General features: G+C 51.2%; 57 protein-coding genes (1 of these 57 cut by a window edge). 35 read left to right on the forward strand and 22 right to left on the reverse strand.

Annotated elements, in window-relative coordinates; genetic code table 11:
- Nucleotides 1–169 carry the final stretch of an MmgE/PrpD family protein gene (locus HC248_RS07585; protein WP_168921964.1) on the forward strand. 1202 nt of this gene lie to the left of the window's left edge, so 169 of the gene's 1371 nt are visible here — the last part of the coding sequence; the start codon falls outside the window, past its left edge; it ends in the stop codon at nucleotides 167–169.
- Nucleotides 170–441: 272 nt separating this feature from the next.
- On the opposite strand, the gene HC248_RS07590 is transcribed toward HC248_RS07585, so the two are convergent.
- The gene (locus HC248_RS07590; protein ID WP_168921001.1) at nucleotides 442–1398 is read right to left on the reverse strand and encodes an IS30 family transposase; all 957 of its coding nucleotides are present in this window, start codon (nucleotides 1396–1398) and stop codon (nucleotides 442–444) included.
- 124 nt (nucleotides 1399–1522) lie between these two features.
- On the opposite strand from HC248_RS07590, the gene HC248_RS07595 reads away from it, so the two are divergent.
- Nucleotides 1523–2512 (forward strand): tripartite tricarboxylate transporter substrate-binding protein, encoded by a 990-nt coding sequence (locus HC248_RS07595; protein ID WP_168921965.1) that lies wholly within the window; start codon nucleotides 1523–1525, stop codon nucleotides 2510–2512.
- 339 nt (nucleotides 2513–2851) lie between these two features.
- The gene (locus HC248_RS07600; RefSeq protein ID WP_168921966.1) at nucleotides 2852–3952 is read left to right on the forward strand and encodes a hypothetical protein; all 1101 of its coding nucleotides are present in this window, start codon (nucleotides 2852–2854) and stop codon (nucleotides 3950–3952) included.
- 212 nt (nucleotides 3953–4164) lie between these two features.
- On the opposite strand, the gene HC248_RS07605 is transcribed toward HC248_RS07600, so the two are convergent.
- The 3 genes from HC248_RS07605 to HC248_RS07615 all read right to left on the reverse strand — a co-directional run bounded on the left by HC248_RS07605 (nucleotide 4165) and on the right by HC248_RS07615 (nucleotide 7327).
- On the reverse strand, nucleotides 4165–5070 hold the full coding sequence (locus HC248_RS07605) for a YDG/SRA domain-containing protein (protein ID WP_168921967.1): 906 nt from the start codon (nucleotides 5068–5070) through the stop codon (nucleotides 4165–4167).
- 876 nt (nucleotides 5071–5946) lie between these two features.
- Nucleotides 5947–6360: a DUF4399 domain-containing protein gene (locus HC248_RS07610; RefSeq protein ID WP_168921968.1), complete on the reverse strand. Its 414-nt coding sequence runs from the start codon at nucleotides 6358–6360 to the stop codon at nucleotides 5947–5949.
- A 361-nt stretch (nucleotides 6361–6721) separates the two neighbouring features.
- On the reverse strand, nucleotides 6722–7327 hold the full coding sequence (locus HC248_RS07615) for a glutathione S-transferase (RefSeq protein ID WP_168921969.1): 606 nt from the start codon (nucleotides 7325–7327) through the stop codon (nucleotides 6722–6724).
- Between the two features lie 454 nt (nucleotides 7328–7781).
- On the opposite strand from HC248_RS07615, the gene HC248_RS07620 reads away from it, so the two are divergent.
- The 3 genes from HC248_RS07620 to HC248_RS07630 all read left to right on the forward strand — a co-directional run bounded on the left by HC248_RS07620 (nucleotide 7782) and on the right by HC248_RS07630 (nucleotide 12615).
- A complete protein-coding gene (locus tag HC248_RS07620) occupies nucleotides 7782–9158 on the forward strand; it encodes a PQQ-dependent sugar dehydrogenase (protein WP_168921970.1) in 1377 nt (458 codons plus the stop codon).
- A gap of 419 nt (nucleotides 9159–9577) precedes the next feature.
- Nucleotides 9578–10762, forward strand: a complete 1185-nt coding sequence (locus HC248_RS07625) for a pyridoxal-phosphate-dependent aminotransferase family protein (RefSeq protein ID WP_168921971.1) — start codon at nucleotides 9578–9580, stop codon at nucleotides 10760–10762.
- Between the two features lie 239 nt (nucleotides 10763–11001).
- Nucleotides 11002–12615 carry an alkaline phosphatase family protein gene (locus tag HC248_RS07630; protein WP_168921972.1) on the forward strand — a complete coding sequence of 538 codons (1614 nt, stop codon included), beginning with the start codon at nucleotides 11002–11004 and terminating at the stop codon, nucleotides 12613–12615.
- Between the two features lie 94 nt (nucleotides 12616–12709).
- Here HC248_RS07630 and HC248_RS07635 read toward each other — a convergent pair whose 3' ends face one another.
- Nucleotides 12710–13390: a DUF1345 domain-containing protein gene (locus HC248_RS07635; RefSeq protein ID WP_168921973.1), complete on the reverse strand. Its 681-nt coding sequence runs from the start codon at nucleotides 13388–13390 to the stop codon at nucleotides 12710–12712.
- A 3-nt stretch (nucleotides 13391–13393) separates the two neighbouring features.
- The gene (locus tag HC248_RS07640; RefSeq protein ID WP_168921974.1) at nucleotides 13394–14368 is read right to left on the reverse strand and encodes an NADPH:quinone oxidoreductase family protein; all 975 of its coding nucleotides are present in this window, start codon (nucleotides 14366–14368) and stop codon (nucleotides 13394–13396) included.
- Between the two features lie 137 nt (nucleotides 14369–14505).
- On the opposite strand from HC248_RS07640, the gene surE reads away from it, so the two are divergent.
- The 4 genes from surE (at nucleotide 14506) to HC248_RS07660 (ending at nucleotide 17742) form a co-directional block, all read left to right on the forward strand.
- On the forward strand, nucleotides 14506–15297 hold the full coding sequence (gene surE, locus HC248_RS07645; RefSeq protein ID WP_168921975.1) for a 5'/3'-nucleotidase SurE: 792 nt from the start codon (nucleotides 14506–14508) through the stop codon (nucleotides 15295–15297).
- 104 nt (nucleotides 15298–15401) lie between these two features.
- Nucleotides 15402–16205: a protein-L-isoaspartate(D-aspartate) O-methyltransferase gene (locus HC248_RS07650; RefSeq protein WP_238342794.1), complete on the forward strand. Its 804-nt coding sequence runs from the start codon at nucleotides 15402–15404 to the stop codon at nucleotides 16203–16205.
- Nucleotides 16206–16404: 199 nt separating this feature from the next.
- A complete protein-coding gene (locus HC248_RS07655; RefSeq protein ID WP_238342795.1) occupies nucleotides 16405–17220 on the forward strand; it encodes a peptidoglycan DD-metalloendopeptidase family protein in 816 nt (271 codons plus the stop codon).
- A 33-nt stretch (nucleotides 17221–17253) separates the two neighbouring features.
- Nucleotides 17254–17742 carry a C40 family peptidase gene (locus HC248_RS07660; protein WP_420372002.1) on the forward strand — a complete coding sequence of 163 codons (489 nt, stop codon included), beginning with the start codon at nucleotides 17254–17256 and terminating at the stop codon, nucleotides 17740–17742.
- 44 nt (nucleotides 17743–17786) lie between these two features.
- On the opposite strand, the gene HC248_RS07665 is transcribed toward HC248_RS07660, so the two are convergent.
- Nucleotides 17787–18194 carry a GlcG/HbpS family heme-binding protein gene (locus HC248_RS07665; protein WP_168921976.1) on the reverse strand — a complete coding sequence of 136 codons (408 nt, stop codon included), beginning with the start codon at nucleotides 18192–18194 and terminating at the stop codon, nucleotides 17787–17789.
- Nucleotides 18195–18390: 196 nt separating this feature from the next.
- Between HC248_RS07665 and HC248_RS07670 the strand changes: the two genes are divergently transcribed.
- From HC248_RS07670 to HC248_RS07700, 7 genes are all read left to right on the forward strand, one after another.
- Nucleotides 18391–19077: a Bax inhibitor-1/YccA family protein gene (locus HC248_RS07670; protein WP_168921977.1), complete on the forward strand. Its 687-nt coding sequence runs from the start codon at nucleotides 18391–18393 to the stop codon at nucleotides 19075–19077.
- Nucleotides 19078–19238: 161 nt separating this feature from the next.
- Entirely contained in the window at nucleotides 19239–20099 is an 861-nt protein-coding gene (locus tag HC248_RS07675; protein WP_168921978.1) for a FadR/GntR family transcriptional regulator, read from the forward strand.
- Between the two features lie 82 nt (nucleotides 20100–20181).
- Nucleotides 20182–21105 carry an L-threonate dehydrogenase gene (ltnD, locus tag HC248_RS07680; RefSeq protein ID WP_272953643.1) on the forward strand — a complete coding sequence of 308 codons (924 nt, stop codon included), beginning with the start codon at nucleotides 20182–20184 and terminating at the stop codon, nucleotides 21103–21105.
- Nucleotides 21102–22412, forward strand: coding sequence for a 3-oxo-tetronate kinase (gene otnK / locus HC248_RS07685; RefSeq protein WP_168921980.1), 1311 nt, complete (start codon nucleotides 21102–21104; stop codon nucleotides 22410–22412). Before ltnD ends, otnK begins: the two co-directional genes overlap by 4 nt.
- Nucleotides 22405–23061, forward strand: coding sequence for a class II aldolase/adducin family protein (locus HC248_RS07690; RefSeq protein WP_168921981.1), 657 nt, complete (start codon nucleotides 22405–22407; stop codon nucleotides 23059–23061). Before otnK ends, HC248_RS07690 begins: the two co-directional genes overlap by 8 nt.
- A 20-nt stretch (nucleotides 23062–23081) precedes the next feature.
- Complete coding sequence (gene otnI, locus HC248_RS07695; RefSeq protein ID WP_168921982.1) at nucleotides 23082–23885, forward strand: 2-oxo-tetronate isomerase; 804 nt, start codon at nucleotides 23082–23084, stop codon at nucleotides 23883–23885.
- A gap of 142 nt (nucleotides 23886–24027) precedes the next feature.
- Nucleotides 24028–25179, forward strand: coding sequence for an HPP family protein (locus HC248_RS07700; protein ID WP_168921983.1), 1152 nt, complete (start codon nucleotides 24028–24030; stop codon nucleotides 25177–25179).
- Here the strand turns inward: HC248_RS07700 and rlmD are convergent.
- The 9 genes from rlmD to ahpC form a co-directional block, all read right to left on the reverse strand.
- A complete protein-coding gene (rlmD, locus tag HC248_RS07705; RefSeq protein ID WP_168921984.1) occupies nucleotides 25166–26668 on the reverse strand; it encodes a 23S rRNA (uracil(1939)-C(5))-methyltransferase RlmD in 1503 nt (500 codons plus the stop codon). The genes HC248_RS07700 and rlmD overlap by 14 nt on opposite strands.
- Nucleotides 26669–26719: 51 nt before the next feature.
- Nucleotides 26720–26911 carry a hemin uptake protein HemP gene (gene hemP / locus HC248_RS07710; RefSeq protein WP_168921985.1) on the reverse strand — a complete coding sequence of 64 codons (192 nt, stop codon included), beginning with the start codon at nucleotides 26909–26911 and terminating at the stop codon, nucleotides 26720–26722.
- Entirely contained in the window at nucleotides 26908–27339 is a 432-nt protein-coding gene (locus HC248_RS07715) for an ExbD/TolR family protein (RefSeq protein WP_168921986.1), read from the reverse strand. Before HC248_RS07715 ends, hemP begins: the two co-directional genes overlap by 4 nt.
- Before the next feature lie 47 nt (nucleotides 27340–27386).
- Complete coding sequence (locus HC248_RS07720) at nucleotides 27387–28112, reverse strand: MotA/TolQ/ExbB proton channel family protein (RefSeq protein WP_168921987.1); 726 nt, start codon at nucleotides 28110–28112, stop codon at nucleotides 27387–27389.
- 80 nt (nucleotides 28113–28192) lie between these two features.
- Nucleotides 28193–28951: an energy transducer TonB gene (locus HC248_RS07725; protein ID WP_168921988.1), complete on the reverse strand. Its 759-nt coding sequence runs from the start codon at nucleotides 28949–28951 to the stop codon at nucleotides 28193–28195.
- A gap of 180 nt (nucleotides 28952–29131) precedes the next feature.
- Nucleotides 29132–29830 (reverse strand): Fe2+-dependent dioxygenase, encoded by a 699-nt coding sequence (locus HC248_RS07730; protein ID WP_168921989.1) that lies wholly within the window; start codon nucleotides 29828–29830, stop codon nucleotides 29132–29134.
- A 9-nt stretch (nucleotides 29831–29839) separates the two neighbouring features.
- Complete coding sequence (locus tag HC248_RS07735) at nucleotides 29840–32044, reverse strand: TonB-dependent receptor (RefSeq protein ID WP_168921990.1); 2205 nt, start codon at nucleotides 32042–32044, stop codon at nucleotides 29840–29842.
- A gap of 277 nt (nucleotides 32045–32321) precedes the next feature.
- Nucleotides 32322–33890 carry an alkyl hydroperoxide reductase subunit F gene (gene ahpF / locus HC248_RS07740; protein ID WP_168921991.1) on the reverse strand — a complete coding sequence of 523 codons (1569 nt, stop codon included), beginning with the start codon at nucleotides 33888–33890 and terminating at the stop codon, nucleotides 32322–32324.
- Between the two features lie 155 nt (nucleotides 33891–34045).
- Nucleotides 34046–34618: an alkyl hydroperoxide reductase subunit C gene (ahpC, locus tag HC248_RS07745; RefSeq protein ID WP_168921992.1), complete on the reverse strand. Its 573-nt coding sequence runs from the start codon at nucleotides 34616–34618 to the stop codon at nucleotides 34046–34048.
- A gap of 347 nt (nucleotides 34619–34965) precedes the next feature.
- Between ahpC and modA the strand changes: the two genes are divergently transcribed.
- Genes modA through modC form a run of 3 tightly spaced genes read left to right on the forward strand, consistent with a single transcriptional unit; the run spans nucleotide 34966 to nucleotide 37497 of the window.
- Nucleotides 34966–35721 carry a molybdate ABC transporter substrate-binding protein gene (gene modA, locus HC248_RS07750; protein ID WP_168921993.1) on the forward strand — a complete coding sequence of 252 codons (756 nt, stop codon included), beginning with the start codon at nucleotides 34966–34968 and terminating at the stop codon, nucleotides 35719–35721.
- 13 nt (nucleotides 35722–35734) lie between these two features.
- Nucleotides 35735–36415 carry a molybdate ABC transporter permease subunit gene (modB, locus tag HC248_RS07755; protein WP_168921994.1) on the forward strand — a complete coding sequence of 227 codons (681 nt, stop codon included), beginning with the start codon at nucleotides 35735–35737 and terminating at the stop codon, nucleotides 36413–36415.
- Entirely contained in the window at nucleotides 36412–37497 is a 1086-nt protein-coding gene (gene modC / locus HC248_RS07760; protein WP_168921995.1) for a molybdenum ABC transporter ATP-binding protein, read from the forward strand. The genes modB and modC overlap by 4 nt, the downstream gene beginning before the upstream one ends.
- 27 nt (nucleotides 37498–37524) lie before the next feature.
- On the opposite strand, the gene ppsR is transcribed toward modC, so the two are convergent.
- Nucleotides 37525–38346 (reverse strand): posphoenolpyruvate synthetase regulatory kinase/phosphorylase PpsR, encoded by an 822-nt coding sequence (gene ppsR, locus HC248_RS07765; RefSeq protein ID WP_168921996.1) that lies wholly within the window; start codon nucleotides 38344–38346, stop codon nucleotides 37525–37527.
- 258 nt (nucleotides 38347–38604) lie between these two features.
- On the opposite strand from ppsR, the gene ppsA reads away from it, so the two are divergent.
- The 14 genes from ppsA to HC248_RS07835 all read left to right on the forward strand — a co-directional run bounded on the left by ppsA (nucleotide 38605) and on the right by HC248_RS07835 (nucleotide 52296).
- Nucleotides 38605–41025, forward strand: a complete 2421-nt coding sequence (gene ppsA / locus HC248_RS07770; RefSeq protein WP_168923740.1) for a phosphoenolpyruvate synthase — start codon at nucleotides 38605–38607, stop codon at nucleotides 41023–41025.
- A gap of 145 nt (nucleotides 41026–41170) precedes the next feature.
- Complete coding sequence (rpsF, locus tag HC248_RS07775) at nucleotides 41171–41536, forward strand: 30S ribosomal protein S6 (protein ID WP_168921997.1); 366 nt, start codon at nucleotides 41171–41173, stop codon at nucleotides 41534–41536.
- 60 nt (nucleotides 41537–41596) lie between these two features.
- Nucleotides 41597–41878 (forward strand): primosomal replication protein N, encoded by a 282-nt coding sequence (gene priB, locus HC248_RS07780; RefSeq protein ID WP_168921998.1) that lies wholly within the window; start codon nucleotides 41597–41599, stop codon nucleotides 41876–41878.
- A gap of 39 nt (nucleotides 41879–41917) precedes the next feature.
- On the forward strand, nucleotides 41918–42202 hold the full coding sequence (gene rpsR / locus HC248_RS07785; RefSeq protein WP_168921999.1) for a 30S ribosomal protein S18: 285 nt from the start codon (nucleotides 41918–41920) through the stop codon (nucleotides 42200–42202).
- A gap of 12 nt (nucleotides 42203–42214) precedes the next feature.
- Complete coding sequence (gene rplI / locus HC248_RS07790; protein ID WP_168922000.1) at nucleotides 42215–42667, forward strand: 50S ribosomal protein L9; 453 nt, start codon at nucleotides 42215–42217, stop codon at nucleotides 42665–42667.
- 195 nt (nucleotides 42668–42862) lie between these two features.
- Nucleotides 42863–44275 carry a replicative DNA helicase gene (dnaB, locus tag HC248_RS07795; RefSeq protein ID WP_168922001.1) on the forward strand — a complete coding sequence of 471 codons (1413 nt, stop codon included), beginning with the start codon at nucleotides 42863–42865 and terminating at the stop codon, nucleotides 44273–44275.
- Nucleotides 44276–44645: 370 nt separating this feature from the next.
- The gene (locus HC248_RS07800) at nucleotides 44646–45311 is read left to right on the forward strand and encodes a GntR family transcriptional regulator (RefSeq protein WP_168922002.1); all 666 of its coding nucleotides are present in this window, start codon (nucleotides 44646–44648) and stop codon (nucleotides 45309–45311) included.
- Nucleotides 45308–46768, forward strand: coding sequence for a malonyl-CoA decarboxylase domain-containing protein (locus tag HC248_RS07805; protein WP_168922003.1), 1461 nt, complete (start codon nucleotides 45308–45310; stop codon nucleotides 46766–46768). Before HC248_RS07800 ends, HC248_RS07805 begins: the two co-directional genes overlap by 4 nt.
- 152 nt (nucleotides 46769–46920) lie before the next feature.
- Complete coding sequence (gene dctP, locus HC248_RS07810; protein ID WP_168922004.1) at nucleotides 46921–47940, forward strand: TRAP transporter substrate-binding protein DctP; 1020 nt, start codon at nucleotides 46921–46923, stop codon at nucleotides 47938–47940.
- A 71-nt stretch (nucleotides 47941–48011) separates the two neighbouring features.
- A complete protein-coding gene (locus tag HC248_RS07815) occupies nucleotides 48012–48503 on the forward strand; it encodes a TRAP transporter small permease (protein WP_168923741.1) in 492 nt (163 codons plus the stop codon).
- A 23-nt stretch (nucleotides 48504–48526) separates the two neighbouring features.
- Entirely contained in the window at nucleotides 48527–49888 is a 1362-nt protein-coding gene (locus HC248_RS07820) for a TRAP transporter large permease (RefSeq protein ID WP_168922005.1), read from the forward strand.
- A gap of 31 nt (nucleotides 49889–49919) precedes the next feature.
- The gene (locus HC248_RS07825; protein ID WP_168922006.1) at nucleotides 49920–51437 is read left to right on the forward strand and encodes a malonate--CoA ligase; all 1518 of its coding nucleotides are present in this window, start codon (nucleotides 49920–49922) and stop codon (nucleotides 51435–51437) included.
- 108 nt (nucleotides 51438–51545) lie between these two features.
- Nucleotides 51546–51941, forward strand: coding sequence for a cupin domain-containing protein (locus HC248_RS07830; protein ID WP_168922007.1), 396 nt, complete (start codon nucleotides 51546–51548; stop codon nucleotides 51939–51941).
- Between the two features lie 49 nt (nucleotides 51942–51990).
- The gene (locus HC248_RS07835; protein WP_168922008.1) at nucleotides 51991–52296 is read left to right on the forward strand and encodes a DUF1330 domain-containing protein; all 306 of its coding nucleotides are present in this window, start codon (nucleotides 51991–51993) and stop codon (nucleotides 52294–52296) included.
- A 56-nt stretch (nucleotides 52297–52352) separates the two neighbouring features.
- On the opposite strand, the gene HC248_RS07840 is transcribed toward HC248_RS07835, so the two are convergent.
- From HC248_RS07840 to HC248_RS07855, 4 genes are all read right to left on the reverse strand, one after another.
- Entirely contained in the window at nucleotides 52353–52598 is a 246-nt protein-coding gene (locus HC248_RS07840; RefSeq protein WP_168922009.1) for a hypothetical protein, read from the reverse strand.
- 15 nt (nucleotides 52599–52613) lie between these two features.
- Nucleotides 52614–53168, reverse strand: a complete 555-nt coding sequence (locus HC248_RS07845) for an NUDIX hydrolase (RefSeq protein WP_168922010.1) — start codon at nucleotides 53166–53168, stop codon at nucleotides 52614–52616.
- Between the two features lie 272 nt (nucleotides 53169–53440).
- A complete protein-coding gene (locus tag HC248_RS07850; protein ID WP_168922011.1) occupies nucleotides 53441–54136 on the reverse strand; it encodes a fumarylacetoacetate hydrolase family protein in 696 nt (231 codons plus the stop codon).
- 150 nt (nucleotides 54137–54286) lie between these two features.
- A complete protein-coding gene (locus HC248_RS07855; RefSeq protein WP_420372003.1) occupies nucleotides 54287–55261 on the reverse strand; it encodes a Bug family tripartite tricarboxylate transporter substrate binding protein in 975 nt (324 codons plus the stop codon).
- A gap of 518 nt (nucleotides 55262–55779) precedes the next feature.
- Here HC248_RS07855 and HC248_RS07860 point away from each other — a divergent pair.
- Nucleotides 55780–56136, forward strand: a complete 357-nt coding sequence (locus HC248_RS07860) for a MarR family winged helix-turn-helix transcriptional regulator (protein WP_337778969.1) — start codon at nucleotides 55780–55782, stop codon at nucleotides 56134–56136.
- A gap of 75 nt (nucleotides 56137–56211) precedes the next feature.
- On the opposite strand, the gene HC248_RS07865 is transcribed toward HC248_RS07860, so the two are convergent.
- Nucleotides 56212–56514, reverse strand: coding sequence for an antibiotic biosynthesis monooxygenase family protein (locus HC248_RS07865; protein WP_168922014.1), 303 nt, complete (start codon nucleotides 56512–56514; stop codon nucleotides 56212–56214).
- Nucleotides 56515–56539: the final 25 nt, after the last annotated feature.

Raw genomic sequence — 56539 nt, forward strand, 5'->3', positions numbered from 1 at the left:
TGAGCCCAAGGGCGACCCCGGCAACACCCTAAGCCGCGAAGAAATCAGCGCCAAAGCGCAGCGCTTGGCGGCTTTTAGTGGCGGTGCCACGGCGGATGAAATGCGCACCGCAGTCACTGCGCTTTGGGGTATTGCGCAGACGGCTGTAGTGGGTGACTTTTTGATCTGAGCGAGTTTGTAAAGAGTGTTTTTAGGCCGGTCTTAAGGCCTATGCAAGCTCCGGTTTGAATCGTTTTTCTTATGTCATATGACTCAATTTCCTGCATAAGAAATAAGTCGGTTTTTATTTTTTTGACGCTTAAATAAAGCTTAATAAGTTGTGCAAAATACATTACCAGTTGCAGCATGCAGGCTAATTGATGTTGAGCAGGCGATAAATAAAATTCAAACTTATTAATTATTTTTTAAGTGGCGGATTCAAGCTTGAAGTGCAACAGCGTGTTAGTTGGACTTTAACTCTTCCATAAAAACCTGATGCGGTGTTCGATACCCCAAACATTTTCTAGGACGATGATTGAGCCTGTGCATCGCTAAAGCAATGTCATCGTCGGTGATGCAATTAAAGCGCATCCCCTTTGGGAAAAACTGGCGAATCAAACCGTTCATATTCTCGTTTGCCCCACGCTCCCACGAGGCGTATGGATGGGCGAAAAAGAAATCTGCACTCAGCGCAGAAGCTATTCGTTCATGCTGAGAAAATTCCTTGCCGTTATCTGTCGTGAGTGTGTGCACGCAATGAGCGAATGGTTTAAGTAAAGTGATTAACGCGTCCCCTACGGCTTGCGCTGTTTTGAATGGCACGTGGAAAATTATTGAATACCGAGAGACACGCTCGTTAATCGTCACTAGGGCTTGCTTCTGCCCGGCACCAATCACCAGATCAGCCTCCCAGTCGCCAAAGCGCGCACGCTCAAGCACGATGGCGGGTCGCAGTTCTATTGAGACCTGGCGAGAGATGGTGCCGCGCCGTTCACGGCCGCTGCTGCGTTTTTTTCGCGTCTTCTGGCAACGCAGTGTTTTATGCAAGCTGCCGCCCGCGCGTTTGTCAGCGTAGATGTACTGGTAAATGCTCTCATAGCTAACACCGGGTTGGCATCGAGCTTCGAGGTGGCCGCTGATTTGTTCGGGGCTCCAAGCCTCAGCCAACTTTTCCTCCACTACAGCCCATGTCGAGTCAGCAACTCTAGGACTGTTGGCGCAGGCAAGTCTACGTTCTTGGGCTTTGTCATTTGCCTGCTTAGGGCGATAGCCTCGTAGACCGCGGTTACGACGCAACTCACGGCTGATGCTCGATTTATCACGGTCCATCATTTTTGCAATTTCACTTTGATTGAAGTTTGCTTTGGCGAGGATTGCAATCTGGTAACGTTCGTCACGGGTGAGGTGTGTGTAAATCATTCTGGGCAACTTTGACTTGGTGGTCGGGAAGCTTGGATGCTCTCACATCTCACCCACCCGTCCGGTTAGTTTCAAAGTTGCACTTCAGACTTGAATCCGCGAGTCAATAAAACGGAGACAAAAAATGAAACTCAATCTCAAAACTGCCCTCATGCTGTCAGTGGCGACATTAAGCGCTGGTCTGTGTGCATCAGCTTTCGCACAAGCCCCATTTCCAGATCGGACGATTTCCCTCATAGTGCCTTTCGCCGCTGGTGGCCCCACTGACGTGGTTGCCCGCCTGATCGCCATACCCATGGGTAAGGCGCTTGGTCAGACTGTGATTGTCGAAAACGTTGCAGGCGCAGGCGGCACGATTGCCGCGACCAAAGTTGCACGCGCCACACCTAATGGCTACACGTTGCTGATTCATCACATGGGTATGTCGACCGCACCGGCGCTGTATAAAAAGCTGGCTTTTGACCCGCTCAAAGACTTTGAATACATAGGCCAAGTCGTCGAAGTGCCTATGACGCTGATAGCGCGCAAAGACTTTCCACCGAATAACTTTCCCGAGCTCAAAGCTTATCTCCAGCTGAATAAAAATAAAGTCTCAATTGCCAACGCTGGCTTGGGTGCGGTCTCTCATTTATGCGGTCTGCTGTTTATGAGTCAGATAGGGGTTGAACTCAACACCATTCCTTACAAGGGCACAGGCCCTGCGATTAACGATTTGTTAGGCGGTCAGGTCGATTTGCTTTGCGATCAAACCACGCAAACCGCACCCATGATCAAAGACGGCCGGGTTAAGGTCTATGGCGTGACCACGCTTAAACGCCTGGCTTCGCTACCCAATGTGCCAACACTAGACGAGCAAGGCATGAAGGGTTTTGAAGTTAGCGTGTGGCACGGCATGTATGCGCCCAAGGGCACGCCACAGCCAGCATTAGACAAAATCACAGCCGCACTGCAAAAAGCCATGCAAGACCCCATGGTCAAGCAACGTATGTTGGACGCCAGCTCTGAAATTGCCCCGCAAAACAAGATTACCGCCAACGGCCTTAAAACTCTGCTCACATCCGAGATTGCCAAATGGGACCCAGTGATTAAAAAGTCCGGCGTTTACGCAGACTAATTTTTTTCTCGTCTCTTTGCTGTGAAGGCCTGTTATCAGTTGATGATGCAGGCCTTTTGTTATGGCTTTGTCACCGCACTTTTTGCACCCACTATTAAATTCGCAGTTACATGTTTGAAGTGCAATAAATAACGCCACTTACAAACTGATTTTCTAATGAAAAAATAACGATAAACTTAATCACAATAGCTACAAAACTATGTTCGGCTTGTGAGTTGTTTTGAAAAATACTTCATTAGCTTTTGCCTATGTTGTAAGCCGAAAAAAAATATTTTTCCCATCATCTAGCCTGCTTGGCTAGCTGTCAATTAGATAGCACTTTCAACCCTCAGATAAATCATGACTCTGCCTAAAGGCTTGTACGACCGGCTGGTATACGAAGATGAAGTTGATGAAATCATCCGCTTATCAAGCCTACACCGCGTACTGGTGACGGCGCCAACTGCCCACCAACGCCACGAACAATTTATTGCTGAGCTATTACATCGCCTGCCGGAGTTATTGGACGCTGCAACTGATAGTCAGATAGACGCGATCGAAAAAGCCAGAGCTGAGCTTGAACTCATTCGTCAGCTGTTGATTCAATTGCGACCGTTGGGTCAAGGAACGCGCTTACTGGCCATGCCACCACAGCTGCTCAAGTCGATTCATGCGCCAAATGCCGATGTGGTGATGCCCGCCACCGGTTTGCGTCATCCGTGGCTTTTTACATCTGCTAGAAATGATCCGTCTTTGCTTAACGAGTTGCGTGCCGAACTGCGGACTGTTGACCGGGTAGATATTTTGGTTAGTTTCATCACATGGAGCGGTGTGCGCAAATTACTCGATGTGTTGGAGCAAGTGACCGCGCTCGATGCGAATGGAAAGCCAAAGACAAAGTTCAGAATATTAACCACCACTTACATTGGTGCGACAGAAGTGCGCGCGGTGGATGCGTTTGCCAAATTGCCGGGTGTTGAGTTGCGTATTTCCCTAGACGGTAGGCGCACCTGTTTGCACGCCAAGGCATGGATTTTTCACCGCGCCACCAACTTTGGCACAGCCTTTGAAGGCAGTGCAAATTTATCTGAATCTGCACTGATAGGCGGCATTGAGTGGACTGTGAAGTTTGCACAGGCCAGTGGCACGTCCTTGTTTTCTGCTGCGGTGGCCAACTTCGAAACGCTTTGGAATGACCGTGAATTTCAGCCCTATGATCCAAGCGACGAGAAGCACCGCGAAGCCTTAACTCAGGCTCTCGCCAGCGAACGCGGTCACGGTGGACGCCACGCCGCATCCAGCGGGCCGCCTGTTGCACTTCAAACTTGGTTCGACTTGCGCCCTAAGTCGTACCAGCAAGAAATGCTTGACCAGCTGGCCGCTGAACGCAGGTTGGGTCGGCGACGTAAATTGGTTGTAGCAGCAACGGGTATGGTCAAGACCGTGGTTGCGGCGGGCTGATTGTGCCGGTATTTCACATCCACGTCGTAGGGAGCATCTTTTTTGATATTCACTTTTAGCGTTTCTCAACTCTTACCTTAGGATCTTTTTAATAAGAGTAATAAGATTATTGACATTAATTTTACTTTATTGTTTTTCTTATTTTTCAGTACCAAGCTCTGCTAAATAAAATCATTTCATTGTCTTACAAATGCCTTTTATCGTCGTCTGAGTCAGCCTTTGTCCAAAGGCTGTATCAATTTTTTGTAGTAATGATTCCGGTGATATTCGAGATGAACCAGTGATGGTGCGTGGCCTTCTTCAGTTGTTATTAAGCCGGTAATGCCGAGTAGCGACAAATCGTCGGCTACCGAAAAAACACCAAGGTCAAACATCACGTGGTGATTCGGGCAAAGGCATAAGATATTTTCCCAAATGTCCGGTCCATTGTGCGGCGCACCCAAAGGTGTGATGTGTGCTGCTTCTGCGTAAGGACCGCTGTTTGTTTCAATAGTCGTGTCACATACCTGGCATAGGTGTTGGTAGTGCAGTTTCAGGCTCTTTGAAAGCGCCGAATCTCTAACAACACGCTGGACGGTGGTCTCTACACGTTCGGGTGATGGATTGCCAAGTGGTATTGCTTTCTTGCTAGATTTTTTTATTGGCTGAGGGATTGTGTTCGTCGCAACAAGTTGTTCAAGCCGAAAGCGCCAGATGGCAAAACCATCGACTCGCTTTTCAGACCAGTAACTCTCCACTCTATAAAGGCCGTCATAGCGGTAGCCGCTTGCTGGTGCGAATGAATTTTTTCGGTCTTCACCGCGTATGACGCGAACCGGTTGAGCGTTTAGCAGGTTTTGAACTAGGGCTGCATTGCCTAGTGTCAGTGTCTGGTCTTTGTCATGTTTTCCACCTTTGTTGCGACCGCCTTGGCCTGTGTAGACGATCACGTCGCCTTGATCAGAGTCATTTTCATAGCCACCAGAAATAACGACAGAGTCGGCACCGTCTTTTGCTCTGCCAGAAATCCCACCCATCGATGATCGATGAACGCCGACTTTATTCATTGCTTTGTAGTTGACGAAAGAGTCTCCTACAGACACGTCTTCTAGATGCCCAAAGATTATTTCAGTTGCCATTTTCTTACTCCCTTTTTTTGTAGCCTCAACGCCGATCGGTCTGACTTGCTCGCTCGCTAGCTAGTCTTATTTCTTATTACTGCCGTCGGCTAAAGCCAAGTCTTATCGCGTTACGAGTTCGTAACTTTTGCTCTTTTGACTCAATGATTAATACGTGTACTTAGCATTGAATGATTGTTACATCATTGTTGCCAAAGTGTATGAAGTTGGCATTACATAAACATGCCTAAATACTCTTTTTTTTGAATGCTTACGGTTTTGTGTTGTATCGACTTTTGTATAAATAAAAGTCAACGCTTTGCGTCTTAAACGGCTGCGATCATGGAATGTTTTCTTCGAGGAGTGAGCGAAATAATTTCGTCCCTGATGCCTCAATCCAGTGCGCTTTATTAACTGGTTTATTAACTCATTCAATTCATGCGACGCAATACGCAAGAATTGAAATGCTATTAAGTGAAATTGAATTTTTTCGAGCAAACGCTGAATAGTTGTTTGCCGACGCTATTGGTGTCGATAGATTCGATTCGTGTGCAAGACTCATTACGCTTTTGCCAACGGGTGGTTTTATATAAATCGCAGTGGCCGCTTAAATGCTGCACAGATTTCCTGTAAATTTCAAGCGTCAGTTTGTACCTGATTAATCTTTAAATTTAGGCGAAAAAAAGGCCAGCGTTAAACACTGGCCTTATATGTCTCAACTCCTCACGTTGTCGATATGCTTGCTTATTTTGTGCGCTTTGGCGAGCGGTTAGCTGCGAAGGGTGTAGACAAAACGATTAGCCGTGTTGACACGATGAACAGCTTGGCTAACGATGGTTTGCAGTGAATATTGTTTATTTGACTTAAGCTGGCTTAATGGGAAAGCGCTCAGTGCGCTTACTTCGCCGCCTCAACATTCACAGTAATAGTCTGACTCATCCCCGCCCCATAAGACTGGTGCGCGCCGTTGCCAAACTGCATGGTTAAGGTGTGCTTGCCCGGCGCAAGTTTGATTTCTGCTTCTTGTTGGCCTTTGCCAAAGTGAATGTGGGTGTCGTCCGCCGGTATGCTGGCGCCGGCGGCTATGGGAGCGCCGTCTACGATGATGTGGTGGTGGCCGGTTTTGTCTGTCATCTCGCCTAAGGGGGCTATCTTCATACCTTCTAGACCAAAACTGAGTTTGACTGGTGAGCTTACGTTGGCGTTATTTTGTGGGGATTGAAAAAATACGCGCTCGGCTACACCGGCTTGGATTGAGAGCAAGGATGCTGACAGAAAGAGGGCGCTCGCAGCAATGGATTGTTTGATCATATTGGCCTTTTTTTGAGGTTAGAAACTAAGATTTTAGTTTCTCACATTAGCCTCGTTTTTTTTATTGACGGGCTATTGCTAGAGCCAATGCCAATGCTTTGAGTCAAATTAAATTAAATTAAAGGTTAATTTTTGGTTTGACGCTGAGTAAATCTGTTTTAGATTTTTTCGCTTGTCTGGACATGATCCCAGGCTGGCTTACATAGTTTGACAATGGTTTAGGCATATTGGCGTATAGGCTTATGGCTTATGGCGTATGGCGTATGGCGTATTGCGTATGGCGTATAGGCGCAGTGGTTAGAACTTGATTCAGGCTAAAACTAGGTTTAACCCGAACTGAATTCTTAGCAAATTTTTTTGCTTAAAGCGACCAAGCCATCTGCATAGAAGGCCGTTGGCTAAACTTCACATACCAAGCTTTTACCTTTGGATAGCGCGCACGCCAGTCTATGTCGTCAAAGCGTAAATCTAGGTACCACAACGCGCAACCAAGCGTTATTGATCCTATGTCCACCCGGTCTGTCATAACCATAATGTCGGCTTCTAAATAGCTAAGTGCAGTTTCTACTTTATCCATCTGCCCAGCACGCCATTCCGGCCAGCGCATGGCTTCTGGCCGTGCGATGTCTTCATAGCGTGCCAATAGGCAAGCATCCATCATGCCGTCTCCTAGGGATTGCAGTGTTAGCGTTTCCCAACGTGTTTTACCTGTGCGTGGATGTAATGTGCCATTGGCTAAATCGTCTAAGTACTCGCAAATCACGCGGCTGTCGTACAGCGTTTGGCCCTCTTCGGTAATGAAAGTAGGTACTTTTCCCAGTGGATTTTTTGCGATGATGTCGGCATCGCGCTTAATGGGATTGGCATTAGAGGCCAGCAGTTTGATGCGCCCCTCTAGTCCTAGCTCATGGCTTGCGACCATACATTTGCGCACATAGGGGGAGTTGGGGGAAAAAAATATTTGCATTTCGTTTGGCCTTTCAAATTATTGTTGAGGTTTACTCGTTAGCAAAGCACTTTAAATTGATAGGGTGCTGCCGCTTAATAAATAAGAAATTAATGTCGCTTCATTTTGTTTAATGCGCTGGGCGATGGGCTTAATTTTTCAGCGCCAAAAAAAGGGTCTAGATCACTATACCGCTTGACCTTGGCTTAATAATTTTTAAACGTATTAGGCGGTTAAAGCCACTTAATGGAGTGTTTTATGCATTGGCTTTATTCAACTGGATATAAGCATGGTTTTGTTGATTCTACTTAACACTTTACCTTTAACTTTGCGTGTCATTGTTCTTAGTTACCCATAGTTCTGAGTGCTAAGCGGCTTGATTAAGCAAAATCAACTGACATAGTCCTGCTCATAAGCGCTATCAGCCATGGCGACCTAAGATGTTTCAACTTGCTTGACTCAGGAAAGACCCACTATGTTGAATGCTGCATTAGCCAGACCTTTTAAATCGACGCGCGGACTGCGCGTCAGCGCCAAACGAGGTGGCGCTCTCGCCTTGTTCGCACTGACCGCTAGTTTGAGTTTGATAGGCTGTGGAGATATGGCGCGCTTACAGGTCGCTGATGGTTCTGGTCTTACGCCTACGTTGCCAGAGCCGCGTAGCAGCTTGATACCGACTGTTAATATTGCGCCCGCCGTAGGCTGGCCTGACGGTGTGCAACCCAGTAGTCCTCTGGGCACTCAGGTCAACGCATTTGCACGTGGTCTGGACCATCCGCGTTGGTTGCTAACTTTGCCTAATGGTGATGTGCTGGTGGCTGAAACCAACGCCCCTGCAAAGCCCGACGATGCTAGCGGTATTCGCGGCTGGGTCATGGGCTTAGTCATGAAGCGCGCGGGTGCTGCAACCCAGAGTGCAAACCGGATTACTTTGCTGCGCGATAGCAAGGGCAGTGGCACGGCTGATCAACGCTTTGTGCTGCTAGAAGGTTTGAATTCTCCATTTGGTATGGCGTGGGTGGACGGCATGCTGTATGTGGCCAATACCGATGCGGTTGTGCGTTTTCCTTACCCGCTGGGGGATACACGCATCTCAAGTGCCGGCGTAAAAATAGCTGATTTGCCAGCTGGCCGCATCAACCATCACTGGACTAAAAGCTTGATTGCCAGCCCCGACGGCCAATCGCTTTACGTTACCGTAGGCTCAAACAGCAATGTGGCTGAACGCGGTATGGCGGCCGAAGAAGGCCGAGCTGCGGTTTGGAAGTTAGATATAAAAAGTGCGGACATGCGGCTATTTGCCACTGGTTTGCGAAATCCCAATGGCATGGCTTGGGAGCCGGTAACCGGCGCACTCTGGACCGTGGTTAACGAGCGCGATGAGTTGGGCAGTGATCTTGTGCCCGACTATTTAACCTCGGTAGTGAAAGACGGATTTTATGGCTGGCCTTATAGCTGGTATGGCGACCACGTCGATGTGCGTGTTAAACCGCCAAGGCCTGATTTAGTCGCCAGTGCCATAGTGCCAGATTACGCGTTAGGACCACATACCGCGTCACTCGGACTGGCTTGGGCTGGCGGTACAACGCTACCGGCAGCCTATTCGCAAGGCATGTTTATCGGTCAACACGGCTCATGGAACCGTCGCCCGCACAGCGGCTACAAAGTCGTCTACGTGCCGTTTTCGCAAGGCAAGCCTTCTGGTCTGCCGGTAGATGTGATGACGGGTTTTCTCAGTGCCGACGGTAACGCTTATGGTCGGCCAGTGGGTGTGGTGATGGACAAGGGTGGGGCGTTGTTGGTGGCTGATGATGTGGGGAACGTTATTTGGCGATTGAGTGCTGCGCGCTGACTATTTATGCTGCTGTTTTGGTGTTGATTTTTAGGCGCTAAAAAGTGCGTTATCTCGCCTCTTAAAAAAGCAGTAATGGACGTGCAGACTGCATTTATTTTTAGATGCCGAGCGGTTTAATAAAGGCTCAAATTATTGACCCGTGTCTGGGCGTTTGTGCGTAGTTGGGCAAGAATTGTTGCAAACAGGTTTGCTTTTTTGAAAAGTTTTTTTTGCGCATTACTTCTCAACAAGTAATGCATTTTTTAACATAAAGCAATATTAGGTAAATTTTTAAATGTCGCTGGACAGTGAATCTCTCAGTCTTTGATCAAAGCATAAATAATGCATAAATAATGCATAAATAAAGCAGCAAAAAAGATGCGAATAAGATGACTCGTATCTGCTGTTGAAATATTTAAACTTCGATTGAAAACCGTATGACTCATTCCCGCCCCGGTCACCAGTTTTTACATTCACCCGGCCCTACGCATGTGCCGTTAGCCGTCATGCAGGCCATGGCTAATCAACCCATGGATCTTGCCGATCCCCGGCTTAACGGCATCATTGACCGGGTTGAAGCTGGCCTTAAACGTTTGCTCAATACTGAGTCGGCGAATATTTTTCTTTATGCCGCCAACGGTCATGGCGCGTGGGAGGCGGTTATTAGTAATCTGATTGCACCAGGTCAAACGGTGTTGGTGCCGGGTACTGGCCACTTCTCTGAGTCTTGGGCGGTACAAACTGAGGCCATGGGTGGTCATGTCATTCGCACACCTTGGGTTGAGGGTTTGTCGATTGATGTGGCCGCTGTTGAGCGCGTCTTGCGGGAGGACACTGAGCACAAAATCGTGGCGGTGTTTGCCGTGCATACCGACACCGCCAGCAGTATTAGCAGTGACTTGTTGGCATTGCGCGCCGTTCTTGATGCGGTAAAACATCCCGCACTTTTTGTTGTCGATGTAGTGGCCTCGTTAGGGGCGAGTCGGTTCTCTATGCATGAGGTAGGGGCCAATGTTGTTTTGGGTGCTTCGCAAAAAGGTTTGATGTGCCCACCCGGTCTTGGTTTTGCAGCGGCTGATGCGCGTGCGATGGCGGTTTGCGAGGCCAATCCCACACCCCGTTTTTACTGGGACTGGCGACTGCGCGTGAGCGAATTTTCGTATCGAAAATTTTGCGGTACGCCGCCGCAAACTTTGCTCATGGGTTTAGACGCTGCGCTAGAGCTTATTTTTCATGAAGGCGTCGATCAGGTTTTGGCGCGCCATCAACTTATTAAACGCATGGTGCATGCAGCTGTTGCTTGTTGGAGTCAAGGCGGCGCGCTTCACTTTCTGGCCAGTGACCCGGCTAGTCGTTCAGCCTCCGTGACGGCTGTTGCGGTGGGGCCAGGTGCTAATCCGGAAGCTTTACGCACCTTGGCGCGGGAACGTTTTGATGTGGCGCTGGCTGGCGGCTTGGGTCAATTGGCTGGCCGGGTTTTTCGTATCGGCCACATGGGCGACATTAACGCGCCCATGATTTTGGGTTGCTTAGGCGGCGTAGAAGCTGCGCTGCGCGTGCAGCGCGTGCCGATTGGCTCAGGTGCATTAGAGGCGGCGGTGGCGTGCTTGGTTGCAGGCTAGTTTTCTTGTTATGCATCGGCGGTGGTTGAAACGGTCAATTTGACCTGAATCTAAGCATTCATTGACGTTTTTATTGACGACTTTAGAGTCTTTCACACCTCACTTTTTTGACCGAAAAATTATTTGAATTATTTGAATTATTTGAAATTGACTTTTATTTCACTCAGCTTTCGTCACTAATTTGTAATTTTTGCGATACAAAATTTCAGTTTTACAAAACGTTTCAAAGGTTGTGATTCATGAAGTCAAAGTTATTTCGCTCGCCATTGGCTTGTCTGTCCGTCATCATTGGTGTGCTCAGCCTTCATGCTTGTGCGCAAGATGGGACTCTTGTCTCGGGTGCAGTGAGTAATGTAGGTCAGACCAAAAATACGAATGCGCTAACACCATCACTGGCACCTGTTAAGCGCGTGTTGCTCATTAGCATTGACGGCATGCACCAGCAAGACCTCAATGTTTTTGTCAAAAGTCACCCTGATTCAAGTTTGTCACAGCTCTCTAGCAGTGGCGTGACTTATCAGCAAGCGTTCACGCCTGGCATGTCTGATTCCTTCCCCGGTTTAGCGGCTATGTTGACTGGCGGTACAGCTAAGTCGCATGGTTTTTTCTATGATGAAAGTTATGATGCGACGCTTTATCCCGCAGGCTCTAATTGCCAGGGCCCGCTTGGCGCTGAAGTTGACTGGACCGATTTCATGAATCAAGGCTTTGATGAGAAAGTCGGCTTTGTTCAAGTCCCTGGCAACACTGATGGTAAGCACCCGTTCGCACCGCTAGACCTGACCAAACTACCGCTGCGTAAGCTAGAAAATGGCAACTGTACGGTCGTTTATCCACACGACTACTTGCGCGTGAACACGATTTTCGAAGTCATCAAACAAAGCACTGGCGCACGTACAGCTTGGTCGGATAAGCACACGGTTTATGAGTGGGTAAACGGTCCGTCCGGGAAAGGTGTGGATGATTTGTTTGTGCCCGAGATCAAGGCCGAAGCCGTCGCCGGCAGTGGCGCAGCTTATGAAGCGGTGCTTTCGACAACGCTGATTTATGACGATATTAAAGTCGGTGCAATGCTCAATCAAATCGGTGGTTTAGATTCTTCTGGCATACATAAAGTCGGCGTACCGGTAATCATGGGTTTGAACTTTCAAGCTTTGAGTGTGGCGCAAAAAGCCGCTAGCCCGGGCGGCGGCTATCTTGATGCTGCGGCTACACCGGATACTCAGGTCGCTACTGCTATGCTGCACACCGATGCGTCTTTGGGGAAAATGATAGCGGCACTTAAAGCGCAAAACCTGTTTTCTTCGACCATGATTGTGGTGAGTTCTAAACACGGTCAATCGCCCATTGATCGGCGCAAAGTGCAACATGTCGGCCACTTTAGTGCTTTGCCTGCCTTTGCTTCTTTTAAAGAGGATATTGCGCTAATAGTTGATGACTCAACCGCCATGATTTGGATGAAAAATCACGGCAAAGCGGCGGCTTTGGCGGCTACGATCAAGGCCAATCCGGATGCGTTTTTTGCCCAGGATGTTTTATCCGGTGAGGCCATGACGGCCTTGTATGGCGACCCGGCAATGGGTCGTACGCCAGACATCATCGTCCAGCCAAAGTCGGGTGTGATTTACACCAAGAAAGGCAAGAAAATTGCTGAACATGGTGGTAATTCGGCTGACGACGCACACATTGCCTTGTTGGTATCGGCGCCTGGTTTGGTGGCAAAAAATGTCCACACCATGGTAAACCTCACGCAGGTTGCACCAACCGTTTTGCAGGCTCTAGGTATCTCGCCGCTCACACTTCAAGCGGTTGCAGCCGAGGGGACTTTGGTCTTGCCGCAACTAGGTTTGTAGTTTTTAAAACACCTGCGCAAAGTCTTGACTTTGCGCAGGTGTTGTCCGTGTCATGCTGCAAACAGTTTTTGTTTGCGCTAAGTTTTTTCAAACTTCAAAATAAGCTGGCCCCGATATTGATAAGCAGTGCTAGCACTGTCGTGTTGAACAAATAAGCCAGTATGCAGTGGGTAGTGCCCACTCGGCGCAAAGCTTTGGAGCTAAACGACACGTCAGCGGTTTGACCCGAGGTGCCTATGACTGCTGCAAAGTAAAAAAAGTCACCGTATCCAGGGTGATCGTCGTCTGGGAACTGCAGTCCAGGCCGCTCGCCTCGGGCGATACCCGCGTAGTAGTCGTGTGCGTAATGCAGCGCAAACATGACTTGTATAAACGCCCAAGAGCTGATCACGGTCACGCCTGCTAACACGATGTGGGCTATTTTTTCAGCGCCGTGCATGTCTTTGACAACGGCTAATTCCATGGCGATAGCGGCTAAACTGGCGATGCTCGCTAGCACCACCAAGCTCAGTATCACTAGCTGACCGTCGTCATGCAATTGCGCGCGATTGCGCATTTGGTTAGGGCTAGAACGATACATCATCATGCCGGCAAGGCCCACATAAAGAATGGTGCCGGTATTCCATGCGATCAAAAAACGCGTCACCAGCTGTACGGCTAGCGCTTCTGGCAAAGCCAAACCTAGACCTAAGGCAATAAGAAGTGCGATGAAAAGTCTGGGCCTGGCCTTGATCACGCGAAACAGGCGGGGCAGGCGGCTACGTGTTGAAGCCATGATTTAATTCACCATCACCAGCTTACCCATTACACCGCGCGTGCCCATGTGGGCGTAGGCAGCTTTGAGCTCGGACATAGGCATGCTGCGGTCTATCACTGGCTTGATCTTGCCTTGTGCATACCAGTCGGCCAGCTCGGCCATCATTTTGGCGCTGGCTTTGGGTTCCGCCTTGGCAAAGCCGCCCCAGAAAACGCCAACTATTGATGCGCCTTTGAGTAGCGGCAAATTGAGTGGCAAGGCCGGAATGCTGCCGGACGCAAAGCCCACGACTAAATAGCGTCCGCGCCAAGCAATAGAGCGGAAAGCTTGTTCGGCAAAGTCGCCACCAACCGGGTCATAAACCACATCTGGGCCTTTGCTGTCGGTGAGTTTTTTGAGGGCTTCGCGCAAGTTTTCTCGGCTGTAATTAATCGTTTCGTCAGCGCCTATTGATTTGCAGAGCGCACATTTTTCATCGCTTGATGCGGCTGCAATAACGCGGGCGCCTACTGCTTTGGCAATTTGAATCGCTGAGGTGCCAACACCGCCGGCCGCGCCCAAGACCAGCACGGTTTCACCGGCCTTGAGCTGGGCGCGGTCTACCAATGCGTGGTGCGAGGTCGCGTAAATCATGATGAAGGCGGCAGCATCGACCATAGGAAAGCTCTCTGGCAGAGGCATGCACATGTCAGCTTTGGCAATCGTGTGGGTGGCAAAGCCGCCGGTTCCGGCCAAACAGGCAACCGGTTGACCGACTTTGAGGTGGCTCACACCTTCGCCCACCGCTTGGACTAAACCGGCGTATTCCGAGCCCGGCACGAATGGCAACTCTGGCTTCATCTGGTATTTGTTTTGCACGATCAGCAGGTCGGGAAAATTCAGGCTGGCGGCGTGAATCGCGATCAATACCTCGCCGGCTTTGGGCGTTGGCGTAGGCAGCTCTGTCCATTGAACAGCGTCTATACCTGTGGGGTTCTCGCAAAGCCATGCATACATAGTGTTTTCCTTGATTTGTGGTGTTTATAGCGGATCGTGTCTCGTCACTACATCATAGGCATGGCTTGCCCTTGCCCTTGTCCCCAAGGCGTAGAGCGTTGGCAGCGCGTGTCTCACCCGTGACCTAGAATAATCTAATGAAAATTCTTATCTGCAACGACGATGGGTATCAGGCAACTGGTATTGTGGCCTTGTACGAGGCCTTAAAAGACATAGCTGACGTGGAGGTGGTGGCGCCCGAACATAACAACAGTGCTAAATCGAATGCACTCACGCTTAACTCTCCTATGTACGTGCAAACGGCGGCTAATGGCTTTCGTTATGTCAACGGCACACCGGCTGATTGCGTGCATATTGCGCTAACTGGTTTGCTCGGCTATAGGCCTGATTTAGTGGTGTCCGGCATAAATAATGGCGCGAATATGGGTGATGACACGATTTACTCGGGCACAGTTGGTGCGGCTATGGAAGGCTATCTTTTTGGTATTCCGGCGATTGCCTTTTCCCAAACCGAAAAAGGCTGGTTGCATATCGATGTTGCCGCTCAGCGCGCCAAACGCATGGTGCTACAGATGATGGCTTCGCTAGAGGTGGTGAGCGAAGGCGCTCATCCGACGCAAGCGCCTTGGCTGCTAAATGTTAATGTGCCTAATTTGCCGGACGATCAGATTCGGGGAACCAAGGTAGTGCGCTTAGGCCGTCGCCATGCGGCTGAGCGCGTGATTATTCAAACCAGCCCACGGGGTGAAACCATGTACTGGATTGGCGCTTCTGGGCCGGCCAAGGAAGAGGGCGAGGGCACAGACTTTTACTCGGCTAAACATGGCTTTGTGACGGTCACGCCGCTGCAAGTAGATCTGACCGATCACGATCGTCTACCGTTTTGGACTGAGACTATGGCCACTGCCGTGACGCCCGCTAATCCATGAAACCGCCGGAAAAAAAGGCATTCCCGCTCAACCGCACGCCTTTGGCGTTGAGCAGCGTGCCTTTACCGCCAGAAGCCCCGAGCAGGCCCGGCTTTCCGCTGCGAATGCCGGCCGATTACGGTACTCCGTCAGCGAGCAAAAAAATGTTTGTGCGCACTGCGCCTTCGTCTTTGTTAGCCAGTCCTAGGCCGCTAATCAATGCGCAAACCACGGCAATTAAATTAGCCAACAAAACCAAAACGCCTAGCTTTGGTCATACCGATGCACAGTCTTTTCTGGCGCTGCGTGCTCGTATGGTGCAAAACTTAATGACTCAAGGCGTTATTGATGTACGGGTATTGGCAGCGATGGGCTGCATAGAACGTCATCGTTTTGTCGACACCGCTTTGGCCAACCAAGGCTATGAGGAAACCAGCTTACCCATCGGTTTGGGGCAAACTATTTCAAAACCCAATGTGGTGGCGCGCATGCTTGAGCTTTTGCTGCATGGCCAATCTGGCAAGCTAGGCCGAGTTTTAGAGATAGGCACGGGATGCGGCTACCAAGCGGCGTTGTTGGGCCAACTCGCTACCGAGGTCTATAGCATGGAGCGATTACGTGGTTTGCATGACAAGGCGCGTGACAATTTGCGAGACTTTCGTTTGCTCAATGTGCATTTAATTTTTGGCGATGGCATGCTGGCTTATCCCCGCGGTGCGCCCTATGCGGCCATTATTGCCGCCGCTGGCGGTGCGGCTTTGCCGACGGCTTGGACAGATCAATTAGCCATGGGTGGACGCTTGGTCGCTCCCTTGGAAACCAGTCACGGCGTGCAGGCTTTGGTGGTGGTTGACAAGACCCCAAACGGCCTTCAGCACAGCGTGCTGGAGGCGGTTAAATTTGTACCCCTAAAATCAGGCATTAGTTAACCTTTCACTAAACATTTTCTACGCATCCGTTGAGCAGCAGTTCCACATTTTTTGGAGTCTGTTCCGGTACTTCTACTTTAAGAATTTGAAAGAAGCAATGAATTCAACAAGGGCTTGCACCATGGTCAAACCTTTCTCCTTTTTCAACCTCAAAAGTGCTTTGCGCCGCTTAGCCTTGCCGTGTGCTGTTGGCGCTAGCATGGCTCTTTTGGTGGCCTGTGGCACATCCTTGAACAAAGCGCCGGTCGAAGTTCGTGCCGGCTCTTCAAGTGCTGCCAGCGTGATCGATGCCAGCATCAAGCCCTTATTGGGTTCGGAAAATGCGGGAAAACCGGGCTACTACACGATTCGTCCTGGCGACACTTTGATTCGTATCGGCTTGGATAGCGGCCATAACTGGCGCGATATTGCACGCTGGAACAACCTTGAAAATCCTAACCAGATAGAGGTCGGTCAAGTCGTGCGCTTGTCGCCACCTTCATCAGACGCGGTGACTGCGTCCAGCACCAAGCCGGTTAGCTCACCAGTGGCGAGCACTGCCATGACTAGCAAAGCTTTGCCACCGGCACAGCCGGCTTCTGGGCCCGTTGCGCCAACCACAGCAGCTGCGCCAGCTTCCAATTCATCAACGCCTACCGGTGGCGATGATGAGTTAGCTTGGATTTGGCCCGCTAAGGGCACCGTCCTAGCAGGCTTTGATGAGTCAAAAAATAAGGGACTTGATATTGGTGGTAACGCTGGCGACGCAGTGATTGCGTCGGCTGATGGGCGCGTGGTTTACTCGGGTGCCGGTTTGCGTGGTTACGGAAACTTAATTATTCTTAAGCACAACAATACTTATTTGACCGCCTATGCGCACAATCAAACGCTGCTGGTTAAAGAAGACCAGAACGTTAAAAAAGGTCAGAAAATTGCAGAAATGGGAAGCAGTGATTCTGATCGAGTTAAGTTGCACTTTGAGCTTCGACGTCAGGGCAAGCCAGTCGACCCAGCCAAATATTTACCAGGAAAATAATTGTTAGTGATTGCCGCTCACAGATTAAAAAGTTTGACTGTGCTCAAAAGCTTTTGTCTGTGTGCCGGCGTTGGTTTGCTATTGTTGTTGACGGGCTGTGCATCTTCACCCAGCGTTCAGTCGCGCTCACCTTTCATCGGTAAGGCTTCGTTTGAGATAACGCCGGCTCAAGCGGCTGATCTGACGATTTATGCATTAGGTTTGGTTGGTACGCCTTACCGTTATGGCGGTAACACGCCAGAGTCAGGTTTTGACTGTAGCGGCCTGATTGGTTATGTCTTTAAAGCGCGTACCGGAATTGTGCCGCCGCGAACCGTGTCACAGCTCAGCGAGTGGGGTCAATCGGTTGCTAGGGTTGATATTCGCTCCGGCGACTTAATCTTTTTTGGCGATGGCCATGCCGGGATTTATGTCGGAGACAACCGGTTTGTGCATGCGCCATCATCCGGTGGTGACGTCAGGCTGGACTCATTAAATTCAAAATATTGGTCAGCGCAAAGGCTGGCTTATCGCCGGCCTTGAGCTGAGCAGTTTTTTTAGTCAGTAAAACGCAGATAAAACGCAGCTTAAAGGCCGATAGCCGCAATACCTGCACGCGCAATTTGTGCGTCTTCGTTCGACTTCACACCGCTCACACCGACAGCGCCCAAGCACTGACCGTCTTTCATGATGGGAACGCCCCCTTCGAGCATGCCCTGAATGTAGGGTGCGCTCAGAAAGGACATGCGGCCACCGTTGATGGTGTCTTCATAGACCTTGCTTTCGCGGCGACCCATGGCCGCTGTGTTGGCTTTAGCCGGTGCAATGTGCGAGGACACGGGTGGTGCGCCGTCAAGGCGATGCAGGTTGAGCAAGTGGCCACCATCGTCGACGATGGCTATGGTCACAGCCCAGTTGTTCTTTAAGGCTTCGGCTTCGGCAGCGGCGGCAATTAGTTTGATGTCGGCGGATTCTAGAAAGGCTTTTGTCTTCATGGGTATTTCATCTCATAGTTGCAAAGAAGCTTTAAGCATAGCTACCTTTTGCGTGGCTTTGCTTTTCGATTGCTCACTGGTTTGATGCAACTCTGCTTACAAAAAGTAGGAAGTCTAATGCCCACATAGCTTGAAAAAAGGTGTATAGCCCATAGAATATTAATATGTGCAAACGCATTTTTTCTGGAGACTAATCATGAATGACAACAGCAACACGCTTGACTACGCTGCCTCAGCTGGGGCGCAGCGCAACCGCGTCATGCGCAATACATACTGGCTGCTCGCGCTAAGCATGCTACCCACAGTTTTGGGTGCTTGGGTTGGATTGGCTTCTGGCATCACTCAGGCTTTAAGCGGCGGACTTGGCTTAATTGTTTTCTTGGGTGGCGCTTTCGGTTTTATCTACGCTATCGAAAAAACCAAAAACTCACCCGCTGGCGTTCCGGTACTGCTGGGCTTTACCTTTTTCATGGGCCTAATGCTGTCGCGCATGATTGGAATGATTTTAGGTTTTAGTAATGGCTCCGCTTTAGTCATGACCGCCATGGGCGGCACAGCTGGCGTTTTCTTCGTTATGGCGACGTTGGCTAGCGTGATTAAGCGCGATATATCTGGCATGGGTAAATGGTTGTTTGTTGGCGCTATCGTTCTGATGGTCGGCGGCATCATCAACGTATTTGTTGGCTCATCAGCCGGCATGATGGCTTTGTCGGTTGGCGTGATCGCAATTTTCAGCGCCTATATGCTGTACGACCTGAAGCAAATTTTGGACGGCGGCGAAACCAACTACATCAGCGCGACGCTGTCTTTGTATTTGGATTTGTTTAATGTGTTCCAAGGCTTGCTGATGCTGCTGGGTATTTTTGGTGGTGAGAGAGACTAATTGAGTCGCTGCTAACGCAGCACTTCACTAAACAAAAAAAGGACCTCATGGTCCTTTTTTTGTTTTTGATTGCGCCATTTAGCAAGATTGAACGAGCGATGGGCGCTGCTTTTTTGACTATCTCGCAAGCGCCAACTGCAAACGGGTTACATTCTCCAAACATGAAGCCTGTCAGCCCGCCCCCTCCCAAATCCCCTGTTCCCCGTGTCACCGCAAGACTCTCAGAGCAACTCGCTGATGCTTTAACTGCCAGTATCAGTGATGGTCAGTTTGAGGTTGGTCAACGCTTACCAACTGAGGGTCAACTCACTGAACGCTTTAGCGTGAGTCGCACCGTGGTCAGAGAGGCGCTTTCGCGGCTGAAAATGCTGGGCCTGATTGAATCGCGTCAAGGCTCTGGTGCTTATGTCATGCAGCGGCTTTCAACACTTAAAACCCAGCTGGTCTTGACGCCTGACGGCTCGATTGATGCGGTGATGCAAATGGTCGAAGTCAGGCGTGCTTTGGAAGCGGAGTCCGCCGGACTTGCCGCCAGCCGGCGCACGGCTCAGGATATTCGGCATATCAAGTCTGCGTTGTTAAAACTCGAACGCGCTGTCGCCGAGGGCGGCGACGGTGTGCTGCAAGATGTTGCTTTTCACAGCGCGATTGCGACTGCCGCACGCAATCCTTTTTTACTCGCGACGCTGGCCTATTTGAATCAGTTTTTGCTAGATGCCACCCGGGTGACCCGCGCCAATGAAGCGATACGAGCTGATTTTGCGCAGCAGGTATTGTCTGAGCACGATTTGATCGTGAAAGCGATCGTGGCCGGCGACAGTGATGCGGCAAGAGACGCAGGTGCTGCGCATATGGTCAATGCCGCACGCCGTATTCGCAGCGCGGATCCGTCCTTTTGGCAGGTGCAAGGCAGTCAGTTAGCCAGCCGCTTGTTGGTCGAGTTGGACTTGCCCTTGGTCATGGATAAACCCAAACGTAAAAACCCATCAGCACGAAAAACCCCTAGTAATACGAGTACCTGAGTCTGTTAAAGTTGTATGACAAATTTAAAATTTGCGTCAATATTTATAAATTATTCGGTCTGTAAGCCGAAGTTTTGTTTGCTTGGCGCAGGCTGAACCGCAAGGAAAACATCACATGACTGAAAAAATAGGCCTGATTGGTCTTGGCGCAATGGGCTTAGGCATGGCGCAGTCGCTGCGCAGAAAAGGCTATTCGGTTCATGTCTGTGATGTGCGCACTGAAGCTGCACAAGCTTTTGCAGCTGTTGGCGGTGTGGCTTGCGCGACCCCTGCGGCGGTCGCTGAGCATTGCGAAATCGTGGTCAGCGTTGTAGTCAATGCAGCTCAAACCGAACAACTTCTGTTTGGTGAGAACGGCGCTGCCGCCGCCATGCGCCGCGGCAGCGTGTTTGTAATGTGTTCAACGGTAGACCCCAACTGGTCTATCGCGATGGAAAAACGTCTGGCCGATATGGGTTTGCTCTACATCGATGCGCCTATCTCGGGCGGCGCGGCCAAGGCCGCATCTGGCGAGATGACCATGATGAGTGCTGGCAGCCCAGCGGCATATGCCAAAGCCGGTGCTGCGCTGGACGCAATGGCGGCCAAGGTCTACAAACTCGGCGACGCCGCTGGCCCCGGCAGCAAAGTCAAAATCATTAACCAGTTGCTCGCCGGCGTGCATATCGCTGCCGCTGCAGAAGCCATGGCGCTGGGCTTGCGCGAAGGCGTTGCGGCTGACGCGCTTTACGAAGTCATCACCCACAGCGCCGGCAATAGCTGGATGTTTGAAAATCGCATGGCCCACGTGCTGGCGGGTGACTACACGCCGCTTTCGGCGGTGGATATTTTTGTGAAAGATTTGGGCTTGGTGCTCGATACTGCCCGCGCCAGCAAATTCCCACTGCCCTTGTCAGCAACCGCGCACCAGATGTTTATGCAGGCGTCGAGTGCTGGTCATGGTCGTGAAGACGATTCTGCAGTTATCAAAATATTCCCAGGCATTGATTTGCCAGCTGCGAAATGACGGCCAAGCGCCGGCTTTTGCTGGGTTGCATCGCCGACGATTTCACCGGCGCGACTGACTTGGCCAACAATTTGGTACGTGCCGGAATGAGCACAGTGCAAACCATTGGCGTGCCCAGTGTTGATTTAGCCAGTGACGATCAAGAAGGTCCCGATGCGATTGTGGTGGCGCTCAAGTCGCGTACGATTTCGCCGCAAGACGCAGTCGCGCAATCCTTGGCCGCTTTGAAATGGCTTAAAAGTCAGGGCGCTGAGCAGATTTACTTCAAGTACTGCTCCACTTTTGATTCCACTGCCGAGGGCAATATTGGCCCGGTAACGCAAGCGCTAATGGCGGCTTTGCAAAGCCGTTTCACAGTTGCCTGTCCGGCTTTTCCCGAGGCTCTGCGCACGGTGTTTAAAGGCCATCTTTTTGTCGGTGATCAGTTGCTGTCTGATAGCGGCATGCGCAATCACCCGCTCACCCCCATGCTGGATGCTAATTTGGTCAGCGTATTGCAAAAACAAACCACACTCAAAGTGGGTTTGTTGAGCTACGACGTAGTCGCGCGTGGCGCCGAGGCTGTGCGTGAGCGTTTTGCACAACTCCAAGCCGATGGTGTTGAGGTGGCGGTTTTGGATGCGATTTCTAACGCCGATTTACTCACGCTTGGCCAAGCGCTGGCGGGTATGCCGTTGGTGACTGCTGGCTCTGGCATTGCTATTGGTCTGCCGCAAAACTGGCGTGCCAACGGCGCTTTAGGTCCTGCCGCTGCTGCTGATAAGTTGCCGCTTGCAAAAGGTTTTAAAGCCATTATTTCGGGCAGTTGCTCACTCGCAACCAACGCACAGGTGACGCATTTTCAGCAGTTAGGCTGCGCCAGTTTTCGTGTCGATGCATTGGCCTTGGCGCGTGGCGAAGATTTAGTCGCGCATGCCTTGGCTTGGGCTAAGCCGCTGCTGACGGTAGAGAATCCCGCGCCTCTGCTGATTTATGCGACGGCCGAACCCGCCGCTGTGAAGGATGTGCAAGCCCAATTGGGCGTAGAAAAAGCCGGCTCTTTAGTCGAAGCTGCCTTAGCCAGTATTGCCAAAGGTCTACTGGCGCTAGGCGTGCGCCAACTGGTCGTCGCGGGTGGCGAGACTTCTGGCGCTGTCGTGCAAGCGCTTGGCGTGACGCAACTCGCCATTGGCCCGCAAATCGCGCCCGGTGTACCTTGGACTTTTGCCAGCAATGGCGCGCAGCAGCCATTGCATCTGGCGCTTAAGTCCGGCAATTTTGGCGGTGTGGATTTCTTCACGCAGGCATTTGCCGTTTTGCATGACTGAGTCCGAACTGCGGCAAGAAATCTGCAGCGTAGGCGCGTCTTTGTATGCGCGCGGCTATGTGCATGCCAGCGCTGGCAATATCAGCGTGCGACTGCCTGACGATCAAGGTTTTTTAATCACGCCTACCGATGCTTGTTTGGGGCGTTTAGATCCGCTCAGCTTGGCTAAGCTCGACGCGCAAGGCCAACAATTAAGCGGCGCACGCGCTTCTAAAACGATTGCCCTGCACCGGGCGATTTACGCGGCCACTCCCAATGCCCAGTGCGTCATACACACCCACAGCACGCATTTGGTGGCGCTCACATTTCAAGGCGTCTGGCATGCAGACGATATATTGCCGCCGCTCACACCTTATTTTGTGATGAAGGTCGGTCACGTTCCCTTGATTGATTACCACCGGCCGGGTGACCCCAAGGTGGGCGATTTAGTGGCTGAAAAAATCAAAACCATGGCGGATAAAAAAACACCTATAAGGGCAGTGATGCTGTCTCGACTAGGGCCTAACGTCTGGCACGAAACACTGGCCCAAGCCAGTGCCGTGCTAGAGGAGTTGGAAGAAACTGCTCGGCTGTGGTTAATGCACAAGTCAGAGCCGCTGACAGAAGAACAAATACAAGCGCTACGGGATAACTTTGGCGCCAGTTGGTAAAAATATTTAAAGGATAAAAAATGCCGAAATTTGCAGCCAACCTCAGCATGCTTTACCCCGAGCTGGCTTTTATGGACCGATTCGCCGCAGCCGCAGCCGACGGTTTTAGCGCAGTGGAATACCTATTTCCCTACGCCTTTAGTGCCGCCGATTTAGCGGCGCAACTTAAACAACACCAGTTGCAACAAGTGCTGTTTAACGCCCCTCCGGGTGACTGGGATGCAGGCGAGCGCGGTATTTGCTGTTTACCAGATCGCCAAGTCGAGTTTAGAGAAGGATTTTTAAAGGCGATTGACTACGCCAAAACGCTTGGCTGCCCACGCATTCACGTGATGGCCGGCTTGGTGCCAGACGGTATTGACCCAGAACGCTTGCTTGCAACCTATATATCAAACTTGAAGTGGGCCGCAGAGCAGGCCGGTCTTGAAAATATAGACGTGCTGATTGAGCCGATTAACGCGCGCGACATGCCGGGCTTTTTCCTCCATCGCCAAGACCAAGCGCATGAAATTGTGCAGGCAATTGATGCACCCAACCTCAAAGTACAAATGGATTTGTACCACTGCCAAATCAGTGAGGGCGACTTAGCCATGAAGCTACGCCAATACCTGCCTACTGGTCGCGTGGGCCATTTGCAAATCGCTGGCGTGCCAGCGCGGCATGAGCCTGACATTGGCGAGGTTAACTATCCGTATTTGTTTGCGCTAATCGATGAGCTCGGCTATGACGGTCATGTGGGTTGTGAATACCGACCTAAGCGCGGTGCTGTAGCTGACGGTACTAGCGATGGATTGGGCTGGTTTAAAGCGCTGACTTGGCATTGATCTGTGGTTGAGATTTTCTTCAAAGGCGAGTGCGAATAGTGCACGCCTACAATCGTATTTTTTTAACGGTCATCTTATCGATTTGGGCGTAAGCGCTTAGTACGTCAGAATTTGTAGTCGCGAAGATTGACCCAACGTTCACATGAAATATTTGTCTTGGTTTGGCCCGGTTCAATCTACTGTGGCTTGGCCAGAAAGACTGCGCTCTTGCGTAGGCGCTTTTATCGGCATCTTGGCGGTTTATCTGGCCGGCAAAGCCATAGGTCATATGACGGGCATGCATGTTTGGATACTCGCACCGCTGGGTGCTACCGGCTTTCTGATTTTTGTCGTTCCTTCTAGCGCTCTAGCGCAGCCTTGGGCCGCTTTGGGCGGCCATGTGGTTTCTGCCCTGATAGGGATTGCCTGCGTCAGGCTAATTCCTGTGCCAGAGTTGCTGTTGCCCACCGCAGTGAGCCTGTCCATATTGGCCATGTTTTTACTCAGGTGCTTGCACCCACCGGCCGCAGCGACAGCGCTGTTTGTGGCGATTAGCGGCATTCAAGCCTTCGAGTACGCCTTGTTTCCGGTCGCTTGCGGGGTGTTGGTGTTGATTGCGACAGCGGTAATCTACGGAAAATTTACGCGGCAGGTTTACCCGCACCGGGCCTTGTCCAGACTTGCAAATGGAGAAGCCGCGCCTAGCGCTGAGAGCTCGTCGCTTGTTGATGTAGACCGAGTGCTGGCCAACTACGGCGGCATCGTAGATGTGAACCGGCAGGACTTGGCTAACTTGGTCGATCAAATTGAAACAATAGCCTACAAAAATAAGCTAAAACAAGCCAGCTGCGAGTCCATCATGTCGCCGAGTATGCATTGTGTGGAGGCCAATTTTTCATTGGAGTCGGCTTGGAAAATGTTGCGCGACAAACATATCAAGGCTATGCCGGTGGTGGACAAACAAGACCGAGTGGTGGGCATCATCACTTTGGGGGACTTTGTACTTCATGCCGCAGTTGATTTTCACCTCAGCTTTGGGCAAAGACTGCGCGGCGTTTTGCGCTTTAGCAACTGGAAAAAAAGCGCTAAAAAGGTTGTTCACTCCAACACTGTGGGTGAGATTATGAGTTCTAACGTACGTGTGATCAGTGCCGATAGCAACTTGGCTGACCTGATCACACTATTCGAGCTAGAAGGCCATCACCACATTCCGGTGATCAATGCTGACGAAAAACTCGTCGGCATAGTCACTCAGTCAGATTTTGTGAAAGCCATGCTCAAAATTTTAAGCATCCAGTCGGCTACTGAGGTTTGATGCGGTCAAACACCGCAATTGATTCCACGTGTGCGGTATGCGGAAACATATTGATCACGCCAGCTGAACTGCAGCGGTAGGCGCCGCTGTCCACCAGCACGCCAGCATCGCGTGCCAAGGTTGCAGGGTTGCAGCTGACGTAGACAATTCGCTCTGGCATTTGCCAGTTGCCCAGCGCTAGCGCTTGCTGATGTACGCCATCGTCACAAGGCACACCGGTGAGCAGTTGCTGGTGCAGTGCGGCGAGTGACTTGAATAATTCAAACGCGCCTTCGCGCGGTGGGTCAACCAGCCATTTGTCAGCTCTGCCGTCACGGCTTAACAGGGCCGGCGTCATCTCGAATAAATTGCGCACTTCGAAACTGGTGGGCGCTAAGGCGTGACGATCTATGCGTGCTGCTTGGTTTTTAAGATAGTTCTCGCGCGAGCGTGCCACCAGTGCTTCGCTGCCTTCAATGCCGAGCACAGATTGAGCCCGTGTAGCCAGCGGCAAGGTGAAGTTACCCAGACCGCAAAACCAGTCAATCACGCGCTCGTGCGGCTGCACTGCCAGCAGTCTAAGTGCGCGTGACACCAGTACTTGGTTGATGTGTGGGTTGACTTGGGTAAAGTCAGTCGGTCTAAACGGCATGACAACGCCAAACTCTGGCAAGCCGTAGTTCAACTCTTCGGTCGCATCGTCAAGCAACACTACAGTCTCTAACCCACCCGATTGCAGCCACCACTGCACGCCTGGTGTTTGCACGGCAAAAGCGCGCAAGCGGGTCAAGTCGGTGTCACTTAAGTCTTGCATGTGGCGCAGTACCAAGGCGGTCACAGAGTCGCCGCAGGCTAGCTCGATTTGCGGAATCGTTTCTTTCGCATCCATGCTGGAGATCAATGCGCGCAGCGGCAGCAGCATGTCGCTCACATGTTTGGGCAATACATGGCATTCGCTCATGTCAGCTACATAAGCGCTTTTGCGTTCATGAAAACCAACTAATACCGTGCCTTTTTTACGCACATAGCGCACTGACAGGCGGGCGCGGTAGCGGTAGTTCCACGCCGGGCCTTCGATAGAGCGTAGCAGGTTGTCGGATTTGAGTTTGCCTATGTGGAGTAAGTTGTCTTCCAACACTCGCTGCTTGACAGCAACTTGAGCGCTGACATGCAAATGCTGCATTTTGCAGCCGCCGCATGCGCCGGTATGCATGCCAAAGCTAGGGCAGGCGGGTCTTACGCGTTGGGAAGATTCGCGGTGCACTGCCAATAGCGTAGCTTTTTCAAAGCTGGCTTTTTTGCGGTAGACGCTGGCGCTGACCAGCTCAAAAGGGAGCGCGCCTTCAATAAATACCACCTTGCCGTCAGGCCTGTGGGCTATGCCTTGGGCTTCGATATCCAGCGACTCTATGCTCAGCAGGTCTAGCGGGTACTCTTTTGGCGCTGTGCTTTGGGCTGTACTTTGCACCGTACTTTGTGGTGATTTTGGGGATTGGGTTTCTTCTGACATGCAGCGATTGTCTCAGGTCGCGAGACGACATTTGCGCTTGTCTGCATAGGCTTATTTGGTCAGTATTAGCTTGCCTAATTTGGTCGTTTGCAGTTTGTAAGTCGCACCGTTGTGGTTTATCTCTACGGCTTTTTGGCCGCGCAAAAGTGCGTAACTGTCTAAGCAATCTGCGCGGTTTGAGTGCTGCGACTGACCGGTGTGGCCTTGATGAAGGCTGTGGTTGGCGGTGTGGCTAACTATCATGGATTGGCTCCTGGTTCAGTGATAAAACCTATTTTTCCAAGGCCAGCTTGTTGCGCTGTGGCCATGGCTTGGGCGATGCGCTCGTAGCGCACGTTTTTATCGCCGCGAATATGCAGTTCTGGTTGCGGGCTTTGTTCGGCCGCTGCCTTGAGTCTGGTGGCTAATGCCGCATCCGTTAAAGGCGCATCGTTGATGAAGTAAGCCCCTTCTGCGTTGACGCTTAGTCTTAACGTGTCGGGCTTGATGTTTTGCGGCTGCGTGCTGGCGGCGGGCAAGTTGATATTGATAGAGTCTTTCAACACCGGAATGGTGATGATGAAAATTATCAATAGCACCAGCATGATGTCCACCATAGGCGTCATGTTGATTTCATTCATAACCTCTTCGTCGCCCTCATCGCTGCCAAAGTGCGTGCTTCCAAAAGCCATCTTGTGCTCCGTATCTGCTGGGTTTAGCTGAGTTATTTCGCTCGTGCTTAGGCTTTGCGCAAGCGCTGATCGCTGGAATCAGTCTTACCGTTTTTGATGGCATTGACGCGAGCACCGGTGAGAAAGTAAGCATGCAAGTCGTGGGCAAAGCGATTGAGCTTGTGCAGCACGCCTTTGTTGCCGCGCAGCAAGGCGTTGTAGCCCAGCACTGCGGGAATGGCGACTGCCAAACCCAGCGCAGTCATGACTAGCGCCTCGCCTATTGGGCCAGCGACTTTATCTATGCCGACTTGGCCGGAGCTACCTATCGCCAACAGCGCATGGTAGATGCCCCAGACGGTGCCGAAAAGGCCGACAAAAGGCGCAGTCGAACCAACCGAGGCAAGGATGGCGAGACCGGATTGCAGCTTAGCGGTGAAGTCATCCAGACTGCTTCGCAGTGCACGCGTGACCCACTCGCTCAGGTCTAGCACGTCGCGCAGTTGCGCTTGTGTGTTGCTGTGATGGCTAGCGGCTTCGCGGCCGTCTAGTGCGAGCTGGCGTAGTGGGTTGCCGGCCTCTTTACCCAAGCTATTTAAACCGGCTTGGAAGTCTTGGCTTTCCCAAAAAGCTTGCTTACGCGCAGTCATGGCTTTGTATTTGAAAAGGTCTAGCGTCTTAATGATGATGACCAGCCAAGACGCCAGTGACATGACGAGTAGCAGCAGCGCTACGGTCTTGGTGACGATGTCGCCTTGGCTCCATAGGTGCGCTAGGCCGAATTGGGAATTCATGAAAGGTCTCTCCTGGAATCAAAAAAATAGGGGAAAAGTGGAATAGTGGAATAGGGCGGCGATAGGCTGACTTCAGCGGCTTATTCGCGCAGCTTCCAGTTAATGGGTACTTGGTACCACATGGCCTCGGCTATTCCGCCACGCTTACCGGGTACAAAGCGCCATTGCAATACGGCTGCCACAGCGGCACGGTCAAGTCTGTCGTAGCCACTACTTTTGGCTAATTCTGCGCGTTGGGCTTGGCCATCACTGCCGATTAACACCTTGACCAAACTTTGACCTTGCTCGTTCATGCGTAGGCTGAGCGCGGGGTAGACCGGTGCCGGGTTTTTGAGGTAGTCGGCATTGCTGGATGGCAGCTGCACAGCCGGGGCTATTGGCGCTGTGCTGACCGTAGCCGGCGCTGGTGTAGCAGGGGCGATGTTGGCGGCGGCTTGTGCGCTCTGAGCGGGAGCTGTTGATGTGGCTGCTGGCGTTGCTGTTGCCGCTGGTTGCGGCGCTGGTGTTGGTGACTTTGGTGTTTGTACTGGTGTCGGCTTGGGTGCTGATACTGGCTTAGGCTCAGGCCTTGATTTTTGTACTGGTTTTACCGGGCTAGTCTTTACTTCAGGCTCTGACTTAGGCGTCGCCATAACCGGCGCTGAGCGTGTAACAAAGGCCGACTGCAATGTGACTGGAATCACGATTTCTTCCGGCGGCCTGAACGACATCTCATTTTGTATGGCCCAAATCAGACCCGCATGCGCTGACAATACCAGCAGCCCAATCCAAACCATGCGGCTTGCATCTGAGGCGTGAGCCACGTCAAGCTGGCCGGTGGTGTGAAAAGTTGGGTTCATGGTCAATTGTTAAGGAATCGGCTTTATCGCTGGCCAAGTGTGTTGGTCGCAGTGCAAGTGTGAAACTGGTCTGGCAGCAATCAATGCCACTGCCTTGATTGTTAATCTGTTCTAAGTATAGGTTACAAATGCGAATAAATCGCATTTAGATTTGGAATCTTTGATTTTTATCTTTTGACTTCAGACATGGGCCCACATTCGCAGCAGGTTGTGATAGCTGCCAGTGAGCTGTATGACTTCTTCACCTTCAGGCTGGCCGGCATTCATGTCCTTTTGTCTTAATGAGGTGATGGCCATGTCCATGTCGAAGAGCAACTGGCGCTGGTCGTCCTGCCTAATCATGCTTTCAATCCAGAAAAAGCAGGCTAAGCGCTCACCGCGTGTGACCGGTTCAACTCGGTGTACCGAGCTGCCGGAATACAGCATCAGATCGCCAGCAGCGAGTTTGATGCGTTGCTCACCATCACTCGCTTGCACTACTAACTCGCCGCCGTCGTAACTGTCAGGCGGGCTTAAAAACAGCGTGCATGAAATATCTGTGCGCACATGCCTGGCGCTGGCTGCGTGGGTACGTACCGCATTGTCAATATGGTTACCAAAGGAGTTTTGGCTGCCGCTATAACTATTAAACAAAGGCGGGAAAACTGTTTTTGGCAATGCAGCGGTGATAAAACGTGGGTTTCTTGCCAATGCTTGGGAGACGATTTGTCTGGCTTCTTGGGCTTGGACTGAATCCTCGGGTAACTGGCGGTTATTTTTTACCGCGCCACTTTGACTGCCAGCCGTGAGTCGGCCATCTGCCCAGTTGGCCGACAGTATCAGCTCCCTTACCCGGGCTAACTCGCCGGACTCCAAAGCGTTTTCAATTTTTAACCGCACGCCTTATTCCTAGAATTTAGTGCTTAGTGTGACATGCAAGCTGCGTGCTGTGCCGGGGGCTGCGAAACCTCGGTACAGCGTGTTGTAGTAGACCTTGTCGAACATATTGTCGAGATTGAATTTGACGCTGTTGCTGGGGTTGACTTTGTATTCAAGCAAGGCATCGACCTTGACATAACCTTGCGCTCGGTTCTGGCTACTCACGCTATTGGCCGGCTTGTTGGTGCTGACCGCCGTCATGCCGCCACCAATTCTCCAACGCTCATTGATGCGGTAGGTGCTAAAGAGATTGGCTTGATGGCTAGGCGAGAGGCCGGGGTTTTGTCCGACTTCGAGCTGTCCGGCTGGGTTGGAGCCGGACTGGTCTATGACAGCACGTAAAAAGCCCAAACCGGCAAAAATTTCCCACTCTGGCGTGATGCGTCCGGCGACTTCGAATTCGAGCGCATCGGTGTGGCGTCTGCCGGATAGCAAATAAGAGTTGCTAGCCGTGTCTATGTCGGTATTGCGTTCGTTGTATTTGTCAGTGCGAGCCAAAGCCCAACGCAGCGACAAGTCGCCCTCATAAAGCTCATATTTAGCACCTACTTCAAGGTTACGACTACTCTCTGGTGGCGTGTTGGCCGATTGTGGGTCGAATTGGTAGAGGTCGCCCGATGTATTAAAAGATGTTCCGTAGGCGACGTAGTAACTAACTTCTTGTGTCGGTTGATACATCAAGCCAAGGCGTTTGCTCAGCAGATTGTCCGAACGCGATAAGGCTGTGTTGTTGGGTGCGGCGCTGCCGCTGCGGTCGTAGTCGCCTTTGATTTGGTCCATGCGCAGACCGCCTATCAGGCGCCACTCCTGATTTAGGGAAATCGTGTCTTGAAGGTACAGGCCCAAAGTCGTGGCCTTGAATTGGGTGGCCACACGTTCCGTCAGATTGCCGCCAATACCGGTGCTGTCGGGGTTGCCGACGCTGGTACTGGGTTTGGCGGAAAGTAAATTTGGGTAAGTGGAGCGGCTGGCGTTTTCAATAGCATATTCACCACCGACTAAAAAGCTGTGCTTTAGACCAAAAACATTAGCGCTGGTGTTGTAGTCGCTCTGGAAAAAACTGTGCCGTTCTTCGCCCGCCTTGGCATTGGTACGCCGATTGACCTGCGTGTTGGCGTTTAGATTGCTGATGCTGGTGCCAGTGGCAAAGCTCGACTGCGTGGCCCACATGGCACGCGTGTATTTACCTTCTCTGACTGAAGAAGTTAGCTGGCTGCCATCACTCCAGCGGTGTGTGTGTTTGAGCGTGAGTACGTCGGCGCTGTCGTTTTGGAAGTCGCTGTCCAATCCGTACCAATAGCGATTCACCGGCGAGGGTGCAGGGCGGCTATTGAGCCAGCCAAAACCCCAGTCAGGTTTGTCGTTGTAGTTGAGATGATAAAAGCTGACTTGAAATTCGTCAGCACTGCCCACGCCCCAGCGGTAATCAAGCGCTAAGCCGCGTCTGTGCGTACTCGCGCCAGCATTGTCGCCCCGGCCATCGCCATCTGTGGCCATGAGATTTAAACGCAGCGCGGCATCGTCGCCAGTCTTAATATTGAAGTCGCCTTCTATCCGACGGTAGTTATCAGTGCCTATAGTGGTGTTGATTTCTTGAGCCGTTTGCATGCTGGGCTGCTTGCTGACTTGGTTGATGATGCCGCCGGTCGAACCCCGGCCGAACAACATGGAGGCCGCGCCGCGTAGCACTTCGACGCGCTCGGTATTAAAAATATCGCGGTTGTATTGGGCAATGTCGCGCATACCGTCTAGGTAAATATCGCCGGCGGCACTAAAGCCGCGCAGGCGTATGTTGTCACCGACCCTACCTCCTTCACCCGCTTCAAAGCTGATGCCCACCACGTTTTCTAGCGCCGCTTTGAGGCTGTCCCGGCCTTGATCGTGAATCAGTTTGTCGTTAACTATGGTCAGAGACTGAGGAATATCTTTGGCCGCTAATGAGGTTTTGCCGACAGTAGTTAGACCACTTTGGTAGCTGCCTAAAGTCGTATCACGTTGACCGTTGACGGTGACTGGTGCCAGCGTGGTGTTACTGCTGTCGGTTTGCGCCCAATTGGCAGTCGAGCTCAGCAGCAGCATTGCGCCTAGTGGCAGTAGTGCTTTGCTGACCGCAGTTGGGCGGGCGGATGAATGGATTTTTTTGGCGCGCGATGCGCTGTGTTGAGTGTGAGCCATGATGGCCTCCAAGCAGTGTCTAGCCGTTTCGGCTGTAGACGGATGTTTCAGGGTTTGGCTTGGCTATGCTCTGAAACATCATGCATTGCACCGGCTCTGACTGGGGTCTGACCGGGGCTGGCGGAGGCGGAGTTGGCTGGCTGTTTTATTTTGTTACTAGTCTACATCAGATAAGAATAATTCTTATCTGTAAGATAAAAATAAATACAAGATATGTGCCCTACAAAGCAAAAAACCCGATTTTTAAATCGGGTTTTTTTGGGATTCGCAGAAAAATTTATGCTGGTACTGCCGATCGAATCAAATGATCGAATGCGCCTAACGCTGCTTTTGCGCCATCGCCGGCCGCAATAATAATTTGCTTAAATGGAACGGTAGTCGCATCACCGGCAGCAAACACGCCAGGAATTGAAGTCTGGCCTTTGGCGTCGACAATAATCTCGCCGTGTTTAGACAACTCCACCGTGCCTTTAAGCCAATCGGTATTGGGAATCAGGCCAATCTGAATAAAAACGCCTTCGAGCTCAAGCGTATGAATGTCGTCATTCGCCCGGTTTTTGTAGATTAAAGCGTTGACCTTGCTGTCGCCGGCGATCTCAGTGGTTTGAGCGTTCGTGTGTATGGTGACGTTTTTCAAACTTCTTAGTTTGCGCTGCAACACTTCATCGGCGCGCAATACCGTGTCGAACTCGACCAAGTGCACATGGCCGACCAAACCAGCTAAATCAATCGCCGCTTCAACACCCGAGTTACCACCGCCAATTACCGCAACACGCTTGCCTTTGAACAAAGGACCGTCGCAATGCGGGCAGTAAGCGACGCCCTTGTTTTTAAATTCCGCTTCGCCGGGAACGTTGATGTTTCTCCAGCGCGCGCCGGTAGAAATCACCACCGAACGGCTTTTAAGCGTAGCGCCACTTTCGAGATGAATTTCTATCAAGTCATTATTTGGGCCGCTGTTGGCCACCAAGCTCTTGGCGCGTTGCAAGTTCATGATGTCTACGTCATAGCTGCGGACGTGTTCTTCAAGTGCTATGGCAAATTTCGGGCCTTCGGTTTCTTTAATTGAGATGAAGTTTTCAATGCCCAAAGTGTCCAGCACTTGACCACCAAAACGCTCGGATGCAATACCGGTACGAATACCTTTTCGCGCCGCGTAAACGGCAGCTGCAGCACCAGCCGGGCCACCGCCAACGATGAGTACGTCAAAAGCTTCTTTAGCAGTGATTTTTTTCGCTTCCCGTTCAACGCCACTGGTGTCTATCTTGGCGATAATTTCTTCCAAGCTCATACGGCCTTGGCCGAATTCTGTGCCGTTAAGAAAAACCGTCGGTACGGACATGACTTGGCGTTCTTTGACTTCTTTTTGGAACGTGCCGCCTTCAATCATGGTGGTGCGAATACGTGGGTTTTGTATCGCCATCAAATTGAGTGCCTGAACCACGTCAGGGCAGTTGTGGCAGCTCAGAGAAATATAGATTTCAAAATCAAAATCACCGTCGAGTTCACGAATTTGGGTCAGGATTTCCGGATCAACTTTGGGTGGGTAGCCGCCAACTTGTAGCAAGGCCAATACCAATGAGGTGAACTCATGGCCCATGGGCAAGCCAGCAAAGCGTGGGCCGTGGTTTTCACTCGGGCGGTTGATGGAAAAAGAGGGTTTGCGCTGATTGTCATCGCGGCTCTCTGTCACAGTGACCAAAGCGGATGAATCGGTGATGTCCTTGAGCAATGACCGCAGCTCGCCCGAGGCTTTGCTGTCGTCGAGCGAGGCAACGATTTCAATCGGCTGGCTAACGCGTTCGAGATAGGTCTTTAGCTGGGATTTTGAGGCTGCGTCAAGCATGGGAACTCACTTTTTTTATTTGTAGGGGAGAAACAGAAAAGCCGGGTGCTGGCTGATCACCTCTCAAACATTTGAGAAGCGAGAGCCAAGTGCACCCGGCTCTGCAAGCCTCGGCGACTAGCGCTAGGGCAGGATTACGCTTTATTTAAAAAGACTTAGATTTTGCCGACCAGGTCAAACGATGGCTTGAGCGTCGCTTCGCCTTCATTCCACTTGGCTGGGCAAGCTTCGTTAGGGTGAGCAGCCACGTATTGGGCAGCTTTGACGCGGCGCATGGTTTCGCTGGCATCACGGCCAATACCGTTGTCGTGCACTTCGATGGTCTTGATACGACCTTCTGGATCGATCACAAAGGTACCGCGCAATGCCAGACCTTCGTCGTCGCCTTCGGTGATCAGCACGTCAAAGAAACGCGCCAACTGGTGGCTTGGGTCGCCAATCATTGGGTAAGTTACTTTGGCGATGGTGTCCGAAGAATCGTGCCAAGCTTTGTGTGTGAAATGGGTGTCGGTAGAGACGCTATAGACTTCAACGCCGAGTTTTTGGAACTCTGCGTAGTTATCGGCCATATCGCCGAGTTCGGTTGGGCAGACAAAAGTGAAGTCAGCTGGGTAGAACATGACGACCGACCATTTGCCGATGAAATTGGCTTCGCTAACGGGAACGAACTTACCGTTGTGGTAGGCGGAAGCTTTGAATGGGATGATTTGTTTATTGATTAAAGACATTTTTGTTCTTTCTGAAGTTGCTGTAATTTCGTGGATCGCTAGCTTGATTAGTTACGTCAAGTCTTTAAGCAAGGCGATACTATAAGGGTAACTACCATGTCAATCCAATAAATTGAGTTTATTTGAGTGATAGATTTAAACTATCTGAAGATATGCTAATGAGATAATTGCCTAATATCTGAGCGGTGCTTCCTCAGCATATAAGTTATTTAGTACTACTTATTGTTGTGAGCAACTCTATAAAGTCGAGGCTAGTGCTAGCGCGTAAGCGGTCTTTTGCCTGGGCTTGGTTAGGGCTTAGCATGCTGAGCGCCAATACAATAGACATACCCGATGAAAGCCACTGCATGAAAAAGACCTTGCTAACTTGCTTGACTGCCTTAATTAGCGGCATGCTGGCTTTCACGCCCGCTTTTGCTGATGAGCTTGGCGTCGCTGTTGCGGCTAACTTCACCGCGCCCATGCGCCTTATTGCCCAAGGTTTTGAGGCTGATAGCGGTCACAAGCTGCGCTTGTCGTATGGCTCTACGGGTAAGTTTTACGCACAAATCCGCAATGGCGCCCCTTTCGATGTTTTTCTTTCAGCCGATAACACGACAACTTTGCGGCTTGAGAATGACGGCTTGGCCGTGGCTGGTAGCCGTTTTATTTATGCCACGGGGCGTTTGGTGTTGTGGTCGGCTCAGCCCGGTCTGGTGGATGGCACTGGTGCGGTACTCAAAAGCCAAAGCTTCAGACATTTGGCGATTGCAGCCCCCAAACTCGCGCCCTACGGCGCCGCTGCGATACAGACTATGCAAGGCTTAGGTCTGATCAATAGCCTGCAAGCACGGCTGGTTCAGGGCGAAAGCATTGGCCAGGCCTACAGTTTTGTCGTTAGCGGCAATGCTGAGTTGGGCTTTGTCGCCATGTCTCAGGTTTTTCAAGACGGTAAGTTCAAAAGTGGCTCTGCTTGGACAGTGCCGAGCAAGCTGCATAAGCCCATTGTTCAAGAAGCAGCTTTGTTGACACGCGCCAAAGACAGTCGCGCTGCGGCTGAGTTTTTAAGCTACCTTAAAAGCGCACCGGCCAAGGCCGTGATGCTGTCGTTTGGTTACCAGTGATTGAGTCGTTTCCATGCTAGATGCGGCTGGCCTAGATGCCATAACCTTGACAATCAAACTTGCAGCCAGCACTACTGCCATATTGCTGGTGTTGGGCACACCGCTGGCTTGGTGGTTGGCTCGCACCCGTTCGCGGTTCAAGTCATTTGCCGCTGCGCTGGTCGCGCTGCCGCTGGTGTTGCCGCCGGTGGTGCTGGGTTTTTACCTGCTGGTGTTACTCGGCCCGGCTGGCCCTTTGGGTAAATTCACGCTTTTCATGGGCTGGGGTTTGCTGCCCTTTACCTTTTCTGGCTTGCTCTTGGGTTCAGTTTTTTACTCTTTGCCATTCGTGGTCCAGCCCTTGCAAAACGCTTTTCAGGCCTTGGGTGATAGGCCGTTAGAGGCGGCCGCTACCTTGCGAGCCTCGCCTCTGGATACTTTTTTCAGCGTAGTGTTGCCCTTATGTCGTCCAGCTTACTTGAGCGCTGCTGTGATGGGGTTTGCCCACACGGTGGGCGAATTCGGCATTGTCTTAATGCTGGGCGGCAATATTCCGGGCCAAACGCGTGTCTTGTCGGTGCAAATTTACGACCATGTTGAAGCGCTTGAGTACAACCAAGCGCATTGGTTAGCGGGAGGCTTGTTGGTGTTTTCTTTCTTGACGCTGCTAGGGTTGTATGCACTTGAGCCTTCGCGGCGCAAGGCTGTCAAATGAGTACGGCTGCATCGATCGATGTTGAGCTGCAGCACGATTACGCAGGCTTTTCTCTACAAGTTGCACTCAGCCTTCCGGGTCGTGGTGTGAGCGCCATTTACGGCCCTTCTGGTTCTGGAAAAACCAGTTTGCTGCGCTGTATTGCTGGACTTGAGCGGGCGCACCAAGCCTCGATTGTGGTCAATGGCGTGGCTTGGCAGGATGACCGCTCGGGGCTGTTTGTACCGGTCTACCGACGAGCCTTGGGTTTTGTTTTTCAAGAAGCGAGTTTGTTTGCGCATTTAGATGTGCAGGGAAATCTTGATTTCGCTTTAAAACGCGTGCCGCCGGCAAAGCGCCGCATTGCACTGACGCAGGCGATTGAGTTGTTGGGTTTGGAGCCGCTGCTCAAGCGCCCCCCGACTGGTTTGTCGGGTGGTGAACGCCAGCGGGTCGGCATCGCCCGGGCTTTGGCCGGCAGCCCTGAGTTACTGCTGCTTGACGAGCCCTTGGCCTCCTTGGATACGGCGCGCAAGGCTGAAATACTGCCTTACTTGGAGCGGCTTCAGTCGGAATTAGAAATCCCTATGCTCTATGTGAGTCACGCCCTCGATGAGATTGCGCGCTTGGCTGATCATTTGGTTTTGCTCGAAGGCGGCCGGGTAGTGGCCTCTGGACTGACGCGTGAACTCATGACCCGGCTTGATTTGTCACTCGCCCATGGCGATGCAGCTGCTGCCGTGATTGAGGCCGTGGTCAGCAGCATAGAGCCGGCATATCACCTCTGCTATGCCGATTTCTCAGGCGGCAGGATTAGTTTACTTAAGCCACAGTTGCAGCTAGGCCAGCGGGTCAGGGTCAGGATTCAGGCCAGAGATGTCAGCCTGACCTTGACACGCCAGCAGGGCACAAGCGTGCAAAATATTTTTGCTGCTACGGTAAGCGCGATCTCGCCGGATAGCCCGGGCCAACTCATGGTGGGACTGAACGCGGGTACCAGTGCTTTGCTTGCGCGCATCACGCTCAAATCGGCAGAAGCGCTGGGTCTGCAAGTCGGCAGCGCGGTGTTTGCTCAAGTCAAGGGTGTAGCGGTGCTCGATTAACGCTTGAGCTTGAGCTTGAGCTTTGGCTCAGTAATCCAGTCGTTCTGGCCGAATTTCTTGCAGTATCGTGGTGGCGATTTCTTCTATGGACTTGCTGGTGGTTGACAGCCAGCGTATGCCTTCTCTGCGCATCATGGCTTCGGCCTCGTGGATTTCATTGCGGCAATTCGCCAAGCTGGCGTAGACCGAATTGGGCCTGCGCTCATTGCGTATTTGCGCCAAGCGTTCCGGCGAGATAGTTAGACCAAAGATTTTCTTGCGGTGCGGTACCAGCGCAGGCGGCAGCTGATGGCGGTCAAAGTCTTCTGGAATCAAAGGGTAGTTAGACGCTTTTAGGCCGTGCTGCATGGCTAAGTAAAGCGACGTCGGGGTTTTGCCGCTGCGACTCACGCCCACCAAAATCACGTCCGAGCCCTGCAAGTCACGGTGGCTTTGGCCGTCGTCATGGGCCAGAGAGAAATTAATCGCTTCTATGCGCTCGTCGTATTCCTTGCTTTTAGAGGCGTCCGAAAAGCGGCCAACTCGGTGGTTGGATTTGCTGCCCAGCTCTTCTTCTAGTGGCGCGACAAAGGTACCAAACATGTCTAGCAACATGCCGGTGCAATGGGTCTTAATAACAGCCAATATGTCCATATTGACCACGGTGGTGAAAACGATAGGCCGTCGGCCTTCGATTTCTGCGGTGTGATTAATCTGGCGTACGGCTTGATGCGCTTTGTCTACGCTGTCAACAAACGGCAGCCTGATGTAGCGGGCCTTGATCTCAAACTGAGCCATGATGGCGTTGCCAAAAGTCTCGGCAGTAATGCCAGTGCCATCGGATACAAAAAATACGGTGCGTTGGGACATAGGTAGATCTTTGGTGAAACTCAAATTAATTTTGGCAAAATATAGCGCTTTGCTGAGTCTAGTCTGCTGGACTCTACAATCGATCAATTTTGCGGACTTCGCCAGCAGCTTAGCCAGCCAGCCCAAAGCCACAAATCAATACCTTATTTTTCTTCACGTCTAGTCGACAGCCACAAGTACAAAAATAACAACATGCCCGTTCGCCTGACGTTGAGAGCTACCGCTTTTTAAACCTCCCGGAGTATTTTCATGTCCCATGTGTCAAGCCTGTTTGGAGCGACCGATTTGGTCGTTGCATTCGAGAACTTAAGAATGAATGACGTCGATTCAGTCGGCGGAAAAAACGCCAGTCTCGGCGAAATGATCTCGCAACTGCCTACCGGCCCAGACGGTGTGCGCGTGCCGACCGGCTTTGCCACCACTGCCCATGCTTTTCGCGTCTTTTTAGCCCATGCCGGCTTGGATAAAAAAATCAACGCAGTGCTCGATGCACTTGACACCGAAGACGTGCGCGCTCTGGCTGTTGCCGGCGCTCAGATTCGTGCCTTAGTTGAAGATCAACCTTTCCCAGCCGATTTCGAAGCCGCCGTGCGCGAGAGCTTTAAAGTCTTGAGCGGTGACAACACACAAGCGAGCTTTGCCGTGCGCTCATCGGCGACTGCTGAAGACTTGCCGGATGCTTCCTTTGCGGGTCAACAAGAAACCTTCTTGAACGTGGTGGGTATTGAGGACGTGCTGCACAAGATGAAGGAAGTTTTTGCTTCGCTGTACAACGATCGCGCTATTAGCTATCGCGTCCACCAAGGCTTTGCACATTCCGATGTGGCTTTGTCGGCTGGCGTGCAGCGTATGGTTCGCAGTGATAAGGGTGCGGCTGGCGTGATGTTCACGATTGACACTGAAAGCGGTTTTGAAGATGTGGTCTTCATCACTTCTAGCTACGGCTTGGGTGAGACTGTGGTTCAGGGCGCCGTTAACCCGGATGAGTTTTATGTCCACAAACCTATGCTGCGGGCCGGTAAACGCGCTGTGATTCGCCGCAATCTGGGCAGCAAACTGCTGCAAATGGAATTCACCACCGCAGAAGAGAAAAAAGCGGGCGGCAAATTGGTTAAAACCACGGATGTGCCGACTGAATTGCGCAATCGTTACTCGCTCAGCGACGTCGACGTCGAACAACTCGCACGCTACGCACTTATCATTGAAAACCATTACGCCCGTCCTATGGACATAGAGTGGGGCAAAGACGGTATTGATGGCGAGATCTACATCCTGCAAGCCAGGCCAGAGACCGTCAAAAGCCAAGCCAAAGGCAAGGCCGAGATGCGCTACAAGCTCAAGGGTACCGGCACGGTGCTAACCCAAGGCCGTGCGATTGGTCAGAAAATTGGTACGGGTCCAGTGCGCATCGTCTATGACATCAAAGACATGGACCAGGTCCAGCCCGGCGATGTGTTGGTGACTGATATGACTGACCCTAATTGGGAGCCGGTCATGAAGCGCGCCAGCGCTATTGTGACTAACCGCGGCGGTCGTACCTGCCACGCCGCCATCATTGCGCGTGAACTCGGTATACCGGCTGTGGTCGGCTGCGGTAACGCGACTGAATCCCTCAAGGATGGCATGCTGGTCACCGTGAGCTGCGCCGAAGGCGATACCGGCAACATCTATGACGGCTTGCTTGAGACTGAAGTGACCGAAGTGCAGCGCGGCGAAATGCCGCCAATAGACATCAAAATCATGATGAACGTGGGCAATCCACAGCTGGCCTTTGATTTCTGCCAGATTCCTAACCAAGGCGTTGGCTTGGCGCGGCTGGAGTTCATCATTAACAACAATATCGGCGTTCACCCGAAAGCCATATTGGACTACCCAGCGATTGATTCGGACTTGAAGAAAGCGGTTGAAAGCGTGGCTCGTGGCCACGCCTCACCACGCGCTTTTTACGTCGACAAAGTCGCCGAAGGTATTGCCACTATTGGTGCGGCTTTTTGGCCTAAAACCGTCATCGTACGTATGTCGGACTTTAAGTCCAACGAATACCGCAAACTGATTGGTGGTTCACGTTACGAGCCGGAAGAAGAAAATCCAATGCTGGGTTTTCGCGGTGCAGCGCGCTACATCAGCACCGAATTTCGTGAAGCTTTTGCGATGGAATGCGAAGCCCTCAAACGCGTGCGCAACGACATGGGTTTGACCAACGTAGAGATCATGATCCCGTTTGTCCGCACACTCGGCCAAGCCAAAGCCGTGACCGAGTTACTGGCACAGCATGGCTTGACGCGCGGCGATGGTGCGGATGCAGATGGCAAGGGCGGTTTGCGCCTGATCATGATGTGTGAAGTGCCTAGTAATGCGGTTCTGGCCGAAGAGTTCCTCGAATACTTTGATGGTTTCTCCATAGGTTCTAACGACTTGACGCAACTCACGTTGGGTCTGGATCGTGACTCTGGTCTGGAAGTGTTGGCCAAAGACTTTGATGAACGTGATCCGGCAGTAAAAGCTTTGTTAAGCCTTGCCATTCAAGCCTGCAAACGCCAAGGCAAGTACGTCGGCATTTGCGGCCAAGGCCCAAGCGATCATCCAGACTTTGCGCTTTGGCTTAAAGAGCAGGGTATTGGTTCAATTTCACTCAATCCGGACACCGTGATTGATACCTGGAAACTGCTGGCCAATTAAGGCCGGCACACTGGCGAAGATCGTTTCGCCAGTAATCTGAGCCCATTTCTAGTTTGGCTGAATAAGCCGGCTATAATCATTGGCTTGCCTTGCTGCACCCAATTCGACGCTGGGGCAGCTTTATATCCATCCTCAAGGAGAGTTTATGCGTCATTATGAGATCGTCTTGCTGATCCACCCGGATCAAAGCGAGCAAGTCCCAGCCATGCTGGAACGTTACAAGGGCATGATTACCGCCGGCGGTGGCAAAGTGCACCGTGTTGAAGACTGGGGCCGCCGTCAATTGGTGTACCTGATCCAGAAACTGGCTAAAGCCCACTACCTGTGTATCAACATCGAAGCCAGCCAGGCCGTGATGGAAGAAATTGAACACGCGTTCAAATTCAATGATGCAGTTTTGCGTCACCTGACCGTGGTCAAGAAGAAAGCCGAAACCGGCCCTTCACTGATGATGCGTAATGTCGAGCGCGAAGAAGCCCGTAAGACACAACAGCAGGAATACGCGGCTTAATTTGCAGCGCATTTTTTGTTGTTTGACGATGCGCTTTGCGCGCCGTAGATAGTCAAAACAGTGAACCATGTCAACTTGTCAGCCCGTATCGCAGAAGCTAGTCCTTTGCGTTACACGCCAGCCGGAATCCCGGTACTCAATCTTGTTATCGAGCATGAGTCCGAAATGATGGAAGCTGGGGTTAACCGGCAAGTTAAATTGACAGTCAGAGCAGTCGCTTTTGGAGTTCTCGCCGAACAGGCAAGAGTTCTCGAATTGGGAAAGCTTTTCAAATTCACCGGTTTTCTTATTAATGCGCGCACCAGCAAAAGCATAGTCTTTCACATTCAGGCTTTTGAGTAATTTACTCATACCCGTCAAAAATTCATTAAGGAGTCCATCATGCCCGGACCAAAACGTTTTAATAAAGACAAGCGCCCAAAGCGCAACACACAATCATTGCTGTTTAAGCGCAAGCGCTTTTGCCGTTTCACCGCCGCTGGCGTTGAAGAAATCGACTACAAAGACATAGACACACTGCGTGACTTCGTCTCTGAAAATGGCAAGATCATTCCCGCACGCCTGACCGGCACCCGCGCGATCTTCCAGCGCCAAATCAACACCGCTGTTAAGCGCGCTCGCTTTTTGGCGATGTTGCCGTACAGCGACCAGCACCGTAGCCTGTAAGGAGCACTATTTATGCAAATCATCTTGCTCGACAAAGTTATTAACCTCGGCAACCTTGGCGATGTCGTCAAAGTTAAAGACGGTTACGCACGTAACTTTCTGATCCCTTTCGGCCGTGCACGCCGCGCTACTTCGAACGCCATCAAGGAATTCGAAGCCAAGCGTGTCGAACTCGAAGCCGCCGCAGCTGCTAAATTGGCCGCCATGCAAGTGCAAGGCGAAAAACTCGCCGGCATGACCGTCAAGCTGACCCAAAAGGCCGGCGTTGATGGCCGTTTGTTTGGCTCTGTGACCAATCAAGACATCTCGACCGAGTTGACTAAGCAAGGTTTTGCCTTGATCAAGTCGCAAGTTCGTATGCCTAACGGCCCGTTGAAAATCGTGGGCGACCACGCTGTGAGCGTTTCACTGCACACCGATGTGTTGGTTGACATCACCGTTACCGTCTACGGCGAAACCGCGTAAGTAGTTTTTTCTGTTTTCGTGAAAAAGCCGCTCTTTGAGCGGCTTTTTTTATGGACTTTTTTTTATCCGCAGTCGTTTTAATCGGTACACAGGTTTAAGCTATTTTTACAGCTGATTTCCACTGCTTATCCCCAGACTTATGCACAGGATTTGGTGCGTATCAGCGTACTATCTAAGATTAGTTTTTAGGAAACCATGTCAGCCGTCCTCTCCAACCTTGATTCTCCCGGCTACAGCCCGGACCGACAAATTGCCCAACTGCGTATACCGCCGCACTCTATTGAGGGCGAATCTAGCGTGCTGGGCGGCTTGCTACTTGACAACAGCGCTTGGGATAGGGTTGGCGACTTGCTGGAAGACGAAAACTTCTATCGCTCCGAGCACAAGCTGATTTTCTCGGCGATTGCCAACTTGATCAATGCCAGCAAACCGGCCGACATCATCACGGTATACGAACACCTACAAAATCAAGGCAAGGCCGAAGAAGTAGGGGGTTTGAGCTACCTCAATTCGCTTGCCCAATACGTGCCTAGCGCCGCGAATATTCGCCGCTACGCCGAGATCGTGCGGGAGCGCTCCATACTGCGCAAATTAGTTGCCGCCAGCGACGAGATTGCCACCAACGCCTTTAACCCTCAGGGCAAAGACGTGGCCATGATTCTGGACGAGGCAGAACAAAAAATCTTCAAGATTGGCGAGCAAGGCTCGCGCATGAAACAAGGCTTTCAGAGCATGGACACGCTAGTCGTGAGCTTGCTTGACCGCGTCACCGAGATGGCCGAAAACCCCAACGACGTGACCGGCGTGCCGACAGGGTTTTACGATCTTGATCGCATGACTTCTGGCTTTCAAGCTGGCGACTTGGTGATTCTCGCGGCTCGCCCGTCCATGGGTAAAACTGCGCTGGCTATTAACATCGCAGAACACGTTGCCCTCAACGAAGGCTTGCCAGTGGCGGTGTTTTCTATGGAGATGGGCGCATCCCAATTAGCCGTGCGTATCGTCGGCTCGATTGGTCGAATCGATCAAACCCATTTACGCACCGGCGCATTAACCGACGAGGAATGGCCGCGCCTGACCGAGGCGATTGAAAAGCTCCGCACCATCTCATTACACATTGATGAAACGCCAGGTTTGACGGTCAGCGAGCTCAGAGCGAACGCCAGACGCTTGGCTCGCCAGTGCGGCAAACTCGGACTTATTGTTGTTGATTACCTGCAACTTATGAGTGTCTCTAGCAGCATGAATGACGAGAACCGTGCCACGGCAGTGGGCGAGATCTCGCGTGGCCTGAAGATGCTGGCCAAAGAATTGCAATGCCCGGTGATCGCACTCTCGCAGCTAAGCCGCGGTGTCGAGTCCAGGCCAGATAAACGCCCCATGATGAGCGATTTGCGCGAGTCTGGCGCGATCGAGCAAGATGCCGACATCATCATGTTTATTTATCGTGATGAGTACTACACCAAGGAAGCCTGCAAAGAGCCAGGTGTGGCTGAGGTCATCATCAGCAAGCAACGTAACGGCCCGACTGGAACTGTCAAGCTAGCTTTTCAAAACCGCATCACCAAATTTGAAAGTTTGGCGCACGGGGGCAGTGGGGACTTCTAAACTGTCGAGAATTCTTTGGCATTGCTGGGAGTTCTCTGAGCGCCTTGAAAATTTTGTCTAAACGTGGCGTGGCGTGGCGTGGCGTGGCGTGGCGTGGCATGGCATGGCATGGCATGCCCTGTTGGCTATTGCGATTGAAAAAGTTGCTAAATTGGCAGTTCTTTATAGCTATTTTTCAATAATTACTCACTCGTAGCTGGTCTTTTCGTGATGAAGACTTGGGTACTGCGTATACGCACGCGTCTGCTTTTTTGCGATCTCCACTGCATATTTTCTTGTTTGAGATGAGTTTCGGCGCTGTTGTTAAATCTCATAATTACGGGTAATTACCTAAAATAATTGTGTAACGGTAGTGTTACTATTTAATCATATGCAGACAAGTTCTAATCCTTTGCACCAGCGAGTAGCGCAAAACTTACGTGAGCAGATCTTTTCCGGCCAACTCGCGCCTGGCACTTTTCTCGACGAGAACCAACTGTGCGATGCGTTACAGATTTCGCGTACGCCGCTGCGCGAGGCGCTTAAAGTTCTGAGTGCTGAAGGTTTGTTGCGTCACGAGCCACGCCGCGGTTGCTTCGTCAATCAAATCACGGAACAAGATTTGGATGAGATCTTCCCCGTTATCGCGTTGCTTGAAGGTCGCTGCGCTTTTGATGCAGCCCGCCACGCCAACGATGCTGATTTGAGCGCACTAGGTGTGCTGCATGATCAACTTTTAGAACATGTCAAGGCCGGTCGTGTGAGTGAGTATTACGCCACCAATTTTGTGATTCACGAGGCGATTATTTCTCTTGCTCAGAATCGTTGGTTAAGCCAGTCAATAGCGGATTTACGAAAAATCCTGAAACTCTCTCGCCTGCAGTCTTTGGGCGCGCATGGTCGTTTGGCTCAAAGTCTTGAAGAACATATGTGCATATTTGAAGCGATTAAAAATCGTGACAGCGAAGGCGCTCAAACCGCCATGCGTTTGCATCTGACAAGGCAGCGTGATGCGCTGCGCGAGATAGCCCGAGAACAAAGAAAGTTTGCAGCATGAGCGCCACTGATTGGATTAACCGCAGCGTAGCACTGTTGGGTAGTGATAAGAAAAACAAAAAAACTGCTCTAGATGCCGCAGCCAAGACAACTTCCGCTGCACCGGTAGCCGACGTTGCGCGCAGCCTGCGTGAGCGTCTTAAGGCCACACTGCGATTAAAAGATGAGGGTCTGTCACCACGCCAACTTAGGCGCACGCTGGCTGAACTCAAGGCGGTGATTGATCCCAATGTCAGCGAGGTAGAAGGCGGTCGCCGAGCCAGTGGCATTGCCGCACTCTACGCCAGAGCACCGCTCAATGAGCGCCACGATGTTTGGTTGCTGATGAGCGAAGAGTTTGTTGCTGATGTGGAAAAAGCAAAATTAGCCCAAGCGCAATACGCTGCTGATGTTGATAAGGGTAATGAGGCGGTGGCTGAAGTTCGCTATCGCCGCGCTACTGTCTCGCCACGCCGTCGCTTGTTGCAGCGCTTTAGCGCTTTTCCGGACGGCATTCGTTTTCTAGTCGATTTACGCGCCGAAATGCTGAGCAGTCTCAAGACTGACAAGCGTTTACAAGCGCTAGATGTGGAAATGGAATATATGTTCTCGACTTGGTTTGACGTTGGCTTTTTAGAGCTACGCCGCATCAGTTGGGACTCACCTGCATCCTTGATTGAAAAATTAATTAAGTATGAAGCCGTGCACGACATCAAGAGTTGGTCGGATGTCAAAAACCGTCTCGACTCGGACCGCCGCTGCTATGGTTTTTTTCATACCCGTTTGCCGACGGAGCCCTTAATCTTTGTGGAAGTCGCATTAATCGATAGCTTAGCCAGTTGCATCACGCCTTTGCTTGATGAAACTGCGGTTGCTGCTGATCTTGAGAAAGCCACTACGGCTATTTTTTACTCTATCAGCAACACCCAACCCGGCTTGCGTGGAGTGAGTTTTGGTGACTCCCTGATTAAGCGTGTAGTTGACACATTAAAGGATGAATTTCCGCGCTTAAAGGTTTTCTCCACGCTCTCGCCGATTCCGGGTTTTAAAAGTTGGCTGACTAAAAATGCGGCGGCCATGCTGGCGCTGATGGATGAGAAGTCATTGGCTAATTTGGGCCGCGCTATTGGTTTTGAGCCGCCCGGTGCCGGGCATTTTTTAAGCGCGGCGGAAAATCCTTTGTCTTTGGCAGACAAGTCTCCCGTGCGTTTGATGCTGCTGCGCTGCGCTGCGCATTTTCTAGGCCAAGCGCTGGGTAATGGCCGACCGTTAGACAGCGTTGCGCGTTTTCATTTGGGTAACGGTGCGCGTATAGAGCGCTTGAATTGGGCGGGTGATCCGTCGGCTAAGGGCGTCAAACAGTCGTATGGCTTGATGGTCAATTATCTGTATGACTTGCGAAAACTCGATAAGCACCGAGTCATGTTGGCACAGGGTAAAGTTCCTGCGTCTAGTGAAATAGAAGGTTTTTATTTTTAGTTTTGGGCGGCGCTTGATCAGATTTCAAACCGTAATTTTCAAAGCTAGTTGCTAGCAGCACTTCGGAGTCAACACAGACCGGTAATAAGTGCAGGGTGTATCAATTTCAGAACACTCAGTAAGTGTTCATATTAAATATAACTGGAGACAAAATGACTTTCACACGACGCAATTTTCTCGCCGCCGCTGCCGGTGGTTCACTGACTGCTGCGACCGGTTCAGTCTGGTCTCAAAATAGCAGTCTAAAAATTTCCCACCAATTTCCAGGTGGCAATATTACTGACGGTGATTTTCGTGACCGTCTGTGCCGACGCTTTGCACAAGAGGTAGAAAAACGCACCGGTGGTGCGCTTAAATCCACTGTCTATGCCGGTTCTTCTCTAATGAAGACCAATGCGCAGTTCTCTTCAATGCGCAAAGGTGCACTTGACATGAGTTTGGTGCCATTGTCTTACGCTGGCGGTGAAGTGGCAGAAACCAATATCGGTTTGATGCCGGCCTTGGTGCCAAGCTATGAAGTCGGCGCTGCTTGGAAGACAGCAGAAGTGGGCAAGCTCATGACCAAGGTGTTGGAAGACAAAGGCATTGTGGTGATTAGCTGGATATGGCAAGCCGGCGGCGTAGCCAGCCGTACCCGGCCTTTGTTGCAACCAGATGATGCAAAAGGTTTGAAAGTGCGCGGCGGCAGTCGTGAAATGGACATGATGCTCAAGCAGGCCGGTGCTTCCGTGATCACACTGCCATCGAATGAAATTTATTCCGCTATGCAGACCGGTGCGATGGATGCGGCCATGACTTCTAGCACCAGTTTTATTTCCTTCAAGTTAGAAGAAATCGCAAAGCATTTAACCACTGGTCGTAATAAATCTTATTGGTTTATGTTTGAGCCACTGATGATGTCTAAAGAAGTGTTTGATAAGTTGCCTAAGTCCCAGCGCGATACCGTGATGGCGGTAGGTGCTGAGCTCGAGGTGTTTGCCCGTGAGGCTGCGCGCGCTGACGACAAACTCGCCGCTGATGTGTATGCCAAGGCTGGCGCCAAAGTCTATGACATGGACGAAGCGACACTGAAAAAATGGCAAGACATCGCCCGCGTTACGGCGTGGAAAGATTTCAATGACAAAAACGAATCCTGCGCCGCCATGCTAAAAGCCGCACAAAAGCTTATATGAGCGACGCTGCCAGCAGCGTGCAGGGCTCGGGTTTTCCACTGCTCGCTATTGATCCCGACACCCCTAAGTTGATGCTGCCCTTAGCTCGTTTGCTGTCTTGGCTTAACCGCGTGATGGTGGTGCTGGGCATGATTGCGCTTTTGGTCGCTTCTTTGGTATTGACGTATAGCGTGGTCTCCCGCTATGTGATGCAAGCTTCCACTGATTGGCAAGACGAAGCAGCCGTATTTTGTTTAGTCGGCGCGACTTTTCTTTGCACATCGTTTGTGCAGCAACTGCGCGGTCACGTTGGCATAGACGCTGTCGCTGGTTGGTTGCCGTTAGGCGCTAACCGCTGGCGCTTGTTGTTTGTTGACTTAATCGGTTTACTTTTTTGCAGTTTTTTTTCTTGGAAGTCTTGGACGCTGTTCCACGAAGCCTTAATAGAGGGGCAAACTACTTCATCGTCTTGGGCTCCACCCTTGGCCATTCCCTACGGTCTGATGGCTGGCGGTATGACTTTGCTGAGCTTGCAACTTTTGGTGCAGCTCAGCGCGCGCATCAATGCAGTCAATAAAAATTAAAAACTGATTCTCGGAGCACTGTAATGACTGTGATGACTATAGGTTTGCTGTTCGGCGCGGCAACGTTGCTGTTTATGTTCTCGGGTGCACCGATTTCATATGCACTCGGCAGTGTTGCTATTTTGTTCATGTATTTGTTCATGCCGGCCTCGGCATTGAATACGGTGACGCAAAACGTTTATGAGGAAATGGCCAGCATCACGCTGCTGTCAATTCCTCTTTTTATTCTCAAAGGTGCTGCGATTGGTCGATCCCGAGCCGGCCAAGATTTGTATGCAGCCATGCACGTTTGGATGGGCCGCATTCCTGGCGGTTTAGGCATTGCCAATGTTTTTGCATGCGCGCTGTTTGCGGCCATGGCAGGTTCCAGCCCTGCCACCTGTTCAGCGATTGGCAGCGCTGGAATTCCAGAGATGCGTAAGCGCGGTTATTCGCCTGGTTTTGCAGCCGGCATTATTGCTGCGGGCGGCACTTTGGGTATCTTGCTGCCGCCATCGGTGACCATGATTTTGTATGCAGTCGCTGCGGAACAGTCTTTAGGTCGATTGTTTTTAGCCGGCATCATGCCTGGTGTTTTGTTGGTGACTTTGTTCGCTTTTTATGCCGTGGTGCGTTATCGCAAGGAATATGCGCTAGCTGAAGCTGAGTTCAACCGTACCGGTGCAGCGTCTGCTTTATTAGCAAAAGAGACTTTTAGCACCCGTGAAAAGTTTGAAATGCTGCCGCGCGTCGTGCCTTTTGTGCTGCTACTGATTGGTGTGATGGTGGCGCTTTACGGCGGCTTTGCCACGCCGAGCGAAACCGCTGGCTTGGGCGCTGTGATGGCGCTTGGCCTGATTGCAGTGATTTATGGCGTATGGCGTCCGCGCGATGTTGCCCCGATTCTTGGCGCTACTTTAAAAGAGTCGTCAATGCTGATGCTCATCATAGGCATGTCGCTTTTGTTTTCTTATGTCATGAGTTATTTGCACATCAGTCAGTCCACTGCCGAATGGGTGGTCGGTTTGCATTTGTCGCGCTGGGTGCTGCTGGCTATGATTTTGGTGATGGTCATTTTGCTGGGATTTTTCTTGCCACCGGTTAGCATTATTTTGATGACAGCGCCGATTATTTTGCCACCGCTCAAAGCCGCTGGTTTTGACTTGATTTGGTTTGGCATATTAATGACCATAGTCATGGAGACGGGTTTGATTCATCCGCCTGTGGGATTGAATATTTTTGTGATTAAAAATATTGCACCTGACATACCGCTTAAAGACATCATCTGGGGCGTTGTGCCATTCGTGATTCTGATGCTGTTTGCGGTTTTGTTAATCTGTATTTTTCCTGGTATTGCGACGGCTTTGCCGGACGCGGTGATGGGCGTTGCCTTGCCCAAGTCATGATGAAGACACTAATTGAGGAGAATTTTTCCGAATGAGTAATAACAATCTTTTCGCAGCACTGCGTGCGTCTTTCCCGTCCGATCTGGATGCTATTGCGATTGAGACCGATAACAATCTTTTCTACAGCTGGGGTGACATAGAGCGATCCACCGCCATGATGGCTAATTTGCTGGTTAGCTTGAATCTACCCGCAGGTGCGCGAGTGGCCGTACAGGTCGAAAAATCGGTAGAAGCCATGGTCTTGTATCTGGCAACGTTAAGAGCAGGTTATGTTTTTTTGCCGCTCAACACCGCCTATCAAAGCGCTGAGATTGAATACTTCATCGGTAATGCAGAACCCTCGGTCGTGGTCTGTACGCCAGCGAATTTTGGCTGGGTTAGCAAAATTGCATTTAACGCCGGTACCGAGCATGTGTTCACGTTAAGTGATGACCGCACAGGCTCTTTGTTAGAGCGCGCCGCGTATTGCAGTGCTGAGCACCAAATTGCCGTCGTGCAAGCCGATGATTTAGCCGCTATTTTGTATACCAGCGGCACAACTGGCCGTAGCAAGGGCGCCATGCTCTCGCATCAAAACATGCTGAGCAATGCACAAGTGCTTAAAACTTACTGGGCTTGGCAGCCCAATGATGTCTTGATTCACGCGCTGCCTATTTTCCACGTGCATGGCTTATTCGTGGCTTTGCACGGTGCGCTAATCAATGGCAGCAAGATGATTTGGTTGGCTAAGTTCGATCCAAAATACGTTGTGAGTAAACTGCCTGAAGCAACTGTCTTTATGGGTGTGCCGACGCTGTATGTGCGCTTGTTAGCTGAGCCGGGTTTGACGCTGGATGTTTGCCGCAATATGCGTTTATTTCTCGCCGGTTCTGCCCCCTTGTTGATCGAGACTTTTGGTGAATGGCAGGGCCGTACCGGACACACGATTTTGGAACGCTACGGCATGAGTGAGACCGCTATGCTAACTTCCAACCCTTATGTCGGTGAGCGCCGCGGCGGCACTGTTGGTTTTGCTTTGCCGGGTGTAGATTTACGCGTGCAAGATGATGCGGGTGCGACACTTTCAGCAAACGAGATCGGTAATATTCAGGTCAAAGGCCCGAATATTTTTCAAGGTTACTGGCGCATGCCTGAAAAAACCAAAGAAGAATTCACGGCTGACGGTTTTTTCAGAACTGGCGATGTTGGCAAAATTGGGCTCGATGGCTACATCACCATTGTCGGGCGCAGCAAAGACTTAATCATCAGCGGCGGCTACAACGTCTACCCAGCAGAGATTGAGGGTTACATCAACGACATGCCCGGAGTTGCTGAGAGCGCTTTAGTCGGCGTGCCGCATCCAGACTTTGGCGAGGTTGGTGTGGCGGTAGTTATCGCTAAACCTGGCCAACAGTTAGATTCAGCTGGCATTGTTGCGTTGCTTAAATCTCAGTTAGCCAATTTTAAAATTCCCAAGCACTGCGTGGTTCTAGATGCCTTGCCGCGCAACACCATGGGCAAGGTACAAAAGAATGTTTTGCGTGAACAGTACAAAGGTCTTTTTAGTTGAGTTTTTGCTAGCGGCTGCAATTGCAGCCGCTTTGTAATTGCGCAACGAGCAAATAAGTTCATATAAAAAACCGGTTGATAAATCTCTAATTGCTTGAAAGCTGCGCCCATGACAACCAAAGGCTTTGTAGTCTCACACGCCGCTGATGCTAAGTTTGAGCGCGGCCTCAGATCGTTTTACGAATACCGTGATCTGGGTATTCGGCAGGCAACCGAGAGCCGGGTTGCCGCGCATGTGATTCGTTCAGCGGCGGGCAAAGAGTTTTCAAGTCAACCGCACTTTCACAAAACTGAATTTCAACTGGTTTATGTGCTCAAAGGCTGGATAGATTTTGAATACGAAGGTCAAGGCGTAGTTAGGCTAGAAGTCGGCTCTTGCGTGCATCAGCCACCCGGTATTCGGCATCGTGAACTAGGCCACAGCGAAGACATTGAAATGCTTGAAATAGTGCTTCCGGCTGGCTTCGCGACTGAGCAGGTAGACACAGTTAACGCGCCGGTTTGAACTTAATAAGTAAGTTCACAATAGCGTTTTAGTTTAAAGAAAGACGTTCATGCCAAACGCTTATTGGATAGCCCGCGTTGATGTTACAGACGCCGAAAAATACAAAGCCTACACACTGGCTAACGCTGAGGCATTTGCGCTTTATGGTGCGCGCTTTTTAGTCCGTTCAGGTCGTCAAGATAGTGTTGAAGGCCTAGCGCGAATGCGCAATGTAGTCATAGAGTTCCCCAACTATGCAGCGGCTATAGATTGCTGGAACAGCCCGCAATACCGGCATGCCATCAGCTTTCGAGAGGGTGCGGGCATTGCTGATATCGTTATTGTTGAAGGCTATGACGGGCCTCAACCAGGCTAAGCTGTTGACGCTAGAGGCTTTGGTTTTTAAGCCCGCTAGTGATTACCAACACTTGGCTATTCCCAACAGAAATAAACCCAAACGGAAAGTGCTGTGCCTAAAAGCCATAGCAGCCAAGTTTGCGCCACGGCATAGGGGTAGAACATCAACGCTAGACCGACCCAAGTTAGTTGTGAGTGTTGACTTTTTCGCCCGCGCCTAAAGCTTAACCAGCCGACCAGACCAAACAAAATGGCGCCGACGATGTAGGTCGGGGTTGGCAGGACCAGACCTAAAGACTGGAGTTGTTCAAACGCGTTCATTGCATCCGGTCTGATTTAGTCAATATTGACGGCGTGAATGCCAAAGATACCTTTGCGCCTGTCTTCAAAGTAGTGCTTTAAGGTGTCGCCCACAGTTTTAAAGGCGAGATCGTCCCAAGGTATTTCGTCTTCTGTGAAGAGTTTCGCTTCCATGGTTTCATGACCGGGATCGAACTGAGCACTGAGCAGTCGGGCGCGGTAGAAAAAATGTACCTGACCGACGCGCGCTACGTTGATGACAGTGAAAAGTTCTTGCATTTCAAACTCTGCACCGGCTTCTTCGTCGGTCTCACGTGCCGCGCCTTCAGACGTTGTCTCGCCCATTTCCATATAACCAGCGGGTAGCGTCCACTTGCCGCGCCGCGGCTCTATATTACGTTTGCAAAGCAGCACTTGCTCACCGCTTTCTCCCCAGACCGGAACGGTACCGACGACATTGAGTGGGTTGTCGTAATGCACCAAACCGCAGGCGGGACAAACCGCACGTTGCCTAGTGTCACCGTCATCGGGCAAGCGATGAACGACGGAGGTGCCGCAGGTGCGGCAGTGTTTCTGGGTTGGCCTATACATCTCTAAAGTGTAGCGACTTTGATGTTTTAGCTGAGCACCCGAGTGTTTGACCTTGGCTCGCTAAATGCGCCTTAATGCAGACGTCTGTGTGCTCGTCTTCGCAATCATCTATGTAGTCGCCAAAACAGTGACTTAAGCAGACGTTTGTTGCACAGAGCTGGATTTGGGGTGATTGATACATGCGTCAATTAAAAGCAAAAAGTCGTACCCCTCTTGCGCAAGTTAGGTACGACTCTTCGACTTTTTTATCGGTTGCCCAAGGTAAGTAACGGTTAGCTAACCTTTATCGTCAAGCTGCTTAAACCGGTGATGCCTCCGACTAATGTGTCGCCACTGATGACTGCCGCTACGCCTTCTGGTGTGCCGGTGTAGATCAGGTCGCCGGGTTGCAGTTCCCACGCGGCGGATAAGGTTTCAATCGATTCAGCGATATTCCATATCAACTGGGATGTGTTGCTGCGCTGGCGGTCTTTGCCGTCGACTTGCAAATAAATTTCTGCGCAAGACATGTCGCCCGCATCGGCCAAGCGTGTAATCGATCCGATTGGCGCTGATGAATCAAAGCTCTTGCCAATGCACCAAGGTCGGCCTTGCTTTTTCATCTCGCTTTGCAGATCACGGCGCGTCATGTCAAGGCCGACTGCGTAGCCATAAATATGTTCATAGGCGTCGGCCGCCGCTATGTTTTTTCCGCCGATGCCGATGGCCACTACCAACTCGATTTCATGGTGCAGATTTTTTGTCAGACTAGGGTAGGGCAGTGAGCCAATCGTGCCAGCCTCAACTACAACGGCGGCATCCGCAGGTTTTAGAAAAAAGAACGGCGGTTCGCGGCCGGTAAAGCCCATTTCTTTGGCGTGTTCTTCGTAATTACGACCGACGCAATAAATACGGTGAATCGCAAATCTATCTTCTATACCGACTACTGGCACGGACACTATATTGGGCGGGGTAAATACGTAAGGCATTAAAAACTTTCATCTTGATGTGGACCCAGTGTTGGATACAAAGGGCGGTGTTGAAAATTAAATGAACACGCAACTAAAAGCTGCGCTAACCAAAGAGCTAACCGCAACGCTAAACATGGCGTTAAACACTTGAGTGTGCCACGACGCTAATTATTCGAGCTTGATGCCGCGCGTTTTGATAATGTTTCCCAGCAGCTGAGTCTCGTCTTTGAGGCGACTTTTCAGACCCTCGGGTGAGCTGACTACGGCTTGCCAGCCTTGGTTAAAAAGTTGTTGCCGGATGTCGGGATCACGCAAAATTTGCGGCACGATTTCAGCAAGTTTGGATTGTGCAGCCGCCGACAATCGTGCCGGGCCGACCAATGCATTCCAGACTTCAAGTTGTAAATTCGGCCCGCCTGCTTCCTGCAAGCTTGGCACTTCTGGTGCTAAAGCGCTGCGCCCAGCGGTCAAACCAATGGCGCGCAATTTGCCACTTCTGACCTGCGGCATAGCCACACCCGGCCCCATCAAAGCCATTTGCAATTGGCCACCCAACATGGCGGTAATCACCTGTGGGTTACCCGGAAACGGCACTTGCAGCGGCAGCAAGCCTGGGGTTTTACTTTTGAGCAACTCCATGCCCAGATGAGAAACTGAACCTATGCCAACAGAGCCGTAATTCCATTGATTACCGCCGCTTACTGCTGCGGCGAAAAATGCCGGTCCTGCCGGCAGATTGGCGGGTGCTACCAATACCAGCGGCGCTATGGTCAAAAGTGAGATGGGCGCGAAATCTTTGGCCGGATCATAGGGAAGTTGTGGGTAAAGCATCTTGGCCGAGGTCAAGTTGCCGTTAATCACTATTCCCAAGGTGTGGTCGTCGCTTGCTTTGGCCACCACATCGGCGGCGATATTGCCGGATGCGCCAGGTCGATTTTCGACTATGACTGCTTGGCCCAAGGCTTTTGACAAGGGCAAGGCCAAGATACGTGCAGTGATGTCTGGCGTTGAACCGGCAGAAAACCCCACCAATATTTTGATACTACGGCTGGGCCAAACTAGATTTTTATTCGCTTGGTTCTCTGCTGCAAAGACTGACTCTGTCAAGAAAAAGCTCAATACGCTGAATGCGATTAAACCCACTGAGAGAAACTTTTTTGTAGGGTTTTTAAAAATTAACATTAGCGTAAATATACTAGATGCTTGGGGTATGGTGTTTTGAAAAGCTACAGCTGCAATGCTTGTTCATTAGGCACAAAACACGCATAGAAAAGAGCTTAAACGTGAGCAAAAGACTTGGCGTTTTCTTTTTTGAAAGGATTGACTTAACTACAGGCCGCTGAGACTGGTTGAAAAAACTCTTTTTTATCCGCCTTCATTTGCGGATGTCTGATCCGTGTTGCGAGTAGCTGATAAAGCTGCAAAAAATCATAAAACCAGCTAAAAATACCACTATTGACAATCAAGTTAAAAAATGGGCGCTATGGCTAAGCGATACTGTATTGGGTAAGTTGTTAATATTCATAAGTATGCATATGATTAAATTTCCTTAGTACATTGACTTGTCACGTTAAACTCCAATAATGGCAAAAAGTTTTCACTTCAGCACCGCTCCGGGACACCTGATTCGTCGGGCACAACAGCTTGCAGTTTCCATTTTTATGGATGAGACAGATGGCTGCGACATCACTCCGGTTCAATTTGCAATTTTAAATGCACTCATTGACGATCCGGGTGAAGACCAAGTCACGCTGGCGGCGCGGGTCGCTTTTGATCCGGCTACTTTTGGTTCTGTCATTGGCCGTCTTGAAGCCAAGGGCTGGGTAGTGCGGCAAGCAGATCCTCAGGATAGACGGCGCAAGCTCTTGTGGATCACAACCGATGGCTCAAAATTGGCAATCAGTATGAAGCGCGCGGTGACTAAAGCCCAGCAACGCATACTTGCGCCATTGAGCAGTGCTGAGCAAGCGCAGTTTAGTTTGCTACTTGCCAAGTTAGTCTCTGGGCTTGAGGCCTAACAGACTTAAAGTGCCTGCATTGTGGGTAGTGAAGTGACTGGTTATCTCAATCACTAGCCACGCCTCATTTTTTGCTTATTTGGATTGTGAAACTAAGCTGAAATGCTCAACCACCGGCGGACCTGCAAAGAAGGGGCCGACTATGGCGCGCCAGTTGGCGAACTCAGCAGATTCGCGGAAATCTACCGTATGGTTTTCCAGCGTAGCCCAGCGAATCTGCAAAATATAGCGCTCGCTGCTTTCGATTCCCCGGTTAACGCTGTAGCCCAAAAAACCCTTGGCGCTGGCAATCACGCTGCTCACGCCGCGCTCAATAGCTTCTTCAAATGCGGCTTGTTGGCCAGGGTGAATACGAATATCGGCAACTTCGAGAATCATGAATTTCCTTTTAATGTGTTGAATA

The sequence above is a fragment of the Polaromonas vacuolata genome, assembly GCF_012584515.1.
Taxonomy (GTDB): Bacteria; Pseudomonadota; Gammaproteobacteria; order Burkholderiales; family Burkholderiaceae_C; genus Polaromonas; species Polaromonas vacuolata.

Coding starts and splice junctions, on each gene's coding strand:
- HC248_RS07670 (WP_168921977.1), top strand. CDS start 18,391: ATGAATGACAACAGCAACACGCTTGACTACGCTGCCTCAGCTGGGGCG.
- rpsF (WP_168921997.1), top strand. CDS start 41,171: ATGCGTCATTATGAGATCGTCTTGCTGATCCACCCGGATCAAAGCGAG.
- HC248_RS07715 (WP_168921986.1), bottom strand. CDS start 27,339: ATGGCTTTTGGAAGCACGCACTTTGGCAGCGATGAGGGCGACGAAGAG.
- dnaB (WP_168922001.1), top strand. CDS start 42,863: ATGTCAGCCGTCCTCTCCAACCTTGATTCTCCCGGCTACAGCCCGGAC.
- ahpC (WP_168921992.1), bottom strand. CDS start 34,618: ATGTCTTTAATCAATAAACAAATCATCCCATTCAAAGCTTCCGCCTAC.
- HC248_RS07655 (WP_238342795.1), top strand. CDS start 16,405: ATGGCTCTTTTGGTGGCCTGTGGCACATCCTTGAACAAAGCGCCGGTC.
- HC248_RS07860 (WP_337778969.1), top strand. CDS start 55,780: ATGGATGAGACAGATGGCTGCGACATCACTCCGGTTCAATTTGCAATT.
- surE (WP_168921975.1), top strand. CDS start 14,506: ATGAAAATTCTTATCTGCAACGACGATGGGTATCAGGCAACTGGTATT.
- rpsR (WP_168921999.1), top strand. CDS start 41,918: ATGCCCGGACCAAAACGTTTTAATAAAGACAAGCGCCCAAAGCGCAAC.
- HC248_RS07630 (WP_168921972.1), top strand. CDS start 11,002: ATGAAGTCAAAGTTATTTCGCTCGCCATTGGCTTGTCTGTCCGTCATC.
- HC248_RS07635 (WP_168921973.1), bottom strand. CDS start 13,390: ATGGCTTCAACACGTAGCCGCCTGCCCCGCCTGTTTCGCGTGATCAAG.
- modA (WP_168921993.1), top strand. CDS start 34,966: ATGAAAAAGACCTTGCTAACTTGCTTGACTGCCTTAATTAGCGGCATG.
- HC248_RS07700 (WP_168921983.1), top strand. CDS start 24,028: ATGAAATATTTGTCTTGGTTTGGCCCGGTTCAATCTACTGTGGCTTGG.
- HC248_RS07735 (WP_168921990.1), bottom strand. CDS start 32,044: ATGGCTCACACTCAACACAGCGCATCGCGCGCCAAAAAAATCCATTCA.
- HC248_RS07825 (WP_168922006.1), top strand. CDS start 49,920: ATGAGTAATAACAATCTTTTCGCAGCACTGCGTGCGTCTTTCCCGTCC.
- HC248_RS07615 (WP_168921969.1), bottom strand. CDS start 7,327: ATGCAAATATTTTTTTCCCCCAACTCCCCCTATGTGCGCAAATGTATG.
- HC248_RS07590 (WP_168921001.1), bottom strand. CDS start 1,398: ATGATTTACACACACCTCACCCGTGACGAACGTTACCAGATTGCAATC.
- HC248_RS07805 (WP_168922003.1), top strand. CDS start 45,308: ATGAGCGCCACTGATTGGATTAACCGCAGCGTAGCACTGTTGGGTAGT.
- HC248_RS07650 (WP_238342794.1), top strand. CDS start 15,402: ATGCCGGCCGATTACGGTACTCCGTCAGCGAGCAAAAAAATGTTTGTG.
- modC (WP_168921995.1), top strand. CDS start 36,412: ATGAGTACGGCTGCATCGATCGATGTTGAGCTGCAGCACGATTACGCA.
- HC248_RS07725 (WP_168921988.1), bottom strand. CDS start 28,951: ATGAACCCAACTTTTCACACCACCGGCCAGCTTGACGTGGCTCACGCC.
- HC248_RS07800 (WP_168922002.1), top strand. CDS start 44,646: ATGCAGACAAGTTCTAATCCTTTGCACCAGCGAGTAGCGCAAAACTTA.
- HC248_RS07720 (WP_168921987.1), bottom strand. CDS start 28,112: ATGAATTCCCAATTCGGCCTAGCGCACCTATGGAGCCAAGGCGACATC.
- HC248_RS07840 (WP_168922009.1), bottom strand. CDS start 52,598: ATGAACGCGTTTGAACAACTCCAGTCTTTAGGTCTGGTCCTGCCAACC.
- ahpF (WP_168921991.1), bottom strand. CDS start 33,890: ATGCTTGACGCAGCCTCAAAATCCCAGCTAAAGACCTATCTCGAACGC.
- HC248_RS07865 (WP_168922014.1), bottom strand. CDS start 56,514: ATGATTCTCGAAGTTGCCGATATTCGTATTCACCCTGGCCAACAAGCC.
- hemP (WP_168921985.1), bottom strand. CDS start 26,911: ATGATAGTTAGCCACACCGCCAACCACAGCCTTCATCAAGGCCACACC.
- otnK (WP_168921980.1), top strand. CDS start 21,102: ATGACGGCCAAGCGCCGGCTTTTGCTGGGTTGCATCGCCGACGATTTC.
- HC248_RS07595 (WP_168921965.1), top strand. CDS start 1,523: ATGAAACTCAATCTCAAAACTGCCCTCATGCTGTCAGTGGCGACATTA.
- HC248_RS07820 (WP_168922005.1), top strand. CDS start 48,527: ATGACTGTGATGACTATAGGTTTGCTGTTCGGCGCGGCAACGTTGCTG.
- HC248_RS07815 (WP_168923741.1), top strand. CDS start 48,012: ATGCTGCCCTTAGCTCGTTTGCTGTCTTGGCTTAACCGCGTGATGGTG.
- HC248_RS07605 (WP_168921967.1), bottom strand. CDS start 5,070: ATGGCAACTGAAATAATCTTTGGGCATCTAGAAGACGTGTCTGTAGGA.
- otnI (WP_168921982.1), top strand. CDS start 23,082: ATGCCGAAATTTGCAGCCAACCTCAGCATGCTTTACCCCGAGCTGGCT.
- HC248_RS07845 (WP_168922010.1), bottom strand. CDS start 53,168: ATGTATAGGCCAACCCAGAAACACTGCCGCACCTGCGGCACCTCCGTC.
- HC248_RS07675 (WP_168921978.1), top strand. CDS start 19,239: ATGAAGCCTGTCAGCCCGCCCCCTCCCAAATCCCCTGTTCCCCGTGTC.
- rlmD (WP_168921984.1), bottom strand. CDS start 26,668: ATGTCAGAAGAAACCCAATCCCCAAAATCACCACAAAGTACGGTGCAA.
- HC248_RS07620 (WP_168921970.1), top strand. CDS start 7,782: ATGTTGAATGCTGCATTAGCCAGACCTTTTAAATCGACGCGCGGACTG.
- HC248_RS07690 (WP_168921981.1), top strand. CDS start 22,405: ATGACTGAGTCCGAACTGCGGCAAGAAATCTGCAGCGTAGGCGCGTCT.
- HC248_RS07610 (WP_168921968.1), bottom strand. CDS start 6,360: ATGATCAAACAATCCATTGCTGCGAGCGCCCTCTTTCTGTCAGCATCC.
- dctP (WP_168922004.1), top strand. CDS start 46,921: ATGACTTTCACACGACGCAATTTTCTCGCCGCCGCTGCCGGTGGTTCA.
- HC248_RS07600 (WP_168921966.1), top strand. CDS start 2,852: ATGACTCTGCCTAAAGGCTTGTACGACCGGCTGGTATACGAAGATGAA.
- ppsR (WP_168921996.1), bottom strand. CDS start 38,346: ATGTCCCAACGCACCGTATTTTTTGTATCCGATGGCACTGGCATTACT.
- HC248_RS07850 (WP_168922011.1), bottom strand. CDS start 54,136: ATGCCTTACGTATTTACCCCGCCCAATATAGTGTCCGTGCCAGTAGTC.
- HC248_RS07830 (WP_168922007.1), top strand. CDS start 51,546: ATGACAACCAAAGGCTTTGTAGTCTCACACGCCGCTGATGCTAAGTTT.
- modB (WP_168921994.1), top strand. CDS start 35,735: ATGCTAGATGCGGCTGGCCTAGATGCCATAACCTTGACAATCAAACTT.
- HC248_RS07625 (WP_168921971.1), top strand. CDS start 9,578: ATGACTCATTCCCGCCCCGGTCACCAGTTTTTACATTCACCCGGCCCT.
- HC248_RS07835 (WP_168922008.1), top strand. CDS start 51,991: ATGCCAAACGCTTATTGGATAGCCCGCGTTGATGTTACAGACGCCGAA.
- HC248_RS07640 (WP_168921974.1), bottom strand. CDS start 14,368: ATGTATGCATGGCTTTGCGAGAACCCCACAGGTATAGACGCTGTTCAA.
- rplI (WP_168922000.1), top strand. CDS start 42,215: ATGCAAATCATCTTGCTCGACAAAGTTATTAACCTCGGCAACCTTGGC.
- HC248_RS07665 (WP_168921976.1), bottom strand. CDS start 18,194: ATGAAGACAAAAGCCTTTCTAGAATCCGCCGACATCAAACTAATTGCC.